This is a genomic window from Streptomyces sp. NPDC041796, from assembly GCF_055590785.1.
In genome coordinates this window covers 207161-262551 of record NZ_JBVJAH010000002.1, presented here as the reverse complement: position 1 = coordinate 262551, position 55391 = coordinate 207161, and the positions used below count along the sequence as shown (strand labels likewise).

General features: G+C 72.7%; 48 protein-coding genes and 3 pseudogenes (2 of these 51 running past the window's edge). 22 read left to right on the top strand and 29 right to left on the bottom strand.

The window, feature by feature from the left end; all coding sequences use genetic code 11:
- Window positions 1-1944 carry the 5' portion of a transglycosylase domain-containing protein gene (locus ACZ6C1_RS04530; RefSeq protein ID WP_469237594.1) on the bottom strand. The gene continues 171 nt to the left of window position 1, outside the view, so only the first 1944 of its 2115 coding nucleotides appear in the window; its start codon is at window positions 1942-1944; the stop codon falls past the left edge of the window.
- Window positions 1945-2268: 324 nt separating this feature from the next.
- Here ACZ6C1_RS04530 and ACZ6C1_RS04525 point away from each other — a divergent pair, with 324 nt between their 5' ends.
- Window positions 2269-3090, top strand: coding sequence for a hypothetical protein (locus tag ACZ6C1_RS04525; protein ID WP_469237592.1), 822 nt, complete (start codon window positions 2269-2271; stop codon window positions 3088-3090).
- Between the two features lie 125 nt (window positions 3091-3215).
- On the opposite strand, the gene ACZ6C1_RS04520 is transcribed toward ACZ6C1_RS04525, so the two are convergent.
- The 4 genes from ACZ6C1_RS04520 to ACZ6C1_RS04505 form a co-directional block, all read right to left on the bottom strand.
- On the bottom strand, window positions 3216-4430 hold the full coding sequence (locus ACZ6C1_RS04520; RefSeq protein WP_469237590.1) for an LmeA family phospholipid-binding protein: 1215 nt from the start codon (window positions 4428-4430) through the stop codon (window positions 3216-3218).
- 150 nt (window positions 4431-4580) lie between these two features.
- Window positions 4581-4778: a hypothetical protein gene (locus tag ACZ6C1_RS04515; protein WP_469237588.1), complete on the bottom strand. Its 198-nt coding sequence runs from the start codon at window positions 4776-4778 to the stop codon at window positions 4581-4583.
- A gap of 23 nt (window positions 4779-4801) precedes the next feature.
- The gene (locus ACZ6C1_RS04510) at window positions 4802-5062 is read right to left on the bottom strand and encodes a hypothetical protein (RefSeq protein ID WP_469237586.1); all 261 of its coding nucleotides are present in this window, start codon (window positions 5060-5062) and stop codon (window positions 4802-4804) included.
- A 62-nt stretch (window positions 5063-5124) separates the two neighbouring features.
- The gene (locus tag ACZ6C1_RS04505; RefSeq protein ID WP_469237584.1) at window positions 5125-5607 is read right to left on the bottom strand and encodes a GNAT family N-acetyltransferase; all 483 of its coding nucleotides are present in this window, start codon (window positions 5605-5607) and stop codon (window positions 5125-5127) included.
- 149 nt (window positions 5608-5756) lie between these two features.
- Here ACZ6C1_RS04505 and ACZ6C1_RS04500 point away from each other — a divergent pair, with 149 nt between their 5' ends.
- Window positions 5757-6575: an SDR family NAD(P)-dependent oxidoreductase gene (locus ACZ6C1_RS04500; RefSeq protein ID WP_469237582.1), complete on the top strand. Its 819-nt coding sequence runs from the start codon at window positions 5757-5759 to the stop codon at window positions 6573-6575.
- A 24-nt stretch (window positions 6576-6599) separates the two neighbouring features.
- Here ACZ6C1_RS04500 and ACZ6C1_RS04495 read toward each other — a convergent pair whose 3' ends face one another.
- Complete coding sequence (locus ACZ6C1_RS04495) at window positions 6600-7433, bottom strand: class I SAM-dependent methyltransferase (RefSeq protein WP_469237580.1); 834 nt, start codon at window positions 7431-7433, stop codon at window positions 6600-6602.
- A 65-nt stretch (window positions 7434-7498) separates the two neighbouring features.
- On the opposite strand from ACZ6C1_RS04495, the gene ACZ6C1_RS04490 reads away from it, so the two are divergent.
- Window positions 7499-8098: a TetR/AcrR family transcriptional regulator gene (locus ACZ6C1_RS04490; RefSeq protein ID WP_469237578.1), complete on the top strand. Its 600-nt coding sequence runs from the start codon at window positions 7499-7501 to the stop codon at window positions 8096-8098.
- A gap of 116 nt (window positions 8099-8214) precedes the next feature.
- On the opposite strand, the gene ACZ6C1_RS04485 is transcribed toward ACZ6C1_RS04490, so the two are convergent.
- The 3 genes from ACZ6C1_RS04485 to ACZ6C1_RS04475 all read right to left on the bottom strand — a co-directional run bounded on the left by ACZ6C1_RS04485 (window position 8215) and on the right by ACZ6C1_RS04475 (window position 11156).
- Window positions 8215-8568, bottom strand: a complete 354-nt coding sequence (locus ACZ6C1_RS04485; protein WP_469237576.1) for a hypothetical protein — start codon at window positions 8566-8568, stop codon at window positions 8215-8217.
- A 735-nt stretch (window positions 8569-9303) separates the two neighbouring features.
- Window positions 9304-10140: an ATP-grasp domain-containing protein gene (locus ACZ6C1_RS04480; protein ID WP_469237574.1), complete on the bottom strand. Its 837-nt coding sequence runs from the start codon at window positions 10138-10140 to the stop codon at window positions 9304-9306.
- A gap of 380 nt (window positions 10141-10520) precedes the next feature.
- Window positions 10521-11156 carry a TetR/AcrR family transcriptional regulator gene (locus ACZ6C1_RS04475; RefSeq protein ID WP_469237572.1) on the bottom strand — a complete coding sequence of 212 codons (636 nt, stop codon included), beginning with the start codon at window positions 11154-11156 and terminating at the stop codon, window positions 10521-10523.
- A gap of 101 nt (window positions 11157-11257) precedes the next feature.
- On the opposite strand from ACZ6C1_RS04475, the gene ACZ6C1_RS04470 reads away from it, so the two are divergent.
- From ACZ6C1_RS04470 to ACZ6C1_RS04460, 3 genes are all read left to right on the top strand, one after another.
- Complete coding sequence (locus tag ACZ6C1_RS04470; protein WP_469237570.1) at window positions 11258-11428, top strand: hypothetical protein; 171 nt, start codon at window positions 11258-11260, stop codon at window positions 11426-11428.
- A 67-nt stretch (window positions 11429-11495) separates the two neighbouring features.
- Window positions 11496-11906: a VOC family protein gene (locus tag ACZ6C1_RS04465; protein WP_469237568.1), complete on the top strand. Its 411-nt coding sequence runs from the start codon at window positions 11496-11498 to the stop codon at window positions 11904-11906.
- Window positions 11907-12036: 130 nt separating this feature from the next.
- On the top strand, window positions 12037-13566 hold the full coding sequence (locus ACZ6C1_RS04460) for an FAD-dependent monooxygenase (protein ID WP_469237566.1): 1530 nt from the start codon (window positions 12037-12039) through the stop codon (window positions 13564-13566).
- Here ACZ6C1_RS04460 and ACZ6C1_RS04455 read toward each other — a convergent pair.
- The 3 genes from ACZ6C1_RS04455 to ACZ6C1_RS04445 form a co-directional block, all read right to left on the bottom strand.
- Window positions 13551-14261: a ScbR family autoregulator-binding transcription factor gene (locus tag ACZ6C1_RS04455; RefSeq protein WP_469237564.1), complete on the bottom strand. Its 711-nt coding sequence runs from the start codon at window positions 14259-14261 to the stop codon at window positions 13551-13553. The genes ACZ6C1_RS04460 and ACZ6C1_RS04455 overlap by 16 nt on opposite strands.
- 245 nt (window positions 14262-14506) lie before the next feature.
- Window positions 14507-15508 carry a ScbA/BarX family gamma-butyrolactone biosynthesis protein gene (locus ACZ6C1_RS04450; RefSeq protein ID WP_469237562.1) on the bottom strand — a complete coding sequence of 334 codons (1002 nt, stop codon included), beginning with the start codon at window positions 15506-15508 and terminating at the stop codon, window positions 14507-14509.
- Window positions 15509-15859: 351 nt separating this feature from the next.
- Entirely contained in the window at window positions 15860-16744 is an 885-nt protein-coding gene (locus ACZ6C1_RS04445; protein ID WP_469237560.1) for a LysR family transcriptional regulator, read from the bottom strand.
- 126 nt (window positions 16745-16870) lie between these two features.
- On the opposite strand from ACZ6C1_RS04445, the gene ACZ6C1_RS04440 reads away from it, so the two are divergent.
- On the top strand, window positions 16871-17902 hold the full coding sequence (locus ACZ6C1_RS04440) for a YncE family protein (RefSeq protein WP_469237558.1): 1032 nt from the start codon (window positions 16871-16873) through the stop codon (window positions 17900-17902).
- 81 nt (window positions 17903-17983) lie between these two features.
- Here the strand turns inward: ACZ6C1_RS04440 and ACZ6C1_RS04435 are convergent, their stop codons facing one another.
- The 3 genes from ACZ6C1_RS04435 to ACZ6C1_RS04425 form a co-directional block, all read right to left on the bottom strand.
- Window positions 17984-18682, bottom strand: coding sequence for a hypothetical protein (locus ACZ6C1_RS04435; RefSeq protein ID WP_469237556.1), 699 nt, complete (start codon window positions 18680-18682; stop codon window positions 17984-17986).
- Entirely contained in the window at window positions 18679-20325 is a 1647-nt protein-coding gene (locus ACZ6C1_RS04430) for a serine/threonine-protein kinase (protein ID WP_469237554.1), read from the bottom strand. The genes ACZ6C1_RS04435 and ACZ6C1_RS04430 overlap by 4 nt, the downstream gene beginning before the upstream one ends.
- Before the next feature lie 529 nt (window positions 20326-20854).
- Complete coding sequence (locus ACZ6C1_RS04425; protein ID WP_469237552.1) at window positions 20855-21373, bottom strand: SRPBCC family protein; 519 nt, start codon at window positions 21371-21373, stop codon at window positions 20855-20857.
- 593 nt (window positions 21374-21966) lie between these two features.
- Here ACZ6C1_RS04425 and ACZ6C1_RS04420 point away from each other — a divergent pair.
- Window positions 21967-22236, top strand: a complete 270-nt coding sequence (locus tag ACZ6C1_RS04420; protein WP_469237550.1) for a hypothetical protein — start codon at window positions 21967-21969, stop codon at window positions 22234-22236.
- Window positions 22237-22438: 202 nt separating this feature from the next.
- On the opposite strand, the pseudogene ACZ6C1_RS04415 reads toward ACZ6C1_RS04420, so the two are convergent.
- From ACZ6C1_RS04415 to ACZ6C1_RS04405, 3 genes and pseudogenes are all read right to left on the bottom strand, one after another.
- A pseudogene (locus ACZ6C1_RS04415) lies at window positions 22439-22747 on the bottom strand (SUKH-4 family immunity protein); the annotation flags it as partial.
- A gap of 29 nt (window positions 22748-22776) precedes the next feature.
- A complete protein-coding gene (locus ACZ6C1_RS04410; protein ID WP_469237549.1) occupies window positions 22777-23439 on the bottom strand; it encodes a lysophospholipid acyltransferase family protein in 663 nt (220 codons plus the stop codon).
- A 133-nt stretch (window positions 23440-23572) separates the two neighbouring features.
- On the bottom strand, window positions 23573-24484 hold the full coding sequence (locus ACZ6C1_RS04405; RefSeq protein WP_469237548.1) for a LysR family transcriptional regulator: 912 nt from the start codon (window positions 24482-24484) through the stop codon (window positions 23573-23575).
- A 79-nt stretch (window positions 24485-24563) separates the two neighbouring features.
- Between ACZ6C1_RS04405 and ACZ6C1_RS04400 the strand changes: the two are divergent.
- A pseudogene (locus ACZ6C1_RS04400) lies at window positions 24564-25543 on the top strand (EamA family transporter).
- Here ACZ6C1_RS04400 and ACZ6C1_RS04395 read toward each other — a convergent pair.
- Entirely contained in the window at window positions 25540-26505 is a 966-nt protein-coding gene (locus ACZ6C1_RS04395; protein WP_469237546.1) for a helix-turn-helix transcriptional regulator, read from the bottom strand. The pseudogene ACZ6C1_RS04400 and the gene ACZ6C1_RS04395 sit on opposite strands and share 4 nt — an antisense overlap.
- A gap of 89 nt (window positions 26506-26594) precedes the next feature.
- Between ACZ6C1_RS04395 and ACZ6C1_RS04390 the strand changes: the two genes are divergently transcribed.
- Window positions 26595-27002, top strand: coding sequence for a VOC family protein (locus tag ACZ6C1_RS04390; RefSeq protein WP_469237545.1), 408 nt, complete (start codon window positions 26595-26597; stop codon window positions 27000-27002).
- Window positions 26999-27541 (top strand): YdeI/OmpD-associated family protein, encoded by a 543-nt coding sequence (locus ACZ6C1_RS04385; protein WP_469237544.1) that lies wholly within the window; start codon window positions 26999-27001, stop codon window positions 27539-27541. Before ACZ6C1_RS04390 ends, ACZ6C1_RS04385 begins: the two co-directional genes overlap by 4 nt.
- 92 nt (window positions 27542-27633) lie before the next feature.
- Here the strand turns inward: ACZ6C1_RS04385 and ACZ6C1_RS04380 are convergent, their stop codons facing one another.
- From ACZ6C1_RS04380 to ACZ6C1_RS04370, 3 genes are all read right to left on the bottom strand, one after another.
- Window positions 27634-28053: a hypothetical protein gene (locus ACZ6C1_RS04380; RefSeq protein ID WP_469237543.1), complete on the bottom strand. Its 420-nt coding sequence runs from the start codon at window positions 28051-28053 to the stop codon at window positions 27634-27636.
- Window positions 28054-28179: 126 nt separating this feature from the next.
- Window positions 28180-29037 (bottom strand): hypothetical protein, encoded by an 858-nt coding sequence (locus ACZ6C1_RS04375; RefSeq protein ID WP_469237542.1) that lies wholly within the window; start codon window positions 29035-29037, stop codon window positions 28180-28182.
- Window positions 29038-29304: 267 nt separating this feature from the next.
- Window positions 29305-29718: a cupin domain-containing protein gene (locus tag ACZ6C1_RS04370; RefSeq protein ID WP_469237540.1), complete on the bottom strand. Its 414-nt coding sequence runs from the start codon at window positions 29716-29718 to the stop codon at window positions 29305-29307.
- Between the two features lie 333 nt (window positions 29719-30051).
- Between ACZ6C1_RS04370 and ACZ6C1_RS04365 the strand changes: the two genes are divergently transcribed.
- The 8 genes from ACZ6C1_RS04365 to ACZ6C1_RS04330 all read left to right on the top strand — a co-directional run bounded on the left by ACZ6C1_RS04365 (window position 30052) and on the right by ACZ6C1_RS04330 (window position 39496).
- Window positions 30052-31323 (top strand): phenylacetate--CoA ligase family protein, encoded by a 1272-nt coding sequence (locus tag ACZ6C1_RS04365; RefSeq protein ID WP_469237538.1) that lies wholly within the window; start codon window positions 30052-30054, stop codon window positions 31321-31323.
- A 61-nt stretch (window positions 31324-31384) separates the two neighbouring features.
- The gene (locus ACZ6C1_RS04360; protein ID WP_469237536.1) at window positions 31385-32521 is read left to right on the top strand and encodes a GNAT family N-acetyltransferase; all 1137 of its coding nucleotides are present in this window, start codon (window positions 31385-31387) and stop codon (window positions 32519-32521) included.
- Window positions 32518-33666 (top strand): LuxE/PaaK family acyltransferase, encoded by a 1149-nt coding sequence (locus ACZ6C1_RS04355; RefSeq protein WP_469237532.1) that lies wholly within the window; start codon window positions 32518-32520, stop codon window positions 33664-33666. Before ACZ6C1_RS04360 ends, ACZ6C1_RS04355 begins: the two co-directional genes overlap by 4 nt.
- Window positions 33663-36179, top strand: coding sequence for an acyl-CoA reductase (locus ACZ6C1_RS04350; protein WP_469237530.1), 2517 nt, complete (start codon window positions 33663-33665; stop codon window positions 36177-36179). The genes ACZ6C1_RS04355 and ACZ6C1_RS04350 overlap by 4 nt, the downstream gene beginning before the upstream one ends.
- A gap of 196 nt (window positions 36180-36375) precedes the next feature.
- The gene (locus ACZ6C1_RS04345) at window positions 36376-36900 is read left to right on the top strand and encodes a hypothetical protein (RefSeq protein WP_469237528.1); all 525 of its coding nucleotides are present in this window, start codon (window positions 36376-36378) and stop codon (window positions 36898-36900) included.
- Between the two features lie 67 nt (window positions 36901-36967).
- A complete protein-coding gene (locus ACZ6C1_RS04340; protein WP_469237525.1) occupies window positions 36968-37195 on the top strand; it encodes a DUF6336 family protein in 228 nt (75 codons plus the stop codon).
- 44 nt (window positions 37196-37239) lie between these two features.
- Complete coding sequence (gene sigJ / locus ACZ6C1_RS04335; protein WP_469237523.1) at window positions 37240-38184, top strand: RNA polymerase sigma factor SigJ; 945 nt, start codon at window positions 37240-37242, stop codon at window positions 38182-38184.
- A gap of 112 nt (window positions 38185-38296) precedes the next feature.
- On the top strand, window positions 38297-39496 hold the full coding sequence (locus tag ACZ6C1_RS04330) for an NAD(P)/FAD-dependent oxidoreductase (RefSeq protein ID WP_469237521.1): 1200 nt from the start codon (window positions 38297-38299) through the stop codon (window positions 39494-39496).
- A 281-nt stretch (window positions 39497-39777) separates the two neighbouring features.
- Here ACZ6C1_RS04330 and ACZ6C1_RS04325 read toward each other — a convergent pair whose 3' ends face one another.
- The 4 genes from ACZ6C1_RS04325 to ACZ6C1_RS04310 form a co-directional block, all read right to left on the bottom strand.
- Window positions 39778-40632, bottom strand: coding sequence for a phosphatase PAP2 family protein (locus ACZ6C1_RS04325; RefSeq protein WP_469237519.1), 855 nt, complete (start codon window positions 40630-40632; stop codon window positions 39778-39780).
- 49 nt (window positions 40633-40681) lie between these two features.
- Window positions 40682-41587, bottom strand: a complete 906-nt coding sequence (locus tag ACZ6C1_RS04320) for a YihY/virulence factor BrkB family protein (protein ID WP_469237517.1) — start codon at window positions 41585-41587, stop codon at window positions 40682-40684.
- 352 nt (window positions 41588-41939) lie between these two features.
- Window positions 41940-43526, bottom strand: coding sequence for a mucoidy inhibitor MuiA family protein (locus ACZ6C1_RS04315; RefSeq protein ID WP_469237515.1), 1587 nt, complete (start codon window positions 43524-43526; stop codon window positions 41940-41942).
- 5 nt (window positions 43527-43531) lie between these two features.
- The gene (locus tag ACZ6C1_RS04310) at window positions 43532-45658 is read right to left on the bottom strand and encodes a DUF4139 domain-containing protein (RefSeq protein WP_469237513.1); all 2127 of its coding nucleotides are present in this window, start codon (window positions 45656-45658) and stop codon (window positions 43532-43534) included.
- A 471-nt stretch (window positions 45659-46129) separates the two neighbouring features.
- Here ACZ6C1_RS04310 and ACZ6C1_RS04305 point away from each other — a divergent pair, with 471 nt between their 5' ends.
- Both ACZ6C1_RS04305 and ACZ6C1_RS04300 read left to right on the top strand, forming a co-directional pair.
- Complete coding sequence (locus tag ACZ6C1_RS04305; RefSeq protein ID WP_469237511.1) at window positions 46130-48334, top strand: DUF1996 domain-containing protein; 2205 nt, start codon at window positions 46130-46132, stop codon at window positions 48332-48334.
- A gap of 100 nt (window positions 48335-48434) precedes the next feature.
- Window positions 48435-48779 (top strand): annotated as a pseudogene (locus tag ACZ6C1_RS04300) (RidA family protein); the annotation flags it as partial.
- A 165-nt stretch (window positions 48780-48944) separates the two neighbouring features.
- Here the strand turns inward: ACZ6C1_RS04300 and ACZ6C1_RS04295 are convergent.
- The gene (locus tag ACZ6C1_RS04295) at window positions 48945-49985 is read right to left on the bottom strand and encodes a vWA domain-containing protein (RefSeq protein ID WP_469237509.1); all 1041 of its coding nucleotides are present in this window, start codon (window positions 49983-49985) and stop codon (window positions 48945-48947) included.
- Window positions 49986-50358: 373 nt separating this feature from the next.
- The gene (locus ACZ6C1_RS04290) at window positions 50359-51318 is read right to left on the bottom strand and encodes an SMP-30/gluconolactonase/LRE family protein (protein WP_469237507.1); all 960 of its coding nucleotides are present in this window, start codon (window positions 51316-51318) and stop codon (window positions 50359-50361) included.
- 107 nt (window positions 51319-51425) lie between these two features.
- Between ACZ6C1_RS04290 and ACZ6C1_RS04285 the strand changes: the two genes are divergently transcribed.
- A complete protein-coding gene (locus ACZ6C1_RS04285; RefSeq protein ID WP_469237505.1) occupies window positions 51426-51878 on the top strand; it encodes an Lrp/AsnC family transcriptional regulator in 453 nt (150 codons plus the stop codon).
- A 380-nt stretch (window positions 51879-52258) separates the two neighbouring features.
- On the opposite strand, the gene ACZ6C1_RS04280 is transcribed toward ACZ6C1_RS04285, so the two are convergent.
- Window positions 52259-55391 carry the 3' portion of a hypothetical protein gene (locus tag ACZ6C1_RS04280; RefSeq protein ID WP_469237503.1) on the bottom strand. 953 nt of this gene lie beyond the right edge of the window, so the window shows 3133 of its 4086 coding nt (coding positions 954-4086); the start codon falls outside the window, past its right edge — the gene reads right to left on this strand; its stop codon occupies window positions 52259-52261.

Genomic DNA, 55391 nt, shown 5'->3' with positions numbered 1-55391 from the left:
GACGGCCGTGGACTCGGTGGCCGTGTAACCGGCGTACCAGCGCGCGGTGTCGTCCCGGGTCCCTCCGGCCTTCCCCGCCGCCTTGGCGGCCCCGGTGCCACCGGCCTCCCCGCCACCGGCCTCCCTGCCACCGGCTGCGCCGTCGCCGTCGGCCGTGCCGGAGAGGGCCTCGGTGATCCGGTCGGCCACCTCGGGGCTCACGGCGCGCTGCTTGCGCGGTGCGGCCAGGGGGACGGGCTCACCCTCGTGGGTGACCCGCAGGACCGAGTAGGGCTCGGTGTGCGTGCCGTGGGCCGGGAAGGTGCTGTACGCGCTGGCCATGCGGATGGCGCTCGGTGTGGAGTTGCCGAGGGCGAAGTCGGGCACCGGGGGTCCGAGGCTGGAGCCGAGCAGCCCGGCCGCCTGCGCGGTGCGCCGCACCTGCTCCAGGCCGACGTCCATGCCGAGCTGCAGGAAGGGCGCGTCGGCGGACTCGGCCAGGGCGCGGCGGAGGCTGATGCGGCCGTGGGACCGGCCGTCGAGGTTGGTGCCCTTGACCATCTTGCCGGCGCGGTCCCAGTAGGGGCCTTCCGGGGTCCTCAGCGGTACGCCGTCGTTCCCGTCGTAGACGGTCGAGGGCGTGACGGGGGTGCGGGGGCCGCCGCGCTCGCGCTGGACGCCGTGCTCGAGGGCGGCGGCGTAGACGAAGGGCGTGAAGACGGTGCCGGCCGGGACGGTGGCCGCGTTGGACTCGTTGAAGGCCTGCTTCTGGTGGTCCGGTCCGCCGTGGACGGCCAGGATGCGGCCGTCGGGGGCGACCGAGGCGGCCCCGAACCGGGCGTACCGGTCGGCCGCGCGGTTCTTCGGGTCGAGGGTGGCGCGGGCGTCTTCCACGGCCTTGGTGAGGGCGGTCGTGCGCGGTTTCTCGAAGGTCGTGTAGACCTGGTAGCCCCCCAGGTCGAACCGTGCGTCGGCGATGCGTCCCGCACGCTTGGCGTAGGCCTCGGCGAGCTCGACGAGGTAGCCGTTCTGACCGCCGGCGGTGCCGGGTGTGGTCGGAGCCTTGGGCTGGGGGAACGTGGTGTAGCGGGCGCGCTCCTCGGGGGAGAGTCTGCCGATCTCGACCATGCGGTCCAGCGTCCAGGACCACCGCTCGACGGCGCGAGCGCGGTTGGCGGGGGAGATGGCCGGGTCGTAGAGCGACGCGCCTTTGAGGAGGGCGGCGAGGAAGGCACCCTCACTGGCGTTGAGCTGGGTGACGTCCTTGCCGTAATAGGCCTGGGCGGCCCGCTGCAGTCCGTACGTACCGCGCCCGAACCAGCTCGTGTTGAGGTAGCCCTCCAGTATCTCGTCCTTGCTGCGGTGCCGGTCCAGTTTGACGGCGAGGAGCACCTCGGTGAACTTGCGGGAGAACGACTGGTCCTGGCTGAGGTAGACGTTCTTGACGTACTGCTGGGTGATGGTGGATCCGCCCTGCGTGTCACCGTCGCCGACCGTCCGCCACAGCGCTCGGGTCACACCGCTCACGGAGACGCCGGGGTCGGAGTAGAAACCGGCGTTCTCCGCGGCGAGTACCGCCCATGTGACGTGCTCCGGGATCTTGTCCAGGGGCATCTCCTGACGCCTGACCCAGCCCGTGCGGGCCATCGGCGTGCCGTCGGCCCAGTAGTAGACGTTGTCCTGCTGGGTGGCGAAACCGTTCAGGTCCTCGGGGATCTCGGTGCGTACGTAGGCGATGGTGACGAGCCCCGACAGCGCTGCCACGGCCAGCAATGACGAGACCAGGGTCTGGCGCCAGGACGGGACCCACCGCCGCCAGCCGCTCCGGCCCGATCGAGGGTAGTCGGGCCGGCGAAGGCGGTGGGCGGCGCGAGGCTTTCCGCGCTTGCCCCGGGCCCTGGTCAGGGGCCTCGCCGCGGTACGCAGGGTCTCCACGACTCTTCTGTATTCGATGTGCTTGGTCATCCCCGTCCAGCCATGACTCGTGGCCCGGATCCGCGGCCGGCCGCGGCACATCCGGTGCGACATCCGTTCCGGCGCGATGAAGCAACACAAAAGCGCCCCTCAGAACTTGACTGAAAGTGACGCCAGCGATGTTACGTAAAGATAACAGGCCGGTGTGACAGCCCTGGTGGACGCGGCATTTTTGGCGCGGGATCGACTGCTGCGGGATCGCTTGCCGCGGGATCGCCTGACGCGGGTGCCGCGGACGCGGACGGGCCGCGCCTCCGGGCCCATCGGCGGCCCACGGCTGTCCCGGCCGACCGGCCCGCCCTTACGATCCCGGTCATGTCGATCATCTCTTCCCTCCCTGTCCTTCAAGGCCGCGACGGCGCCGTGCTGAGAGCCGTCGGCACGGGGCTGATCCTGGAGCGCTCCCGGGAGGAGCGCATGATCCCCGGCGAGGCCATCGCCCGGGTCCGTGCCGAAGGGCGGTCGGTCACCGTCGAATTGAGGGCCCTGGCCGGGACCACCCCCGCCGTCCACCGGATCGAGGATGTGAGCGAGGCGGCGGCCGTCGCGTTCGCCGACGGGGTGAACTCGCTCCTGACCGAGCCGGCCGAGGAGATCGACGGCGGCGCCCTCGTGGTGCTGCGGACCATCAAGACGCACTGGCGCGAGAAGTTCCTGCGCCGGCTGAAGTGGTTCGTGCTGGGCTGCCTCGGCGTGGTCGTCGCCCTGTGCGTGGTCGCCGGGATCGTGGGGAACGCGGGCTACGCCATCGCCATCGTGCCGGTCGGTGCGATCACGACGGCGGGCCTCGCGGTCGGTGCCTACTGCGTGGGGACGTGGAACCGCGAGCGGCGGCTGCTCAGGCACGGCATCACCGTCGTCGCGTCGCAGGCCGACATGGTGGGGGCGTATCTCTACACGGACACCGCCGGCACGACGCGCGTCCTGTCCCACCTGGGCTTCGAACCGTTCGTCCGGGCGAGCTACGACCCGAGCGATCCGGCGGACGTGCTCGTGCCGCAGACTCCGTTCATACGGCGCTTCACCCTCACGATGGGGGTGATCATCCTCTTCTGCGCGTTCAACGGCGTGGCGATGCTGGTCATCTTCATGGCCGACGCGCTGACCGGCGGAGCCCTTACCGGCGACGAGTTCTGACCTGCGTGACCGGGCGACCGGCCGACCGGGGCGCTCCGGGCCGGCCTCAGCCGCCCCAGTCGCCCCGGTCGCCGGTATCAGCCGGGCCGCCGCACCGAGCACCGGCGTGATCCGGAAGACACGACCTAGCTCCTGCCGAAGGCCAGACCGCTGCCCGTCAGGCCGACGCGGATGCCCGAACCGTCCACGCCGACCCGGCGAAGACGTACGTCCCCGGCGGACTCGGGCAGTTCGAAGGAGAGGGAGAAACGGTCGGTGAGCTGCGGGGGCCGGAGCTTCAGCAAGGCGGTGATCAGACCGGGATCGATGCCGGCCTTCTCCAGGAGCCAGGGGTGATCGACCACCAGGTCGACCAGATTGACCTTCGACAACTGCCGGAGGAACAGCGGCGAACCTGTGAGGCGGCTCAGCTCCTCCTCCTCGCGCAGCGCACGGTCGATCTGCGACCGCGACAGCCCCAGGCGCTCGGCGATGGCGGGAACGGCCAGCAATGCCTTGAGGTCGGCCGCCTCACGGCTGATCCGCCGGGCGGCGTCCGGATGCAGGCGCAGACCGGACAGCGCGGGATCGTTCCCCGGCCGGTAGGTGAAGAGACCGGGAACGTCCAGGCGCATGTTGTCGACGGTGGTCGACACGGCCCGGTCCCCGTCCCGCCTGACACGGGCCTCGGCCCGGAGACTCACCGTCCGGCCCGCGACCGGAAGGGTGCCGACGATGTGGACGCCATTACGTCCGGCGTCGCTGAACCTGACGTGTGACGCGCCCAGTTCACGGTTCAGGTCGTCGAAGGAGAGCAGGACGTCGCCGTCCATCCGGTCCACGACGGCGCCCTCGACCGAGGAGGGGAGGTCACCGACGATGCGTATGTCGGTCGCCGTCGCGTGCACTTCGGCCAGGGACACCTTGTCCGCGGCGACATCGGGGACGGTGACGTCCACCGACCGGATCCGCTTGTCCAGGACCTGGGTGAGGAAGGGGAACCCGGCGATGTCGACCTGTGGTCTGGCGGCGAGACGCAACGACTGCTGGATCCGGTCCTCGGCCTTCTCCTCGGCGTACGCCACCGCGAGGCGGTCACCGGCGACGAAGAACAGGGCGCCGACGACGGCGGTGACGGCGAGCTTCACCACGACGGGAACGGCCGCGAACCGGCTTCCGCCACGGTGGTCGGGCGGCGACCAGTCGTCGTCCTCGTCGTCGTCCGAAGGAATGCCGAGGCCCGTCGATCCGGCCCGCGGTGTGGTCGCCGCCTGCCCGAAGCCGGGCTCCGGGTCGGCGAGTTGAGCCAGTTCTTCGTACGGATTGCGGGGATGCGTCGCTATGCGTGTGGGGGGTCGCATCGGCTCATCCCATCACGGCCCCCACCCGTGCACGCAAGTCCGGCAGGCTGCCGTACGACGAGACATACGACACGTCAGAACACCGTCCCGCCCCGCAGGCGGCCCACCCGGGAGGGCTCCCGGCGGTGAACCGGCAACCGCCGCGGACGATCAGCCGAGGGCGTCCAGCAACTCCCCTTCGCCCCGGGCGCCGAGACCGATACGGCGTGCCCGGGCCGGCCCCCGTGCCCGCTCCCGGACCAGGGTGTCGGCCGGCAGCTCCGCCCGAGGACGGTGCCGGAGCCCCGCGGCACGCGCCGCGGCTCCGCTCCGGGCCGACCAGCCCTCCCAGCCCGGTTCCACCACCACATGGGCGGCGACTCGTCACCCCTCTACTCGACCACGCCGTTCGCACGCAGCCGACCGAGCCATGTGCGGTCGAGCATCCGCTCGTACGCCGACGGGGCACGCCGGACGGCGGCCACCAGCCGCGCTGCGTCCGCGACTTCTCCGCTCTGGCCGCGGGCCGGGCACGTCACCCGACGACCGCGCTCGATCACCTGCCGGCACAACTGCCCGCCCCACCACGCCGTTCCGCCCAGCACCAGCATCTCCATACGGACACCCCACCACCGCACACGCCAGGCACCCACCCAGGACCCTTCGCCGGCAGCGGACCCGCGCCGCTGCCAACGGGCCGTGCGGCGCCCCGGGGTCACGCCGCGCGAGAGGTGTGCAATGCGGCGACGATCTCCTCGTCCTCGCGTTCCCCCGTCGGGGCGAAGCCGAGCCGTGCGTACAGGCGGGCGGCCGTCGTGTTGTCCGGGTGGTACGTCAGACATATCCGTGTGCAGCCGGGGCGTTGCGACAACATCCGGATCAGCGCGCGCACGGCCGGGCCGCCCACGCCTCGGCCCTGCTCGGCCGCGTCGACGACCATGCCGCCGATCCAGTACGCGCCACCCTCGTCGTCGTACGCCCACATGACGTGACCGACGATCCGGTCGTCCGCCGCGATGCCCAGCGACGTCCACACACCACCGCGCATCGACAACAAGAGGTAGCGCGCGGCGAGCGCGGCCACGAAGCCGCGCTGATCGTCGCGGGGCGCCACATCGGCCACGGCGCGCCAGTTGTCGTCGTCCACCGGCACCAGCCGTACGGCCCGGCCGCGCCGGTCACGGATCTCCTCGTTCACCGGGCCACCCTCGCGGACACGGGCCGAGCGCCGCAACGCCATTTGCGGCCCACGGGACGCCTCCGGCCCGGTCCGTGCGCCTGGTGGTGCTGACACCAGGTTCGTCACACTCTCCCGTACCACCTGCTCCTGCCACCAAGGTGAGGGGTATGAACCGACGTACCATCCTGATCACCGGCGCCACCCAGGGTCTGGGCCGTGGCATCGCACTGGACCTCGCGAGCCGGGGCCACACCGTCCTGTTGCACGGCCGCGACCGCACGCGTCTGGACGCGGTGGCGGCCGAAGTGGCGGACACCGTCCCGGACGCCTCCGTCCGCACCTACGTCGCCGATCTGGCCGATCTCGGCCAGGTGCACGCGATGGCCGCCCGGATCCGTGCGGCCGAGCCCCGGCTGGACGCCCTGGTCAACAACGCCGTCGCGGGCGGCGGCGCCGAGCCGCTCCGCCGGGAGCTCAGCGAGCAGGGACACGAGCTGCGGTTCGCCGTGAACCACCTGGCCCCCTACGCCCTCTCCCGTGATCTGCTGCCCCTGCTCACCGCCTCCGCGCCCGCCCGTGTGGTGAACGTCGCGTCGATCGGCCAGGAGGCCATCGACTTCGACAACGTCATGCTGGAACGCGACTACGAGGGGCTGCGCGCCTACTGCCGCAGCAAGCTCGCGATGATCATGGCGACCTTCGAGCTGGCCGCCGAACTCCAGGGCACCGGCGTCACGGTCAACGCCCTCCACCCGGCCCACCTCATGGACACCAACGGGGTGCGCGAGTACGGCCTCACACCGGTGACCGGCGTCGACGAAGGAGTGCGCCCCACCGTACGGCTGGTGCTCGACCCGGACCTCGCGTCCACCACGGGCCGCTATTTCGACCAGTTCACCGACACACGCGCTCATGACCAGGCGTACGACACCGTCGCCCGCAAGCGTCTGATGGAGCTCACCCATCAGCTCCTGGCCCGGGGATGATCGCACCCCGCACGATGCCTGCCGTCACGCGGTGGAGGCCCTTCGTGTCGCGGTGACCGCCACCGTCGCGTAGCGCATCGTGAAGGCGCCGCCCACCGCGTCGACGGCGGCCCCGACGCCTGCCAGTACCTCCTCCAGCCTGTCCTCCGGGAGCCGGGTGAAGGCGCCGAGGGTGGGCATCTGGTCCAGCCACGAGTCCCGGGTGTACGACCACTCCCAGTCGAACCGCCACTGCTCCGGGACGTCGTACCCGCCGACCTCCCGCATCCCGTCGGCGGCTCTGGCAGCCAGCGTCCGGTACCCGTCCTCGGCCTGCCCGGTCATCGCCCGGAGAACGAGCGGCGAGTCGGGCACCGCCCGGCGGCAGACCTCGGCGAAGGCTTCCGCCAGGTCGGCCGGCAGCCGGTGCACGTTCCAGAAGGCCGCCAGCCGGCCGCCGGGCCGCAGTACCCGGCAAGCCTTGGCCGCCCCCACGACGGGGTCGATCCAGTGCCAGGCCTGACCGGCGACGACCCCGTCGAACCTCCGGCCGGCCGGCTCCCAGGCCTCGAACGTCGCCTCCTCGACCTCGACCCCGCTGCGCCGGGCATGCTCGGCCATCCGGGGATCGGGCTCGACCCCGGTCACCCTGCAGCCGGCCGCCGTCAACTGGGCGGCGACGATCCCGGTGCCGCATCCGACGTCGAGAACGTCGGGCCCCGGGCTGCCGGCGACGATCCGGTCCACCAGCGCGGCGGGGTAGCGGGGCCGGGCCCGGTCGTAGCGCTCGGCGTCGGCGCCGAACGACTGCGCCGCCTCGTGGTGCCGATGAGGTTCGTCCCCGGGGACCCGTGCTTGCTCCGAAGGTAAAGTGGGCATGTGCCCACTGTGAGTGGGCGGGCGCCCACTCGTCAACCGGGCGCCCATCGAGGGAGGTTGTGCGGATGCCGACAGGGGTGGCCATCCGAGACGTGCGGCAGCAGCTGTTCGACGCCGCCGAGCGCGTCCTGCTCCGGGACGGGCCCAGCGCGCTGACCAGCCGCGCGGTCACTACGGAGGCGGGCTGTGCCAAGGGCGTCCTCCACCGGCACTTCGCCGACTTCGACGCCTTCCTCGCCGAGTTCGTCCTCGACGGTGTCGCCCGGATCGACCGCCAGGCCGCCGCCCTGTGCGACTCCGCCGGGACCGGCACCGTCGCCGGCAATCTCACCGGCACCCTGAGGGAGCTGTTCGAGTCGGTCGCCGTGGCGATCGTCGGTCTCGTCTCCTCCCGGGACGAGTTGCGCGCCCGACTGCGTCACGACAGACCGAACGGGGTACCGGTCCTCACGGAGGCCGCCGGCATGATCGCCTCCTACCTCGCGGCCGAGCGCCGAGCGGGCCGGATCGCGGCGGACGCCGACGTCGACACGCTCGCTCCCACCCTGATCGGCGCCGTTCACATGCTGTTCGCCGACCGGAAGGGCCCGCCGCCGGAGGACACGGCCGTCCGCAAGATCGTGACCGTCGTCATCGCCGGCGCCGTACAGGAACCGTCGTCCTGAACGGCCCGGCGAGCGGGACCGCGATGGTCTGCGGCGTCAGCGGGGGGGGGGGGGCGCCCACGCGGTGGGTAGCAGCCCGGTGAGAGCCCGGGCGCCGTGCGCCCGGGCTCTGCTGCTCAGCGGAACTCGTGGACCACGTGGATCCTGCCGACGATGTGGGCGTTGAACTCGTCGAGCTCCTCAGCCGGTACCCACAGCTCGAGGATCGTCCGGCCGCCCGCCTGCTGGACGGGGTACCGGCGCAGGAACTCCGACTCGACCTCGAAGCGGGTGACGAAGCCGGCGCCGGAGTGCTTGACGTTCCAGTCCTTCGCTATCCTCACCGCGTAGTCCTCGTTGAGGACCGGGTAGAAGATCGGCTGCTCGGGCAGCCGAGGCGGCCAGGCCCGCCAGTCCAGCTCGCGGACCAGATCCAGCTCCTGCGGGCCCGTGGGGCGCCAGAGTGTGGTCGTCGCTCGCCGGCTGTTCATGGGATTCGCTCTCTTCCTGGGTCGGAGCCCAGACGGTACGACGACGCACCTGTTCGACGCCATGTGTTTCCGCACCGGCCACGGCCTCCTGCCTCGGTGGAGGGATCCCCGCGGAACCTCGCTCAGCCGTACGCCTGATGACACAGGCTCACGATCGAAGGATCCGCCACACCGTGGGACGCACGGCACAGGTCCCGCATGCTGACGGACCGGCGCGGAAGGGGCCGCTTCAAAGAGGGCTTCGGACGCGCCTTCCGCGGGGCCTCGACGGGGCGTTCGGGTCGCTCGGACGTGCGGTGCCGTCGGGGTGGACGCGGGGCCGGTTCCTCGATGATGCCCGGTGGCCGGGCCGGGGCCCGTCGACGTGATGCCGGACGGCTCCGGGCGGGTGGCGTGTCCGCCGCGCCGTCCGCTGACCTGCGTCCGGCCGGCGCGGGCAGGGGCCCGGTAGTGGCGAGCTCCTCGCGGGCCGGTGCGGGGCGCGGCGCGGGAACGTCCGGGACGGGGGAGGGCCACCGGTCACCCGCGGGGGCGAGACTCGGACGCGGAGCCGACGGCACGCCCGGGACGGTGGTGCATCCGGACAGGGTCAGGAGGACGGCGAGGACGGGCGGGGCGATCCGGCGAAGGCGCATTCCCTCACGGTGCCCTGGGCCCGATCCGGTGCGCCCGGCAGGCGCGGGTCAACCACCATGACGGGTGACGGAACGGCACGTCGGCCCGGGCACCGTTGGCTCAGGCGCGGGGCTCGGCGTCCAGGAAACGGTGGAGGGAGGCTCTCATACCGGCGACGAAGGAGTCCCGTGTCCCGTCCGGCACCAGGTCGAGGGACAGGTAGGGGTTGAGGTCCTCCAGCTCCACCAGGAGGAGGTCGCCCTCCGGTGTGCGGCAGGCGTCCACGCGCTGGATCCCGTGGTCGAGGGTGTTCCAGTCGATGAAGCGCCGGGCGAAGACCAGGTCGGCCTCCGTCGGGCTGTACGGCTCCAGCTCCCACCGCCGGTCGGGGGCGGGGGCGTGGAGGGCGTACTGGAAGGTGTCGTCGATGTAGTAGAACGACACCTCGTAGCGGAACGCGATGCGCGGCTGGACCAGGACGTCGCCGTGCACGAGGCCGTCCAGCCGGTCCCGGGACACGAAACTGAGACCCAGGGAATCCGCCCCGGCCTTCGGCTTGACCGCGTACTGGTCGGCCTCGGGCAGCCGGTCCAGATCGCGGATCCGGTCGACGGTGGGGATGACCGGGTATCCGGCTTCCGTGAGCTCCAGCAGGTACTGCTTGCCCGCCATGTCCGCCCGGCCCGTCAACGGGTTGTACACCCGGGTGCCAAGTGCTGCGGCCCGGTCGCGGAAGGCGTCGTACTCGGCCTGGTAGTGGAGCACGGGTCCGCTGTTGCGGACCACGACGGCGTCGAATCGGTCCATCAGCGCCGCGGCGTCGAGCGGATGGCACAGTGCGATGTCGAAGTCCGCGCGCAGTCGGGAGGAAAGGAAGATGTCCTCGTCGCAGTAGCGCCGCCCCCGGGCCTGGTAGGCCAGATCGGTCACGTACAGGAGGTGGGGGCGGGCGGGCATGGTTCATCTCCTCGGTCGCTGCGCGGCAGGCCTGCCGGCAGAGCACGGACCGGCGCCACAGTTTCGCACCCCTGAGCGATACGTGGTGGCTCGCTGTCCCGGCCGGCGCGGGTTCCGGCGGCGCGGGGCCACGGCGGCGCGGCGCGCGGTCGCGGACCAGTCCCCGCGCTGCCCCGGCCCGCGCTGCCTCGGCCCGCGCTGCCCCGGTCCGTGCCGCGCCCCCGGCGGCTCGGCGGAGGCCCCGCCCTCGCTGCCCCCCGCGCCGCCCGGTCCGTGCCGCCCCGGTCCGTGCCGCCCGCCGGCCGGTCGGCGGAACACCTCGTGCGGCAGCCCGGGGCGCCGGGCGTGGGCGCCCCTGCCGTTCCTCCTCCGGGAGGCGCTCATGCCACCGCGTAATCCCCGAGGGCCGGTTCGAGCAGGGCGAAGGCGCGGCCGGCCTCGGCGGAGACGATGTGGGAGATCTCGTCGTTGGTCCGGCCCGCGAGGGTCAGCTCCTGGAGGCGGGTGAACAGCACGCGGTGCACCGCCGCGAGCAGGGCGGCGGCGGTGCGGGGGGTGATGTCGTCGGGGGAGGAGCTGGTGGCTTCGGCGAGAGCGGCGGCCAGGGCCTCTTCGCGCCGGTCGTGCAGGCCACGCAGGCAGGAGGAGAGGGTCGGGCTCTCGTGGACCATGCGCGAGAAGTCGGGCCCCGCGAAGCCGACGACCGGGTTCTGCGCCGCGGCGTCGGCCTCGAAGGCGCGGCGCAGGGCAGAGAGGGCGGATTCGCCGACGTCACGGGCGGCCACCGTCTCCGCCAGGCTCATCGCGAAGGCGTCCTGGTGGTCGAGTGCCATGTCCTCCTTCCGCGGAAAGTAGTTGGTCACGGTCTTCTTCGCCACGCGGGCAGCCTCGGCGATCTCCGCGATGGTCGTCGTCTCGAAGCCCTGGGTCATGAACAACCGGGTGGCGTGGTCGGAGATCAGCTGCCGTGTCTCGCGCTTCTTGGACTCGCGCAGTCCTGTCGTCTCGATGCTCATGGCGCAATCTTACCTCCGTAGCAAAATTATGTTGACACCTTTCGTAGGTCAAACGTAAAGTTACGTCCGTTGTAAAGATCCTTCGAGAGGAAGACTCCCGTATGCGCCACGTCGACCTGCCCCAGCTCCTCGCCGGCCGGACCGGTACGCCCGCCGCCGACCGCCGCGAGGCCCTGCGGGGACGCGCCACCCGCCCCGAGGACATCAAGCGTCGTGCCCCCCAGGAGACCGGCCGCCGGGCGTTCAACGTCCCCCGCCGCCGCTCCTACTGACGACTCGTCCGGCAAGCGCCCGCCGCATTCCACCGCCCCGGCCGACCACCGCGATCGAAGGAACCCCATGCAGATCATCACCAGCACCATCTCGCTGACCGTCGACGACGTGCCCGCCTCCCAGGCCTTCTTCACCACCCACCTCGGCTACCGGGAGCGAATGGCTGCCGACGGCTTCGCCTCCCTGACGCGATCCGACGCCGCGGCCGACATCGTCCTGCTGCGCCGCGGCACCGAGGTCCTGCCGGCCGACCAGCGCGACCGGCGGGCGGAGGGGCTGATACTCGCGTTCACGCTCGACGGCGGGATCGCGGAAGAGGAGGACAGGCTCCGTGCCGAGGGTGTGGACATCACCATGCCGCTGCGTGAAGAGCCCTGGGGCGAGCGCCTCTTCCAGATCACCGACCCCAACGGAGTGGTCGTCCAGTTCGTGGAATGGACCGCCCCTTCGGCCCACGCCACGGAACCCGGCCGTTGAACCTTCATCCCGCTTCCGGCCACCTGGCCTCCGGTCACCCCCCGCCCCGACACCCGGCCGCCTTCCCGTGTCCCCGTGTACGTACCATCCGGTCAGACGCGTTCGCGGTGGACGAGGGGAGAGTTCCACGATGACTCAGCCGGCACAGGCGCGGGTACTGGTGGTCGGGGGCGGGCCGGTCGGCATGCTGGTCGCCGCCGAACTCGCCACCCTAGGAACCGACGTGGTCCTCCTCGAACACCGCACCACGACGTCCGAGCGGCCGAAGGCGACGACGCTCCACGCCCGGACCGTCCAGTGCCTGGCCCGCCGGGGACACCTGCCGGAACCCACCGGGCGCGCGGGCGGCGACGAGAACGCCATGCCTTTCCACTTCGCGGGCATACCCGGCCTGATGATCAGCGCCCCTCCGGCCGAACCCGCCCCCATCCTCAAGACCCCGCAGGCCGAGCTGGAGCGTCACTTCGAGGCCCGCGCACGGGCTGCCGGAGCCCGTGTCCTGCGTGGCCACGAAGTGGTGGGGCTCGCCCAGGGCCCGGAGGGGGTGCGGATCGAGGCCCGGGGGCCGCGCGGATCCGTCGTGCTCCACGCGCGGTACGCGGTCGGCGCGGACGGCGCGCGCAGCACCGTCCGGCGGCTGGCGGGGTTCGAGGCCGACACCTGGCCGGCGACCGTGACCGCGCTCATGGGTCAAGTCCGCCTGCGGGAGGCCGATGTACTCTCCCCGGGCTGGCACCGCACCCCTCGCGGCTGGCTCGTCGTCAAGGACGCCCCCGACGGCACCACACACCTGCGCACCCTCAACTGCGCCGGGCCCCCGGCCGGCCGTGGACTGCCGCCCACACTGGAGGAGTTGAGCCGGGAGGCCTCGTACATCGCCGGTCGCGACGTCGCCATGACCGACGGGCGATGGCTCAGCACCTTCAGCGACTTCTCCCGCCTGGCACGCAGCTATCGCTCCGGGTCCGTCTTCCTCGCCGGTGACGCGGCGCACGTGCACTTCCCCGTGGGCGGACAGGGTCTGAGCACGGGGTTGCTGGACGCGCTCACCCTGGGATGGAAGCTCGCCCTCGCGGCGGCCGGCGACGCCGGGGACGACCTGCTCGACACCTACGACGCGGAACGCCGCCCCGCTGCCCGCCGCGTCATCGACAACACCCGGGCCCAGGTGGCCCTCATGCGCCCCGACCCGGCCCTCGACCCGGTAAGGGACCTGTTCGCCGGCATGTTCGCGTCGGGCACGGGTGCCGACTGCTTCGGCCCGATGATCAGCGCCCAGGACACCGTGCTCCCGGCACGGTCGGCGTCCTCCTGGGAAGGGAGGTTCCTGCCGAACACCGCCCTGAACACGGCGGACGGACCGACGGACGTGATCCGCCTGCTGCGGGACGGAAGGCCCTTGCTGCTGCTCTTCGGTGAGGAGGGTGCACGCCACCTCGACGCGGCGCGGCCCTGGGCGGACCGTCTGCGGGTGGTTCGCTGCACGCCGGTCGGGGACCCGCCGTGCGCGGCGCTGCTCGTACGCCCCGACGGGTACATCGCGTGGGCCCCGGACGGCGGCGGGCTGGGCGCGGTGCTCGGCCGGTACTTCGGCCAGGGGGAGGGGCGGAGTGCTCCGGCACGCGCCGCGGCGCCCGTCACCGGTCAGCCGACGGGCTGACGCTCCAGCAGTCCGGAGGGCGGTTCCGAGGACGGTGCCGAGGCCGGCGCCACCTCGGAAGAGGCGTCCAGCTCTGCCAGGACGACGGCTCCCCTCGTACGCGAGAGGTCGATCGAGGCCAGGACGGAGGAGAGCACCACCGTGGGCAACAGGTGGCGGAGCAGGGCGCACACCCGGTCGGGCAGGTCCTGGTAGTCACTGATCGCCTGGGACATCGCCTGAATTCCGGCGAAGCTGCCCACCACCACTTCGGCGGTCTCGGCCGGGATGACGTGCGGCAGCAGTTCGCCCTGCTCCCGAGCGTCGTGGAGCAGGTGGTCCAGGACATCGACCCAGCGCAGGAACGGCCCCGAGCGGTCGAGTTCGTGCGCCTGCTGGTCCAGTGACAGCCGGACCCCGGCGCGCACCATGGGGTCGTTCTGGAGGCGGTGGGCGTGGAGCAGTACCACGTCCACCAGTTCCTGCGTCCGGCAGGCGCGGCGGGGGACCACCAGCCGCTGGTCCTGCTCGGCGAGCACACCCTGCGCCAGGTCGTCCTTGGACTCGAAGTGGAAGTACAGGGCGCCCTTGGTGACACCGGCCGTGGTGAGGATCTCGGAGATCGTGGCCGCCTGATACCCCCGCTGCTCGAACACCTTGGCCGCCGCGGACAGGATCGTCTGACGCGTACGGATGGCTCGGTCCTGCTTCGCCACTCTCGCCTCCTCCACGAGCTCCTCGGGTCGGGGCCTCTCCCCAATAACAAACCGCTGGGTCTGTATATTACAGGTCTCCCTGATGCCCGAGGTGACGGCGGTTTCCCTCGCGGCGGGGCGAGTGGCTGGAAACGGTCGCTGGGAAGAGGGCGGACACGCACACTACGGGGTGACCGGCCAATGCCCCTCACCGGAGGACCGGAGGACCGGACGGCCGAGGACCGGAGTGTCCGGTCCCCGGCGTTTCAGAGTCGATGGAGCGGGGTCGACACCGTCGCGGAGAACACGGGTTCCCCCTCCTGATGGCCGGTCACCCGGACCGACCTGCGGCCGTCCTCCGCTCCCGGCAGGACGGTGGCCTCCACCATGCAGGGCGCGTTCAACTCGGCGTACCGCGTGAAGTGGCTGGTTATGGCGAGAGGGAGAAGGTCGCCGTCGCCCAGGGTGGCAACCGTCGCCTGGCGGGCGGCCTCGATCAGGACCATGCCCGGGACATGGTCGACCGGGTGGTCGAACAGCACGTGGTGGCGGCTGTCGGCGCGGAGCTGCCAGCGCCGGTCATCGCCGATGGGGGAGAGCACCACGTCCATGGGCGACGTCCGCCCGACGCTCTGCGGCGAGGCGGGAGCGGTCAGGGGGATCGGTGGCCGGCCGTCCTGGAGCCCGCGTCCCGCACGGAGTCGCCGGTAGACCGCCGGGGAGGTGCAGGTGTACGAGGCGCTGCCGGTCACCGCTACACGGCCGTCCCGCCTGATCACGGCCGCGTAGCGCAGGCCGGCCAGGCTGCCGCCACGCCGTTTGACGTCGGTGCAGACGACGTCGATGTCGAGCGAGGCGGGGGCGTCGCCGACCAGGAGGTGCGCCGGTTCGACGGAGTATTCCAGGTCCCACATCAGGAACTGATGACCGAACGGAACGCCGAACTCCGCGTGGGCGAGGAGCGAACCGATCTGACGGATCGTTTCCGCTGCGATCAGCGGGTCATGGTGCCCGCGTACCGGGCTGAAAAAGCTGTGTCCGCGCGGCCATTGGGCCGTGACATCGAAACGGGTGTCACTTCTGCGCCGCCAGTCGGTGAGCATCACTTCCGCGACGGCGGCCCGGTGGACGAACTCCTTGGGCACCGTGGTGGTCAGCGACGGGAAGCGGAAGGCGGGCGGCCAGGGAACCGGAACCGCGTCCCGGTCCACCGGGGGCACGGGCGCGGTGCTCGGAGGCTCCTCCGTCCGGAATGCGCTCGTAGTCATGTATCCCCCCAAGACGCACGGTGTTTGACGGGCGAGGTGCGCCCGCTGCTCCGGCCCCGAAGATACATACCAACCGGTTTAATTTCTACCCGGTCCTTCCCAATTGGTAGGTGATGTGCGCACACCGTGTGCGCGGACGACGTGCTGAGGCCTGTTCCGTTTCCCACCGGACCCGGTCCCGGCCCGCCGGTGCCGGACGGAGCACGGCGGCCCCGGCGAAGCGGAAGGCGCGGCCGGCTCGTCGTCGAAGGGCGCCCCCCGAGGTGCGCTCGCCGTGCGGAAGCCCCGTAGGACGGCCGCCACCGGTTGCCGTTCCGGGACGCCGCGCATTCCGAGCCGCTGTGCCCGGAATCACGTACCCCAGGTGGCGCGGACCCGGTCGCGCAGCCAACTGTGCGCCGGGTCCGCGTCGTTGCGCGGATGCCACGCCATGGCGAGCGTCAGCGGCGGAAGCTCCAGCGGCACCTCGAAGGTGTGCAGGCCGAACGCATCGGCGACCGGCTCGGTGGCGAGACAGACCAGGTCGGCTCGGCGGCACAGGTGGAGCGCGGCGGACCAGCTCGGTACGACGGCGACGACCCGGCGTCGAAGGCCGAGAGCGGTCAGCGCGTCGTCGACCGGCCCCCGCACCCGGCCCCGCCGGGACACCCCGATGTGCTCGGCGGCGGCGAAGGCCCGGGCCGTGACCCTCCTCCGGGCCGCCAGGGGGTGCCGCGGCCGGACGGCTCCGACGAGGCGGGTCTCGCCCAGGGCGTCGGTCCGGGTCTCCGGGTCGGCGTTCCGGACGACGCCGATCTCCAGGTCGACCCGCCCCTCCCGCAGGGCGGGGGTGCCCTCCAGGCTCTCCGGCAGGAAGCGGAGGGTGACCCCAGGGGCCTCGCGCGCCACGGCACCGATCAGCCGGGCGGCGAGCCCCGCGAGGACCAGGTCGCTCACCTGGACGCCGAACTCGCGCACCATCGCCCCCGGATCGGCGACCGGCGCAGGGGCGAGGAGCCCCCGCGCCTGCCGTACGACGGCGTGCACCCGCGGGCGCAGTTCGACGGCGCGGGGCGTGGGGACGAGGTGCCGCCCGGCCCGTACGAGGACGGGGTCACCGAGCGCCGCACGGATGCGGCCCAGCGTGCGGCTCATGGCGGGGGCCGACACATGGAGGCGGGCCGCAGCACCGGTCACGCTCTCCTCCTCGAGGAGGGCGTCCAGGGCGACCAGGAGGTTCAGATCGAGCGATTCCACCGTGTGACTCCCCTCACGCGCGCGGCGCGTCCCCACCGACACGACCATGTCCTTTGCCTTTCACGCAAGGACACCTTGCCAGCGTTGCACTGGAGTCAATCACCGGCCCCCCGCACGCTGGGCCCCATGACCCAGACGCACAACGATGTCCTGGCCGTGGTGAGTCAGAGCGGCCCCACGGTGACGTTCTTCGACGCGGTGACGTACGACCGGCTCGGCGAGGTGGGCGTACCGCACGAACCGCACGAGCTCTGTTTCGACGCGGCCCGCCGGCGGCTGTACTGCACGATCACGTACCGCTCCGGCTACTACCACGCGAACGACGGCCGGGCGCGGCAGATCGCCGTCATCGACCCCGACGGGCGGCGCGTGACGGAGGTGGTCGACCTGGCGCCGGAGTGGGCGCCGCACGGGATCGCCCTGGACCCGGCGGGCGCACTGCTGTGGGTGAGCGTCGAGGCGTACGGGAGCGAGGACGGGGCGCTCGTGGCGCTGGACGCGGATTCGCTGCGGCCCGTGCGGCGGGTGGCGGTGGGCGCCCCCGGTCCGCACTGGTTCACCCTCACCCCGGACGGGCGCCACGCGTACACGGCCAACAAGGAAGCACCGTTCGTGTCCGTCGTCGACGTCGAGCGAGGAACGCTCCTGGGCCGGGTCGACATGCCCGGCGGCAGCGAGGGCATCGCGGTGTCCGGGGACGGGCGGCACGTGTATGTCGCCGGGCCCAAGGGGTCGTTCGACGGGGCGCCGGTGCGTGACGCGGGCGTGCGGGTCATCGACACGGCGACGGACACCGTCGTACGGACACTGCCGACGGACGGGGTCGTCTTCCCGGTGCACGCGACGCCGGCGGGTCTGCTGCTCGCGGGCGAACTGCGCGCGTCGGCGGGCGGGTCGGCGCTCGGCCGCCAGGGCCCGGGCGTACTGCACGTGTACGACGGCTCCGGACGGCGCACCCACCGGGTCCCGGTGGGTGCGTTCCCGCTGACGATCACGTCCTCGCCGGACGGGCGCTACGGGTACGTCGCCGCGGTCTCGTCCAGCACGGTGACGGTGGTCGACCTGGCGGCGGGTTCGGTCGTGACGTCACTGGAGGTGGGCAGGAGCGGCGAAGCGGGTGCGCACGGACTGGCGTACGTACCCTCCTCGTCCGCATGAGAGGTGTCTCCCCGGCCGCCGCCCGCCCGGCGGCCGTTCCCGCCCGGGTGACCCCGCCCCCGGACGCGGAACAGCCGTCGCTCACTCACACCGGTAGGTGAGGGGCGGGGAGACGGCGGTGTGCCCGGTGGGGGACACGACGATCAGTGTGGCAGTGCCCCGGAACTCACCCTGTCCGTGGAAGGACCACAGAAGACGCAGCCGGGCCCGCTCCTGCCCCTGACGGACCTGCTCCCGCAGGAGTTCGGTCCTGGTGCCGTCACTGCGCTCCCAGCGATAGGTCACCGTGCCCGGTCGTCCGTTGGTCGTGACCTCGCCCACGACCTCCGCCTCGCCGTCGCAACGCAGGTCCGTCACACCGGTCGTGACCGTCGCCCCCCGTACCGTCAGGGCGTCGCCGTGACGCTGCCAGGCGAGGAACACCAGCACGCCGAGCAGCACCAGGGTCGCCGGCGCGTACCGCCGCAGGGCCTTGCGCCACCGTGGCGTCGGAGGGGTGACGTCCTGGCCCGGCAGGGTGCCGTGCCACACCCGGGTCGCCGTGTTCCCGTCGGAACCATGGCGCCGGGCGGTCGCGGCCGTCACACCGGGGCCGAAGCGCAGGACGTCGCCCTCGACGCGGTCGGGAGCCACGGCTGCCGCCGGCCGGGACGGGGCGGGGGAGCGGAACTCGGGGGGCGCCTCGCCGCGCTCGAACCAGTGGCTCCCGAGGACGGTGGCGCTGTACGTGTCGTTCGCCGCCTCGTCGTCGCGGCCGTGGGTAACTCGGGGATCCGTCATGTGAGGGTGCACCGCCGGGTGAGGATCTGCTGCGTGGAGCTCCCGTTCGCCGCGGCCGGTTCGGTGGTCGCGCGTACACCCCAGTAGCAGCCGTTGCCCCCGAAGGTGTGGCCCAGCGTGACCGAGTACCGCGTCGCGCCGCTGCGCCGCAGCGTCTCCGTGCCGTCGGGTGCGCCGGGCCCGCCCTTGGTGTCACTGGTGAACCAGGCGATGACGACGGTCACCGGACCCGGGCCGTCGGTGACGATCTCGAAGGACGCCTCGGCACCGGTCGGGCCGGTCTGCCTCAGGCCGGTCACCGAGACCGACTTCACCGCCACCGGCCGCTCAGTGGGTGGCGGGGGCGGCTCCGTGGTGGGAGGGGTCGTGGTGGGCGGGGCGGACGTGGCGGGCACGTCGGAGGTGCTCGGTGCCGGCGGCGTGGCGCCGCCCGTCGCCTCGGTGGGCGTGGGGCCGGGCGGGGTGGCGCTCGCGGTCGCCGTCGGGGTGGCACTGGCGGGAGGGGAGCTCGCCGGGGGCGACGTGCTGGGAGTGGCCCCCGGGGACACTGACGGGGCGGCCGCCGGAACCCCGGGCCGGGCGCTGGTCGTGGCGAGGACCTGGCCGGTCGTCCGTACGGCCCCGTCATCGCCCGCCCGTGCGGCGATGGCGAGCGCGAGAGCCAGCACCAGCGCCGCCACGAGGGCCGGTACGCCACGGAGCGCGTGCCTCCCCAGCCGCCGCCCGGTGCCGGACAGTGTGGTCGTCGCGACGGCGGTGGTGCCCGTGGCGGGCTCACCGGCCGAGGGGAACAGCAGCGGCAGCAGGGCGGCGAGCGCGGCCAGTCGGCCCCTGCCGCGCTCCTCCCAGTCAGGCCCGTAGGCCGCGGTCGCCACCCGCTCCAGTTCCGCCACGAAGGCCTCGGCGTGCTCGGGCCGGTCCGCCGGATCCTTGGCGAGCCCGCGCCGGACGAGTTCTCGCACCGGCTCGGGTACGTCGTCGGGAACCGGGGCTTCGATGTGCTGCAGCGCCAGTTCGGCGAAGTTCTGGCCCGTGAACGGTTTGCGGCCGGTCAGGCATTCGTAGAACGTCGCGGTCGCCGCGTAGACATCGGCTGTCGGCGAGGCGGGACGCCCCTGCCACTGCTCCGGCGCCATGTAGGCGGGGGTACCGGCGACGCCCCGCGTGCTGCCACGGTTCGCGGCGATGCCGAAGTCGACGAGGGTGGACGACCCGTCCGCCGACACCAGCACGTTCTCGGGCTTGTAGTCCCGGTGCACGACGCCCACGCCATGAGCGGCGGCCAGGCCGAGGAGCGATCCCTTGAGCACCACCAGTGCCGCCTCAGGACCGGTCGCGCCCTCGCGGGACAGCAGTGCGCGCAGGGCGACACCGTCGACCAGTTCCATCACGATGGCGGCACCGTGCGGCGACTCGACGTACTCGTACAAACCGGCCACGTACGGTGTGTCCAGGCCACCGAGCAGACGTGCCTCCGCACGGAAGTCCTCCACGAAGGCCCTGTCCGTGCGCAACCGCTCATTGAGGTACTTCACGGCCACCGGCACGCCGGTCGCGTCATGGACGGCGAGGACGACCCGCCCACTGGCACCGGCGCCCAGTTCCCGGGTCTCGGTGTACCCGGGGACCGACCAACTGATCATCTCCGCCCCCTCGGCGCGGTCGCACCGCGTCGCGCTCGGTCTGCGCGAGCCCACCCCCGCGCGGGGTCACCCCCCGCGCGACAGTACCGGCGCGCCTTCCTCAACGGGGACACGATTTCGCCACGGCCGGTTCCCTGCCCCGGGGGGGGGGGGGGGGGGGGGGGGGGGGGGGGGGGGGGGGGGGGGGGGGGGGGGGGGGGGGGGGGGGGGGGGGGGGGGGGGGGGGGGGGGGGGGGGTCCCCCCCCCCCCCCCCCCCCCCCCCCCCCCCCCCCCCCCCCCCCCCCCCCCCCACTCCCCCCCCCCCCCCCCCCCCCCCCCCCCCCCCCCCCCCCCCCCCGCGGCCGGTGCGGCGTTGGTGGGTGCCCTCGCGGTGTCGTCGAGGTGCACCTGGTGGTGGCCTCGCGGTGGCCTCGGGGTGGCCTCGCGGTGGCTTGGCCGCGCCCCGGTGGTGACCTCGCGGTGGCTTGGCGGTGCCCCCGGTGCCGGCCCCGCCGTGCCCTCGCGGTGCCGCCCTCGCGCGGCGTCCCGTCACCGGTCGGCGTGGTCCCCCTCCGACTCCAGCGCCTCCTTCAGCCGCTCCAGCGTGGTGCGGATGTTGCGGCGCTGGAAGTCGGCGAAGGTCTGCCCACGGGTCGCCTTCCGATCGAAGGCGTGGGCCAGCGCGTCGGGCCACGCCCGCCGGTCGTCGGTCCAGGTCTCCGTCACACGGGTGCCGCCTTCGACCGGTGCGAAGCGGTACTCCCACGTGGCGATCGCTCCGGGCAGCCAGGGACGCCGTATCCCGATGGCATGCACCCGGAACGCGAAGCGCTCGCCCGGGTCGGCGGCCGTCACCGTGCACTTCGTGGTCCAGGTCATGGGGCCGCGCTTGTTGTGCCCCTCGAAGACCATGCCCACATGCGCCGCGCGCCGCTCACCACGGACGGTCGCTCCACGGTTCTCCGGGCTCCAGCGGCCCATGGCCGTGGGGTCGCCGACCCTCTCGTACACGGTCAGGGGGGCGGCGTCGATCACGATGCTGTCCGACACGGACATGGTGCGGGGCATGGCTGTGCCTCCTCGTCGCCGACTGTTCCCTACAGTCGGGGCACCACACCCTACTCAGCGGTAGGGCAATCCGGGCGGCGCCGTCGAGTGGCCGTCGGCCATGAGGCCATGAGGGGATGCCGGCCATACGGGCCGCCGTCGGCAACCGCCCCGCGCCAGGCCAGCCCGAGGGGCGGTCGTGCCGCGGTCGGCTCGGGGTTCGACCGCGGCACTCCCCACACGGCGGGCACGGCGGAGTGAACCGGCCCGATGACGCGCTCCTGCCCGGGCCGTTCCGCTGCATGCTGCGCCGACCGGGTGATCGCCAAGGGACGCGGAACCGGACAGGATGCCGCCCTGGGCGGCGCAGAGGGCGTCATCCCGATCCGCGCGAAAGGGCAAGGCATGATCGCGACGCGACGGGGCACCCGTCAGTCACGCCCCGCCGCGCTCTCCCCCGTCGCGGCGGGGCTCACCGCGTGGACGCCGCTCGGCCTTGCGCCGTCCCGACGGTGGGGTGGGCTGGTCTCGGCTCCCGGTGTTGCTCTGCTCACAGCCGGGGCCACAGGTGTGACACCGGCCGTGCGGGCCCCCTCTCAAAGGGCATGAACGACATGACCGATCAGGAGATCGCCCGCGCGGTTCGTGGCATCGTCGTGATGGAGGCCTCGCGCGAGGTGTTGGCCGCCCGGGTGGAGGCGCTGCGTACCGCCACGACTGCCGATGACCTGGCCGACCGGGACCGCTGCGGCGACGCCATGGCCGACGCCGACGCCCGGATTCTGCGGGAGTCGATCGAGGTCCTCGACCGGCTCGGCATGACGGCCGCCGCCATGGCCTGTGCGCACGTCGCCCAGGAAGAGGGCATCCTTCCTCCCGCCTGATCGGGGTTGCCCGCCGACCGCGGAGAGACCGACCGGCAACGTCGCCGCGCAGACCGAGGGTTGTGAGTGCAGCTCCGATAGGTGGTGTCACCCACGGAGGACGGCCGGCCAGTGCTCGCGAGGCCACGGCCGTCAGCCAGGCAGGCAGGCGGCAATGCGCGGTGCGCCCACCGTACGGTCCGTGGGCGACATCGGCCGGCGATTACCCGTAGAGCGAGCGGGCTCCGGGGCTGCTGCTCATGAAGCGCCGACCCGCGGCGATCTCCTCGCCGACCACCGACCAGACCGACTCGTCGTCCCGGAAGGGGAGCGGGTCGACGCCGCTCGTCTCCTGACGGATACGCCCGACCTCGTGCTCCAGGCGCGCGAAGTCGGCTTCCTCGGCGCCGCTGAAGGTGAACTCCACGAGCAGCCGCTGGAACCGGAGGCCGACCTGGACGAGGGAGGAGACGTCCGTGTGGAGTTCCCGCACGGTCTCCTCGTCGGTGTCGAGGGCGTGCACCTTGCCGGCAGGGCGGCAAGCCCCACCAGCACACGCTCTCAAGCGGCCAGGGCGGCGGGCTCACCGAGGCGCGCGGCGGCCGTGCGCCACGCGTCGGTCACCGCCCCGTACGCCTGTGCGGTGCGTGCGGCGTGGTCGCCGGTCAGGGTGAGCGGTGCTCCCACATGGACGTGCAGGCCGGGGCGGCGGACCGGCGAGGTGACCAGGCCCGCGAGCTGCTTGGCCACGTTCCCCGACGTGACCCGGCGCGCTCCGGCCTGGCCGAGCGGTACGACCGGCGCGCCGGTGCGCTCGGCGAGCCGGGCGAGGCCGCTGCGGAAGCTGCCCGGTGCCGCCTCGGCGGCGTCCTTGCGCAGCGGGAGGCCGCCCTCGGCGTAGATGAGGACCAGCCTCCCCTCACCCAGCGTGGCCGCGGCGAGGTCGAGCGCTTGCGCGGCGCGCCGGTCCCAGCGGTGCACGGGAATGTGACCCTCGCGGGCGAGCGCGCGCCCGAGGAGCGGCAGGCGCCACAGTCCGGCGGCCGCCATGACGACCGGCTGGACGCCCAGTCGGCGCAGAGCGGCCAGCACGATCGCCGGGTCGGCGAGCGAGGTGTGGTTCGCGGCAATGATGCTGCCCGGTGCGATGGCGACGCCACTGTCGGCGGTCACCGTGAGGCGCCCGATGGCGGGCACCAGGGTGTGGCTGAGGCGGCTGAGCATGTGCTTCCCCCGGTCCGAACGATGTGATCTTCATCGTCGGCGGCCGGTGAGCGGTGGACCTGAGCACGCGTACTCAATCCGCGACCGTCCGGTACCCAGAGCCGGCCGGGAAGGTTCGCCGGGTTCAGCGCGCCTAGCCCGGCTGAGGCGGACCAGGGCGGAACGGGCGGCGCGGGGCCGGGATGTCGAGAACGGCGAGGAACGCGGTCGCCGCGGGCGTGAGGCCGGCGCGGCTCCAGATGACGTGTTCGACGCGGGCGGGAGCGTCGGTGACCTCGACGGTGGTCACGCCGGTGAGCTGACGTACGTAGGCGGAGGGGAGCAGGGCGATACCGAGGCCCTGCCCGACCAGGCGGGCCAGGAAGTCCGCGTTGGTCACCTCGAACGCGACCTCGCGGCGGAGACCACTGGCCGAGAAGGCCTGGTCGGACTGGGCACGCCCGGCTGTCCTGGCCGGCAGGTCGACGAACACCTCGGAGGAAAGCCTGCGGAGGTCGACCGCCGGGGCCCCGGCGAGTGGATGGTCCGGCGCGACCACGGCGACGAGGCGGTCACGGGCGAGTTCGACGGCGTCGACACCCTGGGGGCTCGCTGTGGCCGGCAGCCCGAGGAAGGCCACCTCGATGATTCCTTCCTTGACCTGTTCGACGAGTTCGTCGCTCGCGCCCACGCGCAGGCTGACGCGCACGGACGGGTACCGGTCGTGGAAGTCGCGCAGGGCGCCCGGGAGGTCGACGGCGGCGACCGAAGGGATGACGCCCACGGCGAGTCGTCCGCGCACCTCTCCGACAGCCGCGGCGGCCTCGGCGGCCGCCCGCTCGGCGGCGTCCAGGCACTGGCGGGCGGCCGGGAGGAACGCCGCACCGGCCGCCGTCAGCCGCACCCGGCGGCTGGTGCGCTCGAAGAGCCTCGCGCCCAATTCCCTTTCCAGGCGCGCGATCTGGTGGCTGAGGGCGGACTGGACGACCAGACATCGTTCGGCGGCCCGGGTGAAACTGTTCGTCTCGGCGACGGCGACGACGTAGCGCATCTGCTGGAGCTCCACGGATCCATCATGTATCGAGATCGATGTGGTGACCAGCATGTGTTGGACTCATCGATCGCCACCGGATGAGACTGCGAGCATGACAAGTCCAGCACCACAGAAGGCCTTTGGCGGAACCGATGGCGGTGTTCCCGGCCGGCGTCCGAACCGTGCCACGGGGGTGAACACCGCCCTGACGGCGTTCACCCCCGTGGTGTGGGGCACGACCTATGTCGTCACCACCGAGTTCCTCCCGCCGGGACACCCACTGTTCGCCGGGCTGCTGCGTGCGCTACCCGCAGGCCTGTTCGCGCTGGCGATCAGCAGGACTCCGCCGCGCGGAGTGTGGTGGGGGAGAGCCACGGCACTCGGTGTGCTGAACATCGGCCTGTGCTTTCCCTGCTGTTCATCGCGGCCGAGCGCCTGCCCGGGGGCGTGGCCGCCACCCTGGCGGCGGCCCAGCCGCTCGTCGTCGCGGCTCTGGCCGTGCCCGTCCTGCGCGAGCGCCTCACCGCCTGGCGGATCGCCTGGGGAACGACCGGCGTGGTCGGCGTCGGCCTGGTGGTGATCGGACCGAACGCGGCACTCGACCTCGTCGGGATATTGGCAGGCCTCGGCAGCGCGGCCTCCATGGCGCTCGGGGTGACGCTCACCAAACGCTGGGGACGTCCGGCCGAGGCCGGTCCCACCGCATTCGCCGGCTGGCAACTCACGGCAGGCGGCCTGTTCCTGTTGCCTCTCACCCTCCTGGCCGAGGGGACACCGCCCGCGATCGACCTTCCGGCCGCCCTCGGCCACCTCTGGCTGGGCCTGGTCGGCGGTCTGCTCGCCTACGTTCTGTGGTTCCGCGGCGTCACCACACTGCCGGTCACCTCGGTCGCGGTTCTCGTCCTTCTCTCGCCGCTGGTCGCGGCGATCCTCGGAGCCGTCGTGCTCGGCCAGACGCTTGGCCCGGTCCAGCTCGTGGGGTTCGGGCTCGCACTCGCCGCGATCGTCGCGGGACAGCTCCCCGCGCCGGCCCGCCGCGGCCGCGACCTCGCCATGAAGGGCCGGGACGCGCCGGACCATCGTCCGTCCTAGCGCTCTTCCCCCTTCCCGCCGTCGGCGTACCGGGCGACGAGCTCGGTGCCGATACGTGCCAGCTCGGCCTGGACCGACCGTGGTTCGACCACCTCGATCATCGTGCCCCAGCCGGCGAGGTGCCGGGCGATGTCCAGCGGCGTCGGAGCGGCGAGGCGGACGCGGGCACGCCCGTCGGCGAGCGCACCGTCGGTGTGGCAGTGGCGCCCGAACTGGTCCTGCAGCACCGGCACGAACCTGGCCTCGACGAGTACGGTCGCCCAGGTGCGGGAACGCCTCCGCTCGACCTCGCCGACCACCTCCTGCCACGCGGCGGCGAGGGCGAAGTCGTCCGGGCGCGCGGCGGGCCGGCCGGTCGGCTCGGCCCCCGTGATCCGGTCCACCCGGAAGGTCCGCCGTCCTCGCTCGGTCCCGGCCAGCAGGTACCAGACGTCGTCCTTGTCGACCAGGCCCCATGGGTCGACCAGTCGTTCGGTCCGCACCCGGGAGCTGTTGGTGTAGGTCAGGCGGACCTTGTGCCGGTGGACCACGGCGGTCTGCAGCAGGTCGACCATCTCGGGACGGCCACGAACGCGATCCCCCCACCGGGTGGGGTCGATCAGCATGGCGTCGGCAGCCGCCTCGGCGTCGGCCCGGAAGGGCTGCGGCAGCGCCCGCACCAGTTTGCGGAGCGCTGCCTTCGCCTCACCCGACACGGCCGCGGCCGGGCCGACGAGCAGGAAGAGCGCCTGGGCCTCGGCCGCCGACAGGCCGCTGAGGTCGGTCCGGGCGCCGCCGACGAGCGCCCAGCCGCCGCCGCGCCCGGGCTGCGGGTACACCGGGATGCCCGCCGCGGACAACGCCTCCAGATCACGGCGGGCCGTGGCCACGGACACCTCCAGCTCCTGCGCCAGCTCGGCGGCGGTCACCCGGCCACGGGCCTGCATGAGCAGAAGAGCGGCAACGAGTCGGTCGGCGCGCATGTCCCCAGGTTCCCCGTAAAAGTGCTCGGATGGTGAGCACTTTAGGCCGGAGGATGGTTCCTGTCACCGAACGAGAGAAGGGACCCCCCATGCTGCGAGGGCTCGCCACCGTCAACTTCTGGGCCGACGACCTGGAGGCCGCCAAGAAGTGGTACGCCGAGCTGCTGGGCGTCGAGCCGTACTTCGAGCGCCCCGGCAACGGCGGGCCGGCCGCCTACTACGAGTTCAGGATCGGCGACCACCAAGCCGAACTCGGCCTCATCGACCGGCGCTACGCCCCGCCGGAAGCGCCCACCGCCCCCGGCGGCGCGATCGTCCACTGGCACGTCGACGACGTACGGGCCACCCTCGACCGGCTGCTGTCCATGGGGGCCACGCCGTACCAGCCGCTCACCGAGTACGGCCCCGGTTTCGTCGCCGCGTCCGTGACCGACCCGTTCGGCAACGTGCTGGGCATCATGTACAACCGCCACTACCTGGAGATGCTGGGCCGATGACGCACTTCGAGGACGCCTCCGCGTGGGAGTCGTGGCTGGCCGAGCACCATGGGACCGAGGGCGGCACCTGGCTGAAGATCGCCAAGAAGGGGTCCGCCGCCGTCTCGGTCACGGTCGAGGAGGCGCTGGAGGTCGCGCTGTGCTATGGCTGGATCGACAGCCACCGCAAGTCCTACGACGAGGACTTCTTCCTGCAACGGTACTCACCCCGCCGCAAGGGCAGCTCCTGGTCGCGGGTGAACGTCGAACGCGTGGAACGCCTGACCGCCGCCGGGCGCATGCGGCCACCCGGCTCGGCCGAGGTCGCCGCCGCCCAGGCGGACGGCCGCTGGGCGGCGGCCTACACCGCTCAGCGCCATGCCACCGTCCCGCCCGACCTGGCCGAGGCGCTGGCCGCCCACCCCGAGGCCGCCGCCCGTTTCGAGGCACTCGACAAGACCGGCCGGTACCAGGTCATCCTCCCGCTGCTCAAGGCCAGGACCCCGGCCGTGCGCGCCTCCCGCCTGCAGAAGGCGATCACCGGCCTGCTGAGCCGGTGAGGACCGGCGCGGCGCGCACAGCTCCGGCTCGCCGCCCCTGCGTCCCACGCCGGCACCGGCGTCGGCGGCGCGACGACCGACGACCGCCGGGTTCAGCGGTGGATGTTCGTCTGGTCGCCGCCGGCCTGATAGATGTGGCTACCGCCCGAAGCCCGTGCCTCCTGGACCACCGTGCGGGGACCTGACCGGTCGTCCGCCGCCGGCAGGAGCGGAGCCAGTTCCTCGTCGAGAAGGCGCTGGAGTTCCCCCGCCAGGCCCGGGTCGTCCCGCAGCAGCCGCTGAAGCCTCCGCTGCCAGTCCGAGGCCAGATGGAGTTCGGTGTCGGGGTCGTGGGCCTGTCGTGCCTGCAGCACCTCGGCACGCACCTCCGCCAGCTCCGCCTCGACGGCCGGAACTCGCTCGGGGTGGACGCGCCGCCACAACTCCGCGGCGGAGGAGCGTGCCTGCTGCCAGGCGTCGGTTGCCATCGCGCCGACCAGGGCGGTCGCGGCGGCCAGAGCCAGTGGGTCCATGTCGGCCTCCGGTGAGGAGAGTGGGTGGGTGGATGTCCCGCGCGGTGGTACGCGGCCGGCGCACTGTTTCTGTCCGGCCCGGGCGGTTCTCGGTGACCGGTGGGGTTTCGGGGGGCGAGGCCCTCGTCAACGGGCGGCAGACGTGGTCGGCGGAGGACCCCAGATCACCGCGTCGAACTCCACGCTGGGGCTGTACCCCTCCAGGATCCGCGTTGCCCGCAGGCGGGCGATCCGCCCGCCGTCGGTCCTCACACACAGGACGGTGCCGGTCCGCACGGGGACGGTGGGAGACGCGGCGGCATCCACCGTCTCGGTGCAGTCGGCGTAGTCCGCGGGCTCCCCGTCGGTCGGCCACGGCGACACGCCTCCGGCGCTGCTGCCGAAGACCACGATGCCGTCGCTGCCCCCCAACCCGAGACCGAGACCCAGATCGCCGTAGGTGAACTGCGCCGGTTTGGTCGGCCGGCCGTCATCCAGTTCCTTGCCCTCCAGGCCGAGCACCATCGTCCCGCTCCATTGGACGGTGGGCCGCGGGAGCCGGGACGCGGGGGCCGATTCGTCGGCCTTCCCTTCCGGAGGGATGCCGGGTCCCGTTGCCTGCGGGCGGTCGCCACCTGCCCGCGGAGCCGTGCTCGTGCCACCGGGCGAAGTGGCGTGCTCTCGCCCCCAGTCCCGCACGGGCCAGCCGTTGGTCATCGCGTACGCGGCGGCCGCGCCGATGACGGCGGCGACGGCCCCCGTCAGCACGATCCGTCTCCTCCGGTGGGCCCGGGAGCGGTCGACGGCGACACCGTGGGGGGACGCCACCGCACCGGGGTGGCCGGATGGGGGAAGGTAGAAGACGTTGTTGTTGCTGTTGCTGACATTGAGCTGTCCGCCCCCGGCCTGGTGCACCGAGCCGGACGTCTGCGCTCTTCCCTGCATGCGTACGCCGGGCTCGGGCCCTTCGGGCCACGCCTCGCCCCCACTCACGTTGCCAGACATCCCCCGCCCCGGCAGTCGTTTCCACCCGTGCCTTTCCGTGGGGCAAGAGTAGGTCCTCGCCTTGACGTCCCATCAGGCTTTCGCGGAATTCCCCGCCGGCCCCCAGGCGCCCGCCCTCGCCCGCGTCGTCGTGGCGAGCGACCTGCCAACTGGTGCGCGCCCATGTCATCCGGCACGCCGACGTCCTCGCCCGGCCTGCTCCAACGCCCGGCCGTATGCAACCTCGTTCGTGCTGACTACGGCGCCGTTCCCCTCCTCCAGGGCACCTCACCCGTTGAGCTGGTACAGCTCGGGCACGGACACCTTGATCGGCTCCTGCGTGGTGCGGGCGATCACGACGACCGCGGGCTCGTTCGGGTCGGGGTTCTCCTCACGGTGCGGTACGAACGGGGGTACGAGGAAGAAGTCGCCCGGACCGGCCTGGAGCCGCACCTCCTGTGTGCCGTCGTGGTAGACGAACACCGGGTGACCGCTCACCACGTAGATGCCGGCCTCGGAATCGCCGTGATGGTGGTTGTCCGTCGCACTCGACGGCGGGTTCTCCACCAGGCCCATCCAGAGCCTTCTCGACCCGACCGTGCCACCACTGATCGCCGCGTAGCCGTCCAGCGCGCCGGAACGCACGTGGTGGACGCGGTTGTTGGGCCGCTCGTCGGCAGTGGCGCCTTCATGCCCAGTCATCGTTGACCTCCTGGTCTCGTGGACGCGTTCGGAGGGAAGACTGCGACTCCCGCGCGGGGTCCGACAACATCCGTTGCCGGTATGGCAACGCCCTGCCCCGCAAGAAGCCTCGTTTCGGCCACGCATAGCGAAATAAATGCGGTCAATTTTGCGATGGGCGCACGAATGCTTCATCATCATGATCGCGCGTCAGATACTGCCGCGCACCAGGAAGTCGGGGGACTCGGGGAGCCCCGGCGCAGCGTTCGATCCCGTCGGCGGCGAGTTCGTGGTCTCGCCGTGCCGCGGTGACTCCCGCCCCGCCCTGTTTCCGTTCATCTAGGCAAAGGCCGCATGTCCGCCCACCAGCTCTCGGACCTCATACGTTTCGCACGTCACAACTCGCCCTTCTACCGCGACCTCTACGCGGACCTTCCGCCCCATGTCGACCGCCTCACCGATCTGCCGGTGGTCGACCAGGAGGCGTTCTGGGCGGCCAACACCCTCCACGACAACCGTGTCCTCACCGGGCCTCTCAGCGAGGCGACCGTCTTCCAGACCGGCGGTACCACCGGCGCGCCGAAGTTCTCCGCCTACACGCGTGACGAGTGGCGCACCTTCGTCACCGTCTTCGGCGACGGGCTCCTGGACGCCGGGCTGCGCCCGGGGCACCGTGTCGCGGACCTGTTCTACGCGGGCGAGCTCTACGCCAGCTTCCTCTTCCTCCTGGACTCGCTCGCCCACTGCCCCGTCGACAACGTGCGGCTGCCCATCGGCGGTGCCGCGCCGCTGGAGTCGACGGTCCGGACGCTGCGGGACTTCACCGCCCAGGTCGTGACCGGCACGCCGACCACCCTGTGCCGACTGGCCGAGCACCTGATCGGGGCCGGCCTGCGGTTGGACGCCGTCGAGCTGGTCCTCTTCGGCGGGGAGGCGCTCTTCGCCGACCAGCGGCGTCTGCTGGCCGCCGCCTTCCCCAACGCCCAGGCCCGGTCCGTCGGTTACGCGAGCGTCGACGCGGGCCTGCTCGGACGCCCCGTGCCGGGGCCGGACCCGCGCGTGCACCGGGCGTTCACCCCGTACTCGGTCGTCGAGATCCTCGACGACGCGACGGGCGCACCGGTGACCGAACCGGGCCGGCCAGGCCGGGCCGTCGTGACCAGCCTCTTCCGCCGTCTGATGCCCGTCATCCGCTACCCGGCGGGCGACCGCGCCGAGTGGACCGACACCGTGTCCGGCCACTTCCGCATCCTCGGGCGCGCCGAGGAGGGCGTACGCGTGGGGCCCGTGTCCCTCCACGTGAGGGACGCGCAGGACGCCGTGGCGGACGCGGACGTCACCGGCCGCATCGTCGGGATGCAATTGGTCGTACGCCGCTGGGACGGCCGTGACGGGCTGGTCCTCCGGCTGGCCACCGCCCCGGGCGACGACGGCCAGGCGGGCCGCGAGCAGCTCGCCGGAGCGGTCGTCACGCGGCTGGAGAAGGTCCGGCCGCTGTACCCGGACAGCGTCCGCGCCGAGTTCGTGCACCCGCTCACCGTGGAGTGGGCACGCCACCGCGACCTCGCCGTCAACCCGCGTACCGGCAAGCTCGTCCGCGTACTCGACGAGAGGCCGACCGCATGACCGGCCTCCGCCACGAGGCACCCCGTACCGGACACTCCACCCCGCCGCTCGGAGGCGGACGGTGAGCGCCCTGATCGCCCCCGCCCGAGGCTCCGACATCGCCGAACTGCGCCAGCTCTACTACGCCGTCTACGGGCCCCACTACCCGACCGCCCTCGGTACCGACCCGGCCGCGATGGCCCGGCTCATCGCGGACCCCGACACGCTGTGGCTCACCGCCCGCTGCCCGGACACCGGCGCCCTGGCCGCGTCGGCCGCCGTCCACGGGGAGCGGGGCAGCCGTATCGGCCGGCTGGAAGGGCTCGCCGTGCACCCCGACCACCGGTCCGGGGGCCTGGCCGCCCGCCTGACCGCGGCGCTGTGCGCCGGGACGCTGGACGCCGGGCGGCTGGACTCGGTGTACGCCACGGTCCGTACCGTCAGTGCCGGCCCGCAGCGCGTCGTCGCGCGCAACGGCTTCCGCCCGCTCGGTGTCCTGCCCAACGCGGTCGATCTGAGCAGCCGTGAGAGCCTCGCGCTCTACGCGCGTCACCGCCCCGGTGTGCTGGAGCGCCGCTTCCCGGTGCCCGAGGTGCCCGCACCGCTGCTGCCGCTCCTGCGGACCGCCGAGCGGGGCGTGGGCGTGTGCTACGACGGCACGCGACCCGTGGCCCCGGCCCCCGTGGCCGGACGCGGCGCGGCCGAGCACCTGGAACTGATCGAGGCGCCCTCCTTCGTACGCCGGCGCTTCCGCGAACGCTTCCCGGACGCCGACCGCTGGTTCTACCCGCTGCACACGCCCAATGTGCTGCTCACACCGGAGGACGGGCGGTTCGAGGTGTACGCCTACCTCAACCGCACCGGCCGGTACTGCTCGCTCGTCGCCGCCCACCCGGATCCGTCCGCCGCCGCCGCGTACCTCGAACCCGTCACCCGGACGCTCACCCGGGCCGGCGCGGGCTATGTCGAGGCGCTGGTGCCGCTGGCCCACCACGGGGCCCTGTCGGCCTTCCTCGCCCAGGGGTTCGTGGCGGGCGCGCTCTACCCGGCGATGCGACGGGACGGGGACGGCTTCCACGACTACGCCGTGCTGTCCCGGTCCACGGAGCGGATCGACTTCCGGGACGTCGTCGTCGAACCATCCCTCCAGCCGTACCTGGACTGCTACCTGTCGGCCTGGGCGTCGACCCACCTGCCCCCATTCGAGGTTGCCTCATGAACCCCCATCTCGCCCCGGTCGAGGTCCCCGACCCGGCCCTCCTGCCCCATGTGCAGCGGCTGTGCGACCTGACCGACCCGTACGCCCACGGCCCGGCCGAGGACGAGCTGTTCGCCGCGGCCATGGCGGAGATCAACGCCTGGCACACCGAACGGTCCCCGTTCTTCCGCTCGTTGTACGAGGCCACGCCGCCCGCACGGCCGTACCGCACCCCGCTGGTCCACGCCAACTTCTTCAAGCGCCACGAAGTGCTGTCCATCCCGCGCGACCAGGTCGACCTGCACCTGACGTCCTCGGGCACCACCGGCCAGAAGTCGCAGATGTTCTTCGACCGGTGGACCATCCGCGCCGCGCAGCGCATGGTGGCCCGGATCTTCGAACGCAACGGCTGGATCACCGCGGACCAGGAGGTCAACTACCTCCTCTACAGCTACGAGCCGGCACCCGCCCTCAACCTCGGTACCGCCTTCACCGACAACTACCTCTGCGACTTCGCCCCGGCCCGTACCGTCGAGTACGCGCTGCGCAACACCGGTGACGGGCACGAGTTCGACCCCTTCGGGTGCGTGGCGGCGCTGCGGCGCTTCGAACGGGACGACGCCCCGGTCCGCATCCTGGGCTTCCCCGCCTTCCTGTTCTTCACCCTGGAGCGGATGCGGGCCATGGGCCTGCCGCCACTGCGACTTCCCGAGGGCTCGCTCGTGATGCTCGGCGGCGGCTGGAAGGGCCACGCGGACCGGCGTATCGGCAAGGACGAGCTGTACGCCCGCGTCACCGATCAGCTCGGCATCCCCGGCGAGCGGATCCGCGACACGTTCGGGTCGGTCGAGCACTGCATCCCGTACATCGAGTGCAACCACCACCGCCTGCACGCGCCCGTCTGGTCGCGCGTCACCGTCCGCTCCACCAGGACGCTCGAACCGCTGCCGTACGGGGAGACCGGATACCTGCACCTGGTGTCGCCGTACATCACCTCCGTACCGGCACAGAGCGTCGTCATGGGCGACCTCGCCTCGGCGCACCCCGGGGACGCATGCGGATGCGGGCTGAGCACCGACTGGTTCACCATTCACGGCCGTGCCGGGGTGAGCCGCAATCGAAGCTGCGCGGTGGCCGCCGCCGAACTGATGAAGGGCATGTCATGACGACCGTCCAGCCGCACGCCGCCGCCGAACACCACTACTGGCAGGGCACGTTCATCGACTACGAGGAGGCCGGGCACCGCCTGGCCGGCCTCGCCGAGACGGTCGAGGACGCGCTCGGAACGCCCCTGGAGACCGAGACGCTGCTGGCCGCCTGCGACGCCCTGGCGACCGCCCTGACCGACCCCGGGCACCCCGTCCACGCCCGGCTCGCGCCCCACCTGCCGGAGGGCGAGGGCCCGGCCGTCCTCACCGAGATCGCCGGCCCCCTCAGCCGCCGGGAGCTCACACGCAAGCTCCGCCGCGAACTCGGCGCCACCGCACCGCAGCGGCTGAACCGCCCCGACGCCCGCGAGACCGTGTACGAGGCGTGGGCGCCCGTCGGCCTGGTCGCGCACATCGCGCCGGGCAACGCCGCCACCGTCGCGCCGCTCAGCGTCGTCGAGGGCCTCCTCGCCGGAAACGTCAACATCCTCAAGACCAGCGGCGGTGACACACCGCTCGCACAGCACCTGCTGGCCGAACTGGCCGACCTGGACCCGACCGGCGCCATCGCCGCGCGCGTCATCGTGCTGCGTTTCCCGTCCACGCGCCAGGAGTGGCTGCGCCTCATGTGCGCGCCGGCCGACGCGGTCGCCGTGTGGGGCGGCGAAAGCGCGGTGGAGGGCGTGGCCGCCCATGTGCCGCCGGGCTGCCGACTGGTGGAGTGGGGGCACCGCATCTCCTTCGCCTACCTCACGCGCGACGCCTGGGACGACCCCGGCACGCTCGGCGCGCTGGCCGACGACGTCTGCCTGTACGAGCAGCAGGCGTGCGCCAGCCCCCAGGTGGTCTACCTCGACACGGCGGACGAGGCCGAGGTGTTCGCCTTCGCGGAGCGTCTCGCCCGGGTGCTGGCCACGCGGGACCCGGCCGAAGCCCCCCACGCCCCGGACCCCGCCGAGGAGGCGGAGCTGACGACGACGGAACTGGTCGCCCGGCTGGAAGAACACCTGGGCCTCACCCGGGTGTTCGCCGCCCCCGACGGCTCGTGGCGGGTCCTGGCCGACACCCGTCCCGCCCTCACCGCCTCGCCGCTGCACCGCAGCGTGTGGGTCAAGCCGCTGCCGCGCAAACAGCTCACCGGCACCCTGCGCCCCATGCGGCGCTACCTCCAGACCATGGGCCTGGCGGCCGGCCGCGGCGACACCGCCGAACTGTCACGCGCCGCCCTGACCGCCGGAGTCACCCGCGTCACGCCCCTCGGAGCCATGCACACCAGCTACTCCGGTGAGCCGCACGACGGGGTGTACGCGCTCCAGCGCTACAGCCGCCGCGTGGCGGTGCAGGCCGACCGGCGGTTCGCCACCACCGCCTGCCTGGACGACCTGGCCCGGCCCGTCGTCCTCCCGCCGCCCGCGGGCCCCCTGCTCGGCAAGGACGAGGTCCAGGAACGCGCCCGTCACATCCCGCGCGCCGACGCCGAGCTGTACTTCCGCAGCGGCGGCACCACCGGCGCGCCCGCCCTGTCGCTGTTCAGCTACGACGACTACGACACCCAGATGCACGCCGCCGCCCGAGGACTGCTCGCCGCGGGCTACGACCCGGTGCGCGACCGTACGGCGAACCTCTTCTACTGCGGCGGCATGTACGGCAGTTTCATCAGCTTCTTCTCCATCCTGGAACGTCTCGGTGGCGTCCAGCTGCCCCTGGCGGCCGGTCCCGACCACCGGGCCACGGCGGAGGCACTGATCGCCCATGAGGCGGACACGCTCTTCGGGATGCCGTCGTACCTGTGGCAACTGCTGCACGACCAGGCGGACGCACTGCGCGCCTACGGCGGCATCCGCAAGATCTTCTACGGAGGTGAGCACTTCACCGACGAGCAGCGGCGCACGCTGCGGGAGACCTTCGGCATCGACGTCGTCCACTCGCTCGCCTACGGCAGCACCGACCTCGGCCCCCTCGGCTACCAGTGCACGGAGAGCAGCGGCGGCGTCCACCACCTCCACGCCGACCTGCACACCATGGAGATCCTCGCACTCGACTCCGACAGGCCGGTGCCGCCCGGGGAGACCGGCCGCCTGGTCTTCACCAGCCACGCGCGGCGCGGCCAGGACCTGAGCAGGTACGTCATCGGTGACCTCGGCCGGGCCGTTCCCGGGCACTGCCCCTGCGGCAGCCACGCCCCGCGCTTCGAGCTGCGCGGCAGGCTGGGTGACGTGATGCGGGTCGCCACCTACTTCCTCGACCACCGCCGCTTCGTCGCCCTCGCCGAGCAGGGCGGCCACCGGGGCGAGCTCCAGATCGTGCTCGCCGGGCAGGACACCCGCGAGCGGCTCACCGTCCGCGTGGAACGGTCCGGCGCACCGGACCCGCGGCGGCTGCGCGAAGCCTTCCTGGACGGCTACCCGGAGCTGCGCACGGCCGTGGAGGAACGGTTGCTCGACCTGTCGGTCGAGGCGGTGGACGGCCCGGCACTCGACCGCAGCCCGACGAGCGGCAAACTGCGCCGCGTGGTGGACACACGGCAGTAGCGGCGCCGTCCGGTGACCGGCGGCCGGTTCGGCCTGCTCCCACCGCGCACGGGGGCCGGGCTCCTCGAGCGCCGAACCGGCCGGCCGGGTGCCCGCGACCGCCCGGAGGAAATACACGGGCGGTGCGCCCACCACCCGCCTTATCGTGGGCCGCTGCCGTCCACACCGCGACGGCCCGACAGAAAGGGGACGCCGAGTGCCGGACGTGCACGGGATCATGCTGGACGCCGAGCTGAACAAGGGGTTCGACGTGTGGTCCAGTTATCTGGACGCCGACACGGGTGAGGACCCACAGGCCCGTGCGCGGCTGCGCTCCACGTTGGAGGCGGCGTGCTCCGCCGCCGCCGAGGGAGACCCCGAGTCCGCGCGCGCCCTGCTGGCCGACATGTACGACGACGCCCGGGAAGCCGGTCTTCCCTGGGCTCCCCCGCAGCATCGCCCCCACGAAGCCGACAGCCAGGCACGCGACTACGCGAAGGACGAACTGCGGCAGGTGCTGCCTCTGCCCCTGCGCGAGGAGCTCGACATCCTCGCGCTCCACCTGAGGGTCATCGACCGGCGCTGCCGGACCGCCCCGGGCCTTGACGCCGCCACCCGCCAGGGCATGCTCTACCTCACCGCCCGCGCGTGGATGGCCCTCGACCTCGCCCACCCGACCGCGGCGCGACACGAACTCGACCGCCTGAAGGCGCTGGCGCGACGCCGGGGCGTGGAGCCCTGAGCCGACCGGCCATCACCAGGGCACCGGAACCGGTGGAGCCGCCAGGGCCTCCGCCGCCGTACGGATCATGAGGTCCGAGCACGAGATCACACAGCCGCTGCTCCGGTCGCGGGACGTGGCCGCGCGTGGAACTCACGACTGGCGCACCGTCAAGGGCCGGGCGGAGAGCGCCATCCTCGCGGCTCCGGTCCCGGTGCGGTTCGGGGTGCCGGCCCTCGTGCTGTTCCCCGGTGCCCTCGGGCCGTACCACCTCGTGGACGCCGCCGCTTACGACAGCCGGCTCCACGGCGGCTGAGAGCCGGTCGTCGTGGGGGCGGCACGCAACGGTAGGATCCGGGCATGCCGCTGACCATGGAGGACGTGAACCGGTTCGAAGGCGCAAGGCCCCGTCTGGAAGCCATCGCCTACCGTCTGCTCGGCTCCGCGAGCGAGGCCGAGGACGCCGTACAGGACACGTTCCTGCGCTGGCAGGCCGCCGACGTCGAGCGCATCGAGGTCCCCGAGGCATGGCTGACGAAGGCGCTCACCAACCTCTGCCTCAATCAGCTCACTTCCGCCCGCGTGCGGCGCGAGACCTATGTGGGCCAGTGGCTTCCCGAGCCGCTGCTCGAGGGGGACCCGATGCTGGGCCCGGCCGACACCGCCGAGCAGCGCGAGTCGGTCTCGTACGCCGTCCTCACCCTCATGGAGCGGCTGTCGCCCAATGAGCGGGCGGTGTACGTCCTGCGGGAGGCCTTCGGCTACGCGCACCGGGAGATCGCCGACATCCTCGAGATCACCGAGGCGGCCGCCCAGCAGATATTCCACCGCGCCAAGAAGCACATCAGGGACGGCAAGGCCCGCAGCGAGATCGACGAGGCCGCCACCCGGCGGATCGTCGAGGAGTTCCTGGCGGCCGCCACCAGTGGGAAGACCGAGCCTCTGGTACGGCTCCTCACCGCCGACGCCGTTTCGATCGGTGACGGCGGCGGCAAGGTCCCGGCCCGCGCCAAGGCGTTCGAGGGCGCCCTCGCGGTCGCGCGGTTCATGCGGGGCCTGTTCAAACCCGCGGCGTCCAAGCGTGCCCTGGCGGGCGGCTCGCCCGGGATCTACACCACGACCGCCAACGGCGGTCCCGCCCTCGTGGCGGTCGTCGACGGCCGGGTCATCGGCATCATGTGCCTGGAGATCACGGCCGAGGGCATCGCCGCGTTCCGCAACCAGGTCAACCCCGACAAGCTCGAGCGCGCTACCGAGGTGTGGGCGGCCGCCGATCATGGAGAGCCCCTGTTCCACGCGTTCTGACCGCGATGTGAGGTGCTTCACATCGCGACCCTGTCAGGAATCGACGGGCTGCCCGGTTCAAGGTGCGTAACCGCGTAAGACACGGGCGGACCCGCGCAGACAGGAGCTAGAAATGCAGCACCGCATCATCGTTCTCGGCGGCGGCTACACCGGAGCCGTCGCGGCCGGCCGCCTCGCCCGGCGGCTGCACCGTGACGACGTCGCCATCACCCTCGTCAACGCCGAGCCCGACTTCGTCGAGCGCGTCCGGCTGCACCAGCTCGCGGTCGGCCAGGACCTTCGGCCCCGGCCCTTCAGCGAGATGTTCGCGGGCACCGGCGTCCGGCCGACGGTCGCGAAGGTCACCGGGATCGACGTCGACCGCAGGACTGTCGCCGTCGTCGACGCCGAGGGCGGCACCGAGGAGCTGGAGTACGACACCCTCGTGTACGCCCTCGGCAGCGTCTGGAACGACCAGGGCGTCCCCGGCAGCGCCGAGCACGCCTACGAGATCGCGAGCCGGCCCGGAGCGCTCCGGCTGCGGGAGCGTCTGGCCGGCCTGGACGCCGGACAGCCCGTGGCCGTCGTCGGCGGCGGCCTCACCGGCCTGGAGGCCGCGACCGAGATCGCCGAGGCCCGCCCGGACCTGGCCGTCGCCCTCGCGACCCGCGGTGGCCTCGGCGACTGGCTGTCGGACAAGGGGCGCGGGCACCTGCGGAAGGTCCTCGGCAGGCTCGGCATCACCGTCCACGAGCGCGTCACCGTCACCGCCGTCGAGTCCGACCACCTCACCACCGCCGACGGCACGTCCGTCCCGGCCGCGGTCACCGTGTGGACCACCGGCTTCGCGACCCACCCCATCGCACAGGCCACCGCCCTGGAGATCACCGGCACCGGACAGATCGTGGTGGACGCAACCATGCGCTCGGTCTCGCACCCCGATGTGTACGCCGTCGGCGACGCGGCCATGACCATGGGCCCCGGCGACAAGCCGCTGCGCATGTCGTGCGCCTCCGGCGTCCCCGCCGCGTGGCAGGCGGCCGACGCCATCGCGGCGCGCCTCACCGCCGGCAAGATCCCGGCCATCCCGATCCGATACTTCAACCAGTGCGTCTCACTGGGCCGCAAGGACGGCCTGATCCAGTACGTCACCGCCGACGACCGCGCCGTCGGCGCGGCCCTCACCGGCCGGGCGGCCGCCGCCTACAAGGAACTGATCTGCAAGGGCGCGGCCTGGGGCGTCGCGAACCCGACCCTCGGCCTGCCGAGCCGCCGCCGCCGTGTGGTGCGCGATGCGGCCCGGGCGGGCCAGGCCGTCGAGGCGTCGGCCTGACGCGCACCGTGACGCGGGCGCCTCACGACAGGGGCGCCCGGCCTCACCGCCGACTCCCCGCTACCCGGCGCAGGCCACGGAGGCGCGCGGATCGGACCGGGGCGTCGGACGCGGGCGCCGGCCTTCGCCGCCCAGGACGCCGCGGCGGCGGCCCTGCCGCGGGCGGCGGCGGAGTCCGACGCAACGCGGCACTTCCGGTGGAGCGTTGACGAGCACGTCCGCCCAGAGGGCCGCACCGAACGCGCGCATGCCGGCGTCGGACACCTCCGGCGGGCCCCAGGTCACTTCGCCGCATCCGGCGGCCCGCCAGCACTTCTCGTGGACCTCGCGGCGCGGGCACCCGGCCCGGACCCGCTGCAACGCGCCCCGCTCCAGGGCGCCTGAGCCCCGGAGGCGCGGGGGAGATCCCCGCCCCGCGCGGGGGAACGCCGCCGCAGCCCGGGGACGCGACCGCCGGCACCGCACGCCGCCGCCCGCCCATGGCCGGGGGACAACAGCGCGTGCGCCATGACGAGCAGCACGCCCGCGCCGTTGACGAGGCCCCCCACCACGTCGCTCGGGTGGTGCATGCCCCGGTACAGGCGGGACACGGCCACCGCCGGCGGTACGACCAGCAGCACCACGGCCACGACGTACCGCCACGGTCCGCGCAACCGGGTGAGCGCAAGCATGGCCAGTCCGCCGTAGAGGGCCAGCGACGCCCCCGCGTGGCCCGAGGGGAAGCTGGAGGTCGGCGGCGCCGGGTCGAGGCGCGGCACGTCGGGACGCGGTCGCTCCACACACGCCGTCACCACGAGGAAGAGGGCCGACTGCGCGGCGACCGCCCCCGCGAGGAAGAGTGCCTCCCGCCGGCGCGGTGCTCGTGGTAGCACCAGCAGCGCGACCACACACACGACCGTGACACCGATGACGCACTCGGTGGAGGCGACGAACGTCAGCCACCGCGAGACGACCGTGGCCGTGGCGCTGCGCCGCTCCGCGAACCAGGCACTGACGCCCCTCTCCGCCGCAAGGGGCCACGCGTCCGCCGCGGGGCCGGTGACCAACAGGCCCGTGCCCACCAGCAACACCCCGAGACACGGCAACCACACCAGTGAGCCGATCCGACCGGCGACCACGCCGCTTCCCGTTGTCATGGCCCCCTTCTTGCCCGTCGCGCCCGGGTGAACCGCGCTCACGAGCCGGTCACGTCACCGAGGCGCACGGATCCGGCTCCTCCGGCCGCCCGTCCCGCGCCAGTTCCGCGTTGAACTGTGCCCCGGCCAACAGCACTACGTGGGACACCCACAGCCAGACCAGGAACGCCACCACCCCCGCCAGGGAACCGTAGAGCCGGTTGTACGTCGCGATGTGCCCCGCGTAGAACGCGAACCCCACGGACGCCAGCAGCCACAGCAGCACCGCCAGCGTCCCGCCTCCCACCGTCTGCCGCACACCGCGCGACTGAGGCGGCCCCGACCGGAAGAGCAACAGCACCAGGGCGACGACCACCCCGAACAACAGCGGCCACTTCAGGCCCGCCCACACCAGGGCCGCCTGATGATCCGTCCCCGTGCCCCGGCCGATCGCCCTGGCGACCCGCTCGGCGGCGGTCAGCGTCAGAACACCGCTGACCAGCAGCGCCAGAACGGTCACCGCTCGCAGCAGGATGGCGGGGAAGGTCCGCCACGCAGGACGGCAGTCGGGAACGCCGTACATCGCGTGCAACGCGCGCCGGAACACGGCCAGATAGCTGGAGGCCGACCACAGGGCAGCGCCGCCGGTGAGCACCAGCAGCACCCAGGTGACCGACGGCTCGGCATCCGGGTCGCCCAGCGCCTGCGCCAGCACCGGCCGGGCCTCCTTCGGTACGAACGCCCCCAACTGCGCGATGACCTCCTGCGGGGAGCCCGTGCCCAGCAGGGCCATCGAGAAGACGATCACCAGCAGGGAAGGGAAGACCGCCAGAACCGCGTAGTACGTCAGCGCCGCGGCCCAGTCGGTGAGGTCGTCCTCCCAGACGGCGACCGGCGTACGGGCCAGAGCCCTGACGTACGCATGCTGCTCGCGCCGACCGGGCGCCGAGCCGCTCGCGGGGACACCGATCGTCATGAAACCACCGCTCCGTTCCGCCTGCCGCGCCCCGGCCGCCGCCTGCCCCGAGCGACAGCGGCAGGGTCTCCTTCCTGCTGCCCCGCGACGGCCGGCTCACGCCCTGCTCCGGCCCACCTGATTCCCGGTCGCCGAAGTGGTGATGAGGAAGGCATGACGACCGCGGACGCGCGTACCAGGCTGCAACAGCTCCAGGACCGGCTCGGCGAGCGGACACCACCACCGATCGACGGCCAGACACGCATCCGGCTGCCCGCGTCCGCCACGCCGGACGACGAGGGCGGCAAGGGCGGTGAAGGGGACGAAGGGGACGAAGGGGGCGAGGGGTGCTCGTGCCGGGACGCCGACGGCCCTAGAGCCCGGCGACCTTGGCGCTCGCCGACAGCTCGTAGACCAGGGTGACCGTGCGGCGGCTGTCCGGCGGCAGGCCGATGTTCCAGCGGGCGATCCCCTCGGCGTCGACCGCGTCGGGCGCCGGTGAACAGGCGTCCTTGCGCAGGCGCACCTCCACGGCGGAGGTTTCGGAGACCGGGATCCGTTCCCGTAGGACGAGCATCCGCTCGCCGGTCTCCCCGGGGGCGGAGAACCGCGACAGGTGCAGCCGGACCGTCCGGGTCACGACCGTCCGCTGCATGAGCCCGGAGGAGTCGCGGGTCTCCTCCGTCCGACGGACCACCCGGTGGTCGTCGCAGCTGCCGAAGGCGAGCTCGACGGGGGCGCCGGGAGCGGTGAAGTCCAGCGTGCCGCGGCCGGTGAAGCCGCTGCCGCGCACCAGGTCCACCGGCCCGGCGAGCAGGGCGTGACCGGACTGGTTGTCGAACCCGACCACCTGGGTGACCAGCGGCGACAGTTCGGGCGAGCAGGCGTACTCGCTGCTCACGGCCGCGGTGAAGGCCGACAGAGGCACCCGGTGGGCGTGCCCGTCAGCGGGCACGGAGACCGGGGCGGGGGAGTGCAGCACCCGCGCCTGGCCGCCGTCGTCCACACCGGGCAGACCGAGCACGGGCGCGGGGCCGACGTCGCCGATCTCCTCCTCGCGCAGTTCCACCTCGACCGTGCGGCGCTCGGCGGGGGAGCGGTCCTTGAGCGTCAGCCGGTCCTCCCCCAGGCGCGGCGGGTCACCGGCCAGCGCCGACCGGGCCGTGGACAGCGTCAGCCGCACGCCGGACCAGTCCTCACCCGTGCGCTGCCAGACGATGGCGTCGGTCTCCAGGGTCAGGCGGTCCCCGTCGAGCACGGCACGGTAGGCCGGCCGCCACAACGCACACGGGGTGAGGTGGCTCAGGCGCAGTCGGGCCGGTCCGGCCGCCGTGGCCTCGACGGTCAGCTCGATGTGGCCGACCAGCTCGGCGGGCCGGTCCTCGGCGAGGTCCATGACACGCTGTGTGTCGCCGAGTTCGGTGGCCAGGGCGGCCAGCCGGGCCTCCACGGTACGCAGTTGTTCACCGTGGGCGTCGCGTTCCTCGTCCACACGGTCCAGTTCGCTTGCCCAGCGGGCGCTTTCGACCTCCCCGGAGCCGGCGCCTTCGCGGATCTCCCGCAGCAGGTCGTCGGCGAGGCGGCCGAGCAGGTCGAGGCGGGTGCGCAACCGGTCGCGCCGCTGCTCCAGGCCGCGCCGCTCCTCTTCGAGGTCGTGCACCCGCAGGCGCAGGGCGGAGTCGTCCTCGGCGGACGGCACCGGGTCGGGCGGTGTCCAGGTCCGCACGATCCGCACGTCCAGCACCGTCGCGGGGCTGTCGGCGGTCAGCTCGGCGTGGAGGGTGCGGTCGGCCGCCAGGGCACTGACCGGACCCAGCCGCAGCCGCTGGACGCCGGCCTGCAGGTCGAGCACGGTGGCGCGCTCGACGTGGGCGCGGTCCTCCAGGCACGTGACGGCGGTGACGGGCAGCGGGATCGGCTTCGAGGCCGGGGACGGCGACGTGGACGGTGGCGTGGACATGTGTGTCAGCTCCTGCGGTTGCCGCCGACCAGGGCCTTGCCGGCCGGGATGCGGATCTCGTAACCGCCGTCGAGGGCGGCGGTGGCGCCGGCGGGCAGCTCCACCCGCCACACGCGGGTGCCGGGCGCGTGGTGCTCGGGCCCCGTGCCGTCCTCGGGCGTCGCCCAGTCGGCCCGTTCCTCGATGCGGACGTCCGGTTCGGAGGTGACGGGCACCCGCTCGCGGACCTCCACGGTGACCGGCCTGCCGAGCCGGTTGGCCAGTTCCACGTGGACGCGGTGGTCGAGCACGGTGGTGTTGCCCCGCAGGCCCGCGGTCGACTCGTGCACGTTCGTACGCCGGGCCACCCCGATACCCTCGGCCGGCCCGAGACCCACCCGCCGGACCCCGCCGGGGGCCAGCGTGGGCAGCGCGGCGGTCAGCAGGAAGTCGTCGTCCACGGTGACCTCCACCGGCCCGGCCAGCAGGGCCTGGTCGGTGGCGTTGGAGAGCAGCAGCGTGGCGTACACCGTCTGCTCCACGGACGGCACGCAGAGGTACTCGGTGCGCAGCCCGACCGGCACCTCACCGACGGTGATGGTGTGCCAGGTGCCGTCCGACGGGATGTCGGCGCGGGCGGCGGCGTCGAAGCGGTGGTCGAAGGAGCCCGCGGACTCCCGGGGCCGCACAGCGTGTCCGGGCAGCGGCAGCGCGGCCACCGCTTCGGCGCGGCGGCGGTACTCGGCCGCCACCGCGTCGAACGGCGCCTCGGGGAACAGCCGGCCCCTGCGCCCACCCGGCTCGCCGGGGCCGGACAGGACGAGGGCGGCGTAGTCGAGTTCGGCATCGCTCGGTTGCGGCGGGCCGGCCACTGGCGCCGGTGCGGGTGCCGGTGCGGCCCGTGGCGGCACGGCGGCGGCGGGTGCCCCAGGGGCCGCGGGTGCCATGGGTGCGGAGCCCGCGCCGGACCTGGCGCCGGTGCGCGGTCTGCCGCCCGGCCTGCCGCTCGGCCGCGCCTGGACCGGCTGCGCGGGGGCGGGCATCGCGCCGAACGCGTCCGGGGCGGCACCGGGCGAACCGGGGGGCATGGGGAAGGCACCGGGCGGCGCTCCGTACGCCTGCGGTGCCGGCGGAGGCGGCGGCGGTACGGCACCGGGTGCGGGCCCGCCCGCGACGGCCAGGGGCGCCGAACCGGCCAGGCCGGCCCGGGAAACGGCAGCCGTCGCGGGGCGCGGACCGGCCGTGTCGTACCCGGTGAACAGGTCGGCGAGCCCCGCCGGGGGTTCACGCCAGCCGGACGGCGCGGGCGCGGGCTGACGGCGCCCGATCCTCAGCGAGCGGAGCCGCGGCAGATCGGTACGGCGCCGAAGGTCGGCGGTGGCCAGGCCGATGCGTACGCCGGTCCAGTCCTCACCGGTGCGCTGCGCGACCGAGGCGCGCAGCACGAGCCGGCCGGTACCGTCGCCCTGACGGTGGGTGAGCCGGTAGGCCGGCACCCACACGGCGCCCGGCACCCCGTACTCGATCTCCAGATCCACGTCCTGGTCCCCCGCGCCGTCGAGGCTGACCACCGCACAGACGGTGGTCTCCACGTGCGCCGACGGCGCGTCGCTGGAAGCGCGGGCCAGCCGGTCCGTGGCGACGGCCAACTCGTGCTCGACGCGCCGCAGATCCTCCTCGAGCTCGACGAGCCGGGCGTGCAGCCCCGTCAGCCGCTCGTCGACGAACTCGGCGAGCTCCAGCCACGCGTCGACCGGGGTCCGGCGGTGCGGGTCCTCCCGCCTGCGGGCGGGCGGCACCGGGTGCAGGGCCGCGACCTCCTCGACCAGGGCCAGTTGCCGGTCCCGGCGTCCCAGCGCCGCCTCGCACGCGTCGTTCAGCCGCTCGACCTCGCGCCGCAACGCGTCGCGCGTGCCGTCGCCGTGCGGCTCCGCCTCGACCTCCACCCGCGCCTCGACGACCCGCACACCGGGGGCGCCCAGGACCCGGGCCCGCAGGGAACCGGGGTCGAGCGACCGCGGCAGCCCCGTCACCCGCACCCGGCCGTCCGGCGGCACGCTGCCCCGGGCCAGGCGGTGGCAGAGCGCGCCCTGCGCGTACACCACAACCGAATCGAGGGTCGACCCCCACCTGGATGCTGTCCCAGCCGTCATGCTCTCCGCCCCCCGCGCGCCCGTACTGAGCGAAGCCTACGCCCGCGCCGCCCGCGTCCGCCTCCGAGTTCCGATCTCCACAGGCGCAGGGCGGACCACCACCAAACGGTGGCCGTCACCCAAGCGGCACCCATAGGAGAGGAACACCCGGAATGACCTTGGCAGGCGACATGATCCTGCTCGCCTTCGACGCGTAGAGCGCCGGACTCCCCGCCCGGCAGCCCCTGGCTCCGGCGGTACCAGCCTTTGCGGCGTCGCCAAGGCCCTGAAGCGCAACCCGCTCGGGTCGCCGCCCCGCTCGGGCCGCCGCCGGGCCGCAACGGCGCACCAGGAAGCCGGCCGGGCGCCGCCGCGAGAATTTTTTCGCGTGCGTTGAACAGATCATGCGCCCCATCCGTATGGAGGGCGGCGCTTCCCCCACGGACAAGTGCGTGGCGAGGGACAACGCCCCGTATGCGGCTAGGAGTTGTCATGAAACGTGCGCAGCGAAGACGTTCGAAACGAGGCAGGAGGAGCGCGATCCTCTCGATGGCGCTGATGCTGGGAGGGGGTGGACTGATCGCGGTCAACTCCTATGCGTCCGCGGGCGAGGGCTGGCTCGGCGGTGACGCGGAGCGGACCCGCAGCACCGGTCCCACGGCGTCCACCCTCGACTGCCCCGAGGTGGCGAACGGGCTGCCGGAGGTTCCCGAGGCCGCCAGGCCCGAGGTCGACCGCGAGTTGGCCACGCTGGACAGCCAGATCACCGAGGCGTACCAGCGGTTCGTGGAGGTGAAGGAGCAGATCGACAAGGATCCCGAGTACGCCCGGAATACCGTTCTCGAACCGCTGAAGAACCAGCGCGCGGCGGGCCTGGACCGGATCGCCGCCGCCATCGGGCGGGTGGCGGGGAAGCAGCCCGACGGGCTCCGGGACATGGCGCCGTGCACCCTGAAGGTGGACAGCGCCGACGACGCCGGGCCCGGCACCGGCGATCAGCAGGACCAGGGGGAGGGCCAGGAACAGGCCCCGAACCAGGGCCAGGAACAGGAACAGGAACAGGGTCAGGGCCGGGGCGGCGCCGGGCAGGCGGGCAACGGGCCCGTGGCCGGCGACTTCGCCGACATCCGCAGCGTCCAGCCCGAGGCGAGCCGGCCGCAGCAGCAGAGCGGCGCCTCGCGGGGCGTCTTCTCCACCGAGTGCGGCGTGAACGAGAGCGGCAAGTTCAACCCGGACAACGTGATCGTCGCGCCCGGTGTGCGCAACGGCGCCCACCACATGCACGACTACGTGGGCAACCAGGCCAACGACGCGTTCGCCAGCGACGACGACCTCGCGGCCGGGCGGACGACCTGCCGCAACCAGGGCGACAAGTCGACGTACTACTGGCCCGTCCTGCGCGTGCAGAACGGCCAGGACGAGAACGACGCCAACGCGGACGGCGGCGGCAAGGACAAGAACGTCGGTGAGATCAGGACACCCTCCGAGGTCACGCTGAACTTCGTCGGCAGTCCGGTCTCCAAGGTGACGGCCATGCCGCGCTTCCTGCGCATCATCACCGGCGACGCCAAGGCCTTCGTCAACGGGAACGCGAACGCCAACGCCTCCTGGAGCTGCACGGGCTTCGAGGACCGGCAGTTGAAGGACAAGTATCCGATCTGCCCCGAGGGCAGCAAGGTGGTCCGGTCGTTCAAGTTCCAGAGCTGCTGGGACGGCCAGAACACCGACAGCGCCAACCACCGCACGCACGTCGCGTTCGCCGACGGGAACGGCAACTGCCCGGCGGGCTTCCGGGCCATTCCGCAGCTCGTCCAGCGGATCGTCTACGACGTGCCGCCGCCGGTGTTCGACGGTGACAGGTCCAGTGTCTTCGCGCTCGACTCCTTCCCGGAGCAGCTGCACAAGCCGGTGACCGACCACGGCGACTTCATCAACGTCTTCGACGACGCGCTGATGAAGGACCTCGTCGACTGCATCAACGAAGGACGCACCTGCGCCAACGGCGCCGCCGGTGACGCACCGCCCGCGGACGGCGGTCAGGAAGCGCCCGAGCCCGGCGACGGGACCGAGCCCGACGCGGGCGACGCGAGCCCTCCCGGCAACCCGAGTGAGCCGCCGGCCGAGCCTGCCGAGCCGACCAAGCCGGCCGAGCCGCCCGCCGCTCCGGCCGAGCCGACCAAGCCCCCCGCGGCCCCGGCGGAACCGGCGGCCCCGGCGGAACCGGCCGAACCGGCCGCACCGCCCGCTGCCGGGGGCGCGCAGACGGAGGCGCCGCCCGCCGCCCCGGCGGAAGGGGCCCAGCCGACCCGCACGCCGGAGGTGCCGAGGCCCAAGGCCGCGGCGAGCGCGTACCCCGGCGCCCCCGGTGGCCGGGACGACGCGACGCCCGCCGCGCCCGCGACACCCGCGGCGGAGGACGCCCAGGAGCAGCCGCAGAACGCCGGGACGTCCCCGGACGGCTCTCCCGCCGGGCAGGAGCCGACGCGATCCGGCGGACAGGAGCCCCCGGCGAACGAGCCGGTGGCGAATGGCGCCGGCGCCTCGCAGGCCGCGGAGGGCGGACTGGCCTCCACCGGCGCCCAGTTGTGGCCCTCCGCGGCAGGAGCGCTGCTGCTGCTCGGAGGCGCGGCGCTCATGTGGATGGGCAGGCGCCGTGAGACCGCCGTCGCCGGCAGGGGCTCACGCCGCCGTCGCTGAGCTCGCCGTACAAGGCCGTGCCGGGACCCGCGCCAACGGGTCCCGGCACGGCTGTTCGGCGGCCGACCGGTCCCGGCGCGGGCCGGCTGCGCAGCGGTCGGTGGAATGGGGTTACAGCCAGGGTGAGATCGTCTCCGGACACCCGAACCCTGTACTGCTCCGGGCAGACCGCGATGAGTGGCGACGGCATACCGCAGCATGCCGGCGAGATGGCGGCGCAGGTGACCCCTGACCATCGACAACCTGGACGGTGCTCGGCGACGCCGGCATGACCCTCGCCAACCTCGTCCGGCTCCACGTCTGCACCACTGACGTCGATCGGCTCTTCGAGCACTACGGCGTGCCGGCGTCGAGGTTGGGCGCCGTCGGGGTGGCACCGAACACCACAACCATGCTCGGGGTGACACGGCCGGCGGTCCCCGACCTGATGGTCGTGCTGGAGGGACCGCGGTCGTATGGGGTGACCTCGCCGCCGGCGGCAGCGATGCGGTCCTCCCCGCGTGGGCCAATGCCGCAGCCACAACCGCAGTGGTCACCGGGCTCGGGGCCCAGCCGCATGCGTTCGATCACCCCGCCGGCCGGACCGGCGGGGCTCCACGACGCCACCACGTCAGTTCATCAGCAGCAGACGCGTGTTCGGTACGAGCTTCCGGTTCACACTGGTGCTCTGCACGAAGATGGTGAAGTCGTCGTTGTGGTCGGGCTTGATGCGGACCTCCGCGTCCGGCAGACCGAGCAGTGCTCGGGCCTCGGGCCCCGTGTACACCCGGTCCGTCTTCTTCTCCAGCACCGCTATCTGCTTCCGCGCCTGGATCTTCTCCGACTTGCTCAGCTGATAGAAGGCGCCACCGGTACGGTAGGTGTGCCCGCACTCGAGGACCCACTCCCGGATGGCCGCAGCGCGGGCCACGGGCAGCAGTTCGTACGCCGACGGATCGACCGGGGCGAGACCGGCCGCCTTGATGGTGTCCTTGTTGACCGCGTCCGCACCGGTGGAGAACACCGCCCGCGAGCCGCGTATGCCTTGGGTACGGCCCACCATGAACTTCTCGGTGGCCTGCTGGATGACCTGTCCGGCCTCCTCCAGGCCCTGCGTGCTGGTGGCGTCCCAGATAGCGATGTTGTCCTTCGGGAAACCGCACTGCATGGCCTCGCGCTTGCCCATCTGGTCCGGCACGAGGACGGCCAGCGTCCAGTTGTCGCCCTGCGTCTCGATCATCTTGGCCACGGCCTCGACCAGTTCACGCGGATCCCTGGTAGGGGCATCCGGGCAGCGATGACTCGCGTTCTCCTGGCCGTCGGTGAGCACGAACGTCAGGAAGCTGTGGTCTCCGTACAGCTGAGCCGTCTGCGCCAGCTCCCGCTGGGACTTGAGCGTCGCCGCCAGCAGTGCCGTCATTCCACCGACCCGGTACAACTGCTGCAGGGACGGCATGCGCAGCACGTCCTTGTCGTAGATGACGCACTCCACCTTCTCTGCGAAGACGTACACCGTGACGCGGGTTTCCTGGTCCAGCTCCTTCGACCGGCGGGCCAGATAGGCAATCTGCTGGTCTGCGACGTCGACGACCTTGCGGCTCAGGTGCGACATGGACGAACTTGCATCCAGCACCAGGGCAACGTGATTGATGTAGTTCTGGCTTCCCGACATGAGTGGTCCCCCTCTTCCGTCTTGATGCTCCAATGCTCTCAGCCACCACTGACAATTGATCTCCGATGCAGGCGCGGACAGCGGTCCCGCACGGCCCTCCAGCCCCGCCGCCCGGACCCCGCTGCGCCGTGGTCACGGACCCCTTTGCTGTGGCGGCGCGGCGTCGCCGATGCGGTTCCGGGGCATGTCATTGGGTTGCTCGTACAGCTCGGCACCGACAGCGGCGCTCTTGCCGAGGGCGATGCGCACCGATGGCCCACCGCCGCACGCCGCACGCCGTTCCAATCCGGGGCGCCTTCGCTCCGGTGGGGCGAGCCCTGGTCGGCCCGCACCTCGGGGACACCGACGGTGTGGTGAGGGGCCGGCCGGGAGTTCACCGGGGCGCCGGGTCCAGCCAGGGCCGGCGCCCCGGTCCGGTCGGGTGCGTGCCGGTGACGCCCATGACCACCGAGTACAGAGTGGTCTCCGCGGTGATGAAGAGGCGGTTGCGCTTGGCGCCGCCCCAGGAGATGTTGGAGACCGTCTCGGGGACGTTCAGGCGGCCGATCAGGGTGCCGTCGGGGTCGTAGCAGTGCACGCCGTCACCCATCGCGGCGGCCCAGAGCCGACCGCCGTCGTCGAAGCGCAGGTTGTCGAAACGCGCCTTCTCGCGGGCCCCGGCCTCGGCGAAGACCTTGCCATCGGACAGGGTGCCGTCGTCGCGCACGTCGAAGACCCGGATGAAGCCCGCTCGGGTGTCGGAGACGAACAGCTGCCGCTCGTCGGGCGAGAAGACCAACCCGTTCGGCGCCCCCAAGCCGTCCGCGACCAGTCGCACTTCGCCCGTGGCCGGATCGATCCGATAGACGTTGTTGGAGCCGATCTCGCTCTCCGCGACGTACCCCTCGTAGTCGCTGGTGATGCCGAAGTCCGGGTCGGAGAACCAGATGGAACCGTCGGACTTCACGGTCGCGTCGTTCGGGCTGTTCAGGCGCTTGCCCTGCCAGCGGTCGGCCAGCACGGTGAGGGTGCCGTCGTGTTCGGTCCGGGTCACCCGGCGGTTGCCCTGCTCGCAGGTGATCAGCCGGCCCTCGCGGTCGAGGGTGTTGCCGTTGGTGTGTCCGGCGGAGCGGCGGAAGACACTGACCGAGCCGGTCTCCTCGTCCCACCGCAGCATCCGGTCGTTGGGGATGTCGCTCCAGACCAACTGGCGCCAGGCGGGCAGGTAGATCGGTCCCTCGGCCCAACGGCAGCCGGTGTAGAGGACCTCCAGCGCGTCATCGCCGTTCATGCACCTCCCGGTGCGGAACCGGTCGTCCAGCATCTCGTACAGCCCCGGGCGCTCGTCACTCATGGAGTCCACTCCTCACGAAACTCACCATGTGCCGAATGTGAATCGGCCTGAAGCGCATGCTGCAAGATGACATACTGTCCTGGCTAGTAGATTCCGAATGGAGAGTTGTGGATCACATTGATCGTGCGCTGCTGGCGCAGCTCCAGCAGGACGCCACCCAGCCCTACGCCGCGCTCGGTCAGGCCGTGGGCCTGTCCGCCGGTGCCGCCCACGAGCGGGTGCGGAAACTGCGGGAGCGCGGCGTCATCCGGCGTACCTCCGTCGACGTGGACCCGGCCGCCGTGGGCAGCGCCGTCCTGGCCTACGTGATGGTCGAATCGACGTCCTGGATGGGTGATTCGGCGCCGGACTTCGCCGCGCTCCCCGAGATCCTGGAGGCGCACGTCATCGCCGGCAGTGCCTCCGTGCTCGTGAAGGTCAGGACCGCGACCACCGAGCAGTTGCAAGACGTGCTGCGCCGTATCTACGCCATCGACGGAGTCAGCGGAACGCAGGCGACGGTGGTCCTGGAAACCTTCTTCGAGCGGCCGCTCTCGCCACTGACCGCTGAACAGCCGTGACCACCTCGCCTGACCAGCGCCGATGGGCGGCGTACCCTGCTGCGAGCCCATGACGACGTGACCTCCGAGATCGCTGCCGGTTGGCAGCGCACCGGGGACGAACTCGCCGCGCGGGGACGCGATGACGAGGGAGGAAGACGTCCCGGTGCCGGTGCCGGTGCCGGTGCACGGCAAGGCAGGGCAGGGCAGTTGCTGCTCTGCCCCGCCCTGCCGACCAGGTGGCCTCCTGCGCCCGGTGCCACCAGCCCTGCCACCACTACGGTGTCGGCGGCGGGCGACGCTCGAGCCGAACGCCCGCCGGTGGCCGCTCGATCCGGCCCCGCCCTGCCCCACCGTCCAAGGCGTTCACGCGTCGCGTTGTGCTCCTGGGACGGCTTCTACTACGTCGCGCTGCCGGGCCGGTTACCGCGCCCTTCCCACGCCCGCGTGAACAGTGAGGGCAGCGGGGCGGAGGGCACTGCGGCCAGGTGTGACGTCGATCGGTGTTCCCTGGCCAGTGGCAGCAGACCGAGCTTCGCCACCTCGACCGGGAAGCGAGGAGGCTTCCGCTCCTGCCACGCACCCGGCAGGAAGAGGGAGCGGCCCGCTCGTGGCCGGGTGGCGCGCAGTACTCGGCCCGACGCGCCCAGTTCGGCCTCGGCCTGCTTGAAACGTGTGGGCTTCCATCCGGTCCACGCCTTGACGTTGCGGTCCGACGGGTCCGGCAGGGCCAGCAGCATCAGATACAGCGCCGCTGCGTCATCGCCCAGCCCGAAGGCCCTGGCGCACTCCTCGACGAGATGCGGCACCGACCGCGAGGGGTCCTGCTCCCAGCCCGGGTTCCGCTCGCCGTCCGTGGCAAGGTGCCTTCCGAGCGCGGCGAAGTCGGCGCTCAGCAGCAGCCGCAGGTCCGCGAGGGCGGGCAGACCGGAGGCACTGGGCAGCCACTGGGAGGGCAGTACGGAGTCGAGGTAGGCGTCCAGGCTCTCCAGCAGCGGATCGTCGGGCCCCTGGAGGGCGGCGGGGTCCACGCGCAGGTGACGCATGTCGTACGCCGTGTCGGCCACCTCCGTGACCCCGGGGCGAGTGGTGAGCGCCTCGGTGGACGGAGGCGGCCCCATCAGGTAGTTGCTCTGCAAGGAGAAGAGCGTGAGCGGGCCGGGATTCGAGGCCAGTTCCTCGCACAGCCGGGATATCGCCGCGCCGACCGCGGGGCGCAGCGGATCGCCGGCGGGTGTCCGGTAGGCGAGCCAGGCGGCGATCCTCGGTAGGGCCAGCAGTTGAGGCTCGCCGACCAGGCCCGCGCGGTGGGGGTCCAGGCAGTGTGCCCCGGTGGCGAGCCGGCCGAGCAGGGCCGGCAGCCGCAGGTGCGGCCACCATCCCTGGTCGTCCCGGCGCCGCTGCCGGGCGAGGGCCGCCTCGCCCTTGGGCGGCAGAATCTCCTTGGCGGCGAGGGGCAGGAGCGCGGTGGGCACGGGCAGGGGGCCGCCCAGCTCCTGCAGCCACCACGCGGCGGCCCGGTCCACGTCGGGGCCCGTGGTCCAGAGCTGCTCCGGATCGTCGGGGAGCAGCTTGTCGTAGAACGTGGTGAAGAACCCGGGTCCGAGCGCGGAGGTCAGCGCGGCGATCGCCTGTTCCACCTCGTTCTGCCGCACCTTCCAGGGCACGAAGTCGGCGCGGGGGTGGCGGGAGAGGCAGTCGCCCACTTCGACCAACTGGTGCGGTGCGCAGCGGACGTGTGCTGTCAGCAGCATGGTGGCCTCCGCCTGGGTGAGGCCCAGGCGCTCGGCGAAGGCTGCGGCGAGCTCCGGGCGGGCCGGTGCCGGGCCGTTTTTGCGGTACAGCTCGGCGAAGCGTGCGAACCAGCCGCCAGGGCGCACAGGCTTCAGTACATGGGCACGCACAAGTCTCACGCCGGCCGAGGCCAGTGGACCGTCCTCGGAGAACGTGCCGTCGGGGGAGTACTCCCACAGCGTCCGATCGGGCCTGGTTCCTCCACTGGCCACCACCAGGGCGACGGACGTGGCCGTCCGGAAAGCCTCCCCCAGGAGGGGCGCGTCGATGTTGGTACGGTCCTCGGGGGCCTCGCAGTGGACGATCCGCCAGCGGCCCGGTTCACCGGTGACGAACGGGTGGGCGGCGTACGCCATCAGCGACGTGGCCGCCGGGCCGTCCGCCCCGGAGGAGACGGCGCACAGGGCGAGTGCCGCGGCGCATGCGTGCGTCTTCCGCAACCAGCCGTCCTGGGGCAGGCTGTCGAACGTGGCGTCGGCCTGCGCCAGATCACCTCCCCAGACGGGGATGCCGGTGCCGGGCTCCGCGAGCCTCATCAGCTGACGGCTCACCCGGACGTCCGGCTCCTCCAGCTCCGAGGCAGGGGTCGGTGTCCCCTCACCCTCAATGGGTGTGAGTCGGCGGACCAGTCGCTCCAGGCCCGCTCGGCAGTTGACCGCCATGACCAGAGAGCGGGCGGCCAGGCTGTTCATCGGCTCGCCCAGTTGCGGCAGCGCTTCCAGGATCGGCCCGCGATTGGGTCCCCGGACACCGTCCCGCTCGACGTAGTGGGGCTGGAGCCTCCCCAGGAGCTCCTCCACCTCCGCGGCCGGGACGGTGTCGGGCAGCTCCGCCATCAGCAGCGGCAGCACGTCCACCGCAGCGAACTCCGCAGCCGCTTCCGCGTCCTTGAGCAGGTCCACCGCCACACCGACGTGTGCGAAACGGCCGAGGAGCAGGACCAGCTCCTCGAAGTCGACCCCCGCCCGCAGCCTCGCCCGCTCGCGGTCGAACCAGGAACGGATCTCCTCGTACCCAAGGGGGTTGTCGAACAAATGCGGGATGCTCTGCCAGCCCTTGCGGTCGTGAGGCTGGTACCAGCTGTTGGACGCCGTGGTCTTGAGGGTCATCTCCAGATCGGCGCGCACCCGTGCCCGCAGCTCGCGGGCGAAGCGCTCGTCCGCCCGTAGGTACTCCAGCTTCGGACGGCGGCTGAGCTGGAGGTCGTACAGCTCCGACGGGCCGAGGAGCTCCGGCGGGTCGGCGACCGGGGCACCGTGCCCCAGGAGCAGGTCGATCAGGTCGAGGGGAGTCTTCTCGTCGCTGCGTCGGCCGAGCTGCCGATAACGGATTTCCACGGGGACACCGTCAGCCGCCAGCCGTGGCGCGATCTTCTCGGCGAGCTCGTAGACGACGCCCCGGAGGCCGTTCGGGCCGTTGCTCACCCTGACGCACTCGGACAGCCAGGCCGCTGCCTCGCCCGGAGCCAGCCCGGGGACCTCGCCGGTCAGCAGCGCCAGCGCACCGGTGCGCTCCAGCAGCTCCCGCCACAGCGTGGAGCGGTCGACGGCACGGCGAGGATACAGCTTCAACATGTGCTGGGCAGCATCAGGGGCCTGCGCGCCCAGCAGGTCCAGGGCCGGGCCCTTGAGACAATCGGCCCAGAACTTGACGTCGGACAGGAAGACACCGCCGACCGCGAACACTTCCCCGAGCAGCGTGGCCAGTTCCCTCTCGGGCTCGAGCCCGGCGGCCCTGGCC

What these genes read in the sequence shown, in the direction of transcription:
- ACZ6C1_RS04525 (WP_469237592.1), top strand. Translation starts at nt 2,269, where the DNA reads ATGTCGATCATCTCTTCCCTCCCTGTCCTTCAAGGCCGCGACGGCGCC.
- ACZ6C1_RS04520 (WP_469237590.1), bottom strand. Translation starts at nt 4,430, where the DNA reads ATGCGACCCCCCACACGCATAGCGACGCATCCCCGCAATCCGTACGAA.
- ACZ6C1_RS04500 (WP_469237582.1), top strand. Translation starts at nt 5,757, where the DNA reads ATGAACCGACGTACCATCCTGATCACCGGCGCCACCCAGGGTCTGGGC.
- ACZ6C1_RS04495 (WP_469237580.1), bottom strand. Translation starts at nt 7,433, where the DNA reads ATGCCCACTTTACCTTCGGAGCAAGCACGGGTCCCCGGGGACGAACCT.
- ACZ6C1_RS04490 (WP_469237578.1), top strand. Translation starts at nt 7,499, where the DNA reads ATGCCGACAGGGGTGGCCATCCGAGACGTGCGGCAGCAGCTGTTCGAC.
- ACZ6C1_RS04485 (WP_469237576.1), bottom strand. Translation starts at nt 8,568, where the DNA reads ATGAACAGCCGGCGAGCGACGACCACACTCTGGCGCCCCACGGGCCCG.
- ACZ6C1_RS04480 (WP_469237574.1), bottom strand. Translation starts at nt 10,140, where the DNA reads ATGCCCGCCCGCCCCCACCTCCTGTACGTGACCGATCTGGCCTACCAG.
- ACZ6C1_RS04475 (WP_469237572.1), bottom strand. Translation starts at nt 11,156, where the DNA reads ATGAGCATCGAGACGACAGGACTGCGCGAGTCCAAGAAGCGCGAGACA.
- ACZ6C1_RS04470 (WP_469237570.1), top strand. Translation starts at nt 11,258, where the DNA reads ATGCGCCACGTCGACCTGCCCCAGCTCCTCGCCGGCCGGACCGGTACG.
- ACZ6C1_RS04465 (WP_469237568.1), top strand. Translation starts at nt 11,496, where the DNA reads ATGCAGATCATCACCAGCACCATCTCGCTGACCGTCGACGACGTGCCC.
- ACZ6C1_RS04460 (WP_469237566.1), top strand. Translation starts at nt 12,037, where the DNA reads ATGACTCAGCCGGCACAGGCGCGGGTACTGGTGGTCGGGGGCGGGCCG.
- ACZ6C1_RS04450 (WP_469237562.1), bottom strand. Translation starts at nt 15,508, where the DNA reads ATGACTACGAGCGCATTCCGGACGGAGGAGCCTCCGAGCACCGCGCCC.
- ACZ6C1_RS04440 (WP_469237558.1), top strand. Translation starts at nt 16,871, where the DNA reads ATGACCCAGACGCACAACGATGTCCTGGCCGTGGTGAGTCAGAGCGGC.
- ACZ6C1_RS04435 (WP_469237556.1), bottom strand. Translation starts at nt 18,682, where the DNA reads ATGACGGATCCCCGAGTTACCCACGGCCGCGACGACGAGGCGGCGAAC.
- ACZ6C1_RS04430 (WP_469237554.1), bottom strand. Translation starts at nt 20,325, where the DNA reads ATGATCAGTTGGTCGGTCCCCGGGTACACCGAGACCCGGGAACTGGGC.
- ACZ6C1_RS04425 (WP_469237552.1), bottom strand. Translation starts at nt 21,373, where the DNA reads ATGCCCCGCACCATGTCCGTGTCGGACAGCATCGTGATCGACGCCGCC.
- ACZ6C1_RS04420 (WP_469237550.1), top strand. Translation starts at nt 21,967, where the DNA reads ATGACCGATCAGGAGATCGCCCGCGCGGTTCGTGGCATCGTCGTGATG.
- ACZ6C1_RS04410 (WP_469237549.1), bottom strand. Translation starts at nt 23,439, where the DNA reads ATGCTCAGCCGCCTCAGCCACACCCTGGTGCCCGCCATCGGGCGCCTC.
- ACZ6C1_RS04395 (WP_469237546.1), bottom strand. Translation starts at nt 26,505, where the DNA reads ATGCGCGCCGACCGACTCGTTGCCGCTCTTCTGCTCATGCAGGCCCGT.
- ACZ6C1_RS04390 (WP_469237545.1), top strand. Translation starts at nt 26,595, where the DNA reads ATGCTGCGAGGGCTCGCCACCGTCAACTTCTGGGCCGACGACCTGGAG.
- ACZ6C1_RS04385 (WP_469237544.1), top strand. Translation starts at nt 26,999, where the DNA reads ATGACGCACTTCGAGGACGCCTCCGCGTGGGAGTCGTGGCTGGCCGAG.
- ACZ6C1_RS04380 (WP_469237543.1), bottom strand. Translation starts at nt 28,053, where the DNA reads ATGGACCCACTGGCTCTGGCCGCCGCGACCGCCCTGGTCGGCGCGATG.
- ACZ6C1_RS04375 (WP_469237542.1), bottom strand. Translation starts at nt 29,037, where the DNA reads ATGTCTGGCAACGTGAGTGGGGGCGAGGCGTGGCCCGAAGGGCCCGAG.
- ACZ6C1_RS04370 (WP_469237540.1), bottom strand. Translation starts at nt 29,718, where the DNA reads ATGACTGGGCATGAAGGCGCCACTGCCGACGAGCGGCCCAACAACCGC.
- ACZ6C1_RS04365 (WP_469237538.1), top strand. Translation starts at nt 30,052, where the DNA reads ATGTCCGCCCACCAGCTCTCGGACCTCATACGTTTCGCACGTCACAAC.
- ACZ6C1_RS04355 (WP_469237532.1), top strand. Translation starts at nt 32,518, where the DNA reads ATGAACCCCCATCTCGCCCCGGTCGAGGTCCCCGACCCGGCCCTCCTG.
- ACZ6C1_RS04350 (WP_469237530.1), top strand. Translation starts at nt 33,663, where the DNA reads ATGACGACCGTCCAGCCGCACGCCGCCGCCGAACACCACTACTGGCAG.
- ACZ6C1_RS04340 (WP_469237525.1), top strand. Translation starts at nt 36,968, where the DNA reads ATGAGGTCCGAGCACGAGATCACACAGCCGCTGCTCCGGTCGCGGGAC.
- sigJ (WP_469237523.1), top strand. Translation starts at nt 37,240, where the DNA reads ATGCCGCTGACCATGGAGGACGTGAACCGGTTCGAAGGCGCAAGGCCC.
- ACZ6C1_RS04330 (WP_469237521.1), top strand. Translation starts at nt 38,297, where the DNA reads ATGCAGCACCGCATCATCGTTCTCGGCGGCGGCTACACCGGAGCCGTC.
- ACZ6C1_RS04325 (WP_469237519.1), bottom strand. Translation starts at nt 40,632, where the DNA reads ATGACAACGGGAAGCGGCGTGGTCGCCGGTCGGATCGGCTCACTGGTG.
- ACZ6C1_RS04320 (WP_469237517.1), bottom strand. Translation starts at nt 41,587, where the DNA reads ATGACGATCGGTGTCCCCGCGAGCGGCTCGGCGCCCGGTCGGCGCGAG.
- ACZ6C1_RS04315 (WP_469237515.1), bottom strand. Translation starts at nt 43,526, where the DNA reads ATGTCCACGCCACCGTCCACGTCGCCGTCCCCGGCCTCGAAGCCGATC.
- ACZ6C1_RS04310 (WP_469237513.1), bottom strand. Translation starts at nt 45,658, where the DNA reads ATGACGGCTGGGACAGCATCCAGGTGGGGGTCGACCCTCGATTCGGTT.
- ACZ6C1_RS04305 (WP_469237511.1), top strand. Translation starts at nt 46,130, where the DNA reads ATGAAACGTGCGCAGCGAAGACGTTCGAAACGAGGCAGGAGGAGCGCG.
- ACZ6C1_RS04295 (WP_469237509.1), bottom strand. Translation starts at nt 49,985, where the DNA reads ATGTCGGGAAGCCAGAACTACATCAATCACGTTGCCCTGGTGCTGGAT.
- ACZ6C1_RS04290 (WP_469237507.1), bottom strand. Translation starts at nt 51,318, where the DNA reads ATGAGTGACGAGCGCCCGGGGCTGTACGAGATGCTGGACGACCGGTTC.